Annotated in this window: 44 protein-coding genes and 3 pseudogenes; 18 read left to right on the top strand and 29 right to left on the bottom strand. The window is 74.9% G+C overall.

Going from position 1 to position 42,993, the window contains the following annotated elements; all coding sequences use genetic code 11:
* Window positions 1-159 precede the first annotated feature (159 nt).
* Window positions 160-708, bottom strand: a complete 549-nt coding sequence (locus ACL02R_RS26180; protein ID WP_412799427.1) for a hypothetical protein — start codon at window positions 706-708, stop codon at window positions 160-162.
* Window positions 709-883: 175 nt separating this feature from the next.
* Between ACL02R_RS26180 and ACL02R_RS26175 the strand changes: the two genes are divergently transcribed.
* On the top strand, window positions 884-1,933 hold the full coding sequence (locus ACL02R_RS26175) for a hypothetical protein (RefSeq protein WP_412799426.1): 1,050 nt from the start codon (window positions 884-886) through the stop codon (window positions 1,931-1,933).
* On the opposite strand, the gene ACL02R_RS26170 is transcribed toward ACL02R_RS26175, so the two are convergent.
* Both ACL02R_RS26170 and ACL02R_RS26165 read right to left on the bottom strand, forming a co-directional pair.
* Window positions 1,917-2,387, bottom strand: coding sequence for a hypothetical protein (locus tag ACL02R_RS26170; protein ID WP_412799425.1), 471 nt, complete (start codon window positions 2,385-2,387; stop codon window positions 1,917-1,919). The two genes, ACL02R_RS26175 and ACL02R_RS26170, sit on opposite strands and share 17 nt — an antisense overlap.
* Window positions 2,388-2,460: 73 nt before the next feature.
* Window positions 2,461-3,231 carry a TetR/AcrR family transcriptional regulator gene (locus ACL02R_RS26165; RefSeq protein WP_412799424.1) on the bottom strand — a complete coding sequence of 257 codons (771 nt, stop codon included), beginning with the start codon at window positions 3,229-3,231 and terminating at the stop codon, window positions 2,461-2,463.
* A 280-nt stretch (window positions 3,232-3,511) separates the two neighbouring features.
* On the opposite strand from ACL02R_RS26165, the pseudogene ACL02R_RS26160 reads away from it, so the two are divergent.
* Window positions 3,512-3,813, top strand: a pseudogene (locus ACL02R_RS26160) (ABC transporter permease); the annotation flags it as partial.
* Between the two features lie 7 nt (window positions 3,814-3,820).
* Here the strand turns inward: ACL02R_RS26160 and ACL02R_RS26155 are convergent.
* A complete protein-coding gene (locus ACL02R_RS26155; RefSeq protein ID WP_412799423.1) occupies window positions 3,821-4,237 on the bottom strand; it encodes a VOC family protein in 417 nt (138 codons plus the stop codon).
* Window positions 4,238-4,334: 97 nt separating this feature from the next.
* Here ACL02R_RS26155 and ACL02R_RS26150 point away from each other — a divergent pair, with 97 nt between their 5' ends.
* From ACL02R_RS26150 to ACL02R_RS26140, 3 genes are all read left to right on the top strand, one after another.
* Window positions 4,335-4,928, top strand: coding sequence for a TetR/AcrR family transcriptional regulator (locus tag ACL02R_RS26150; RefSeq protein ID WP_412799422.1), 594 nt, complete (start codon window positions 4,335-4,337; stop codon window positions 4,926-4,928).
* Between the two features lie 77 nt (window positions 4,929-5,005).
* Window positions 5,006-5,965: an EamA family transporter gene (locus tag ACL02R_RS26145; protein WP_412799434.1), complete on the top strand. Its 960-nt coding sequence runs from the start codon at window positions 5,006-5,008 to the stop codon at window positions 5,963-5,965.
* Between the two features lie 16 nt (window positions 5,966-5,981).
* Window positions 5,982-6,530 (top strand): Asp23/Gls24 family envelope stress response protein, encoded by a 549-nt coding sequence (locus tag ACL02R_RS26140; protein ID WP_412799421.1) that lies wholly within the window; start codon window positions 5,982-5,984, stop codon window positions 6,528-6,530.
* Window positions 6,531-6,738: 208 nt separating this feature from the next.
* Here the strand turns inward: ACL02R_RS26140 and ACL02R_RS26135 are convergent, their stop codons facing one another.
* Together ACL02R_RS26135 and ACL02R_RS26130 are read right to left on the bottom strand one after the other, a co-directional pair.
* Window positions 6,739-7,437 carry a LuxR C-terminal-related transcriptional regulator gene (locus ACL02R_RS26135; RefSeq protein ID WP_412799420.1) on the bottom strand — a complete coding sequence of 233 codons (699 nt, stop codon included), beginning with the start codon at window positions 7,435-7,437 and terminating at the stop codon, window positions 6,739-6,741.
* On the bottom strand, window positions 7,434-8,735 hold the full coding sequence (locus tag ACL02R_RS26130) for a PspC domain-containing protein (RefSeq protein WP_412799419.1): 1,302 nt from the start codon (window positions 8,733-8,735) through the stop codon (window positions 7,434-7,436). Before ACL02R_RS26130 ends, ACL02R_RS26135 begins: the two co-directional genes overlap by 4 nt.
* Before the next feature lie 121 nt (window positions 8,736-8,856).
* On the opposite strand from ACL02R_RS26130, the gene ACL02R_RS26125 reads away from it, so the two are divergent.
* Entirely contained in the window at window positions 8,857-10,203 is a 1,347-nt protein-coding gene (locus tag ACL02R_RS26125; RefSeq protein ID WP_412799418.1) for a PspC domain-containing protein, read from the top strand.
* Window positions 10,200-10,520, top strand: a complete 321-nt coding sequence (locus ACL02R_RS26120) for a hypothetical protein (RefSeq protein WP_412799417.1) — start codon at window positions 10,200-10,202, stop codon at window positions 10,518-10,520. Before ACL02R_RS26125 ends, ACL02R_RS26120 begins: the two co-directional genes overlap by 4 nt.
* Here the strand turns inward: ACL02R_RS26120 and ACL02R_RS26115 are convergent.
* The 3 genes and pseudogenes from ACL02R_RS26115 to ACL02R_RS26105 all read right to left on the bottom strand — a co-directional run.
* Window positions 10,468-11,040, bottom strand: coding sequence for a DoxX family protein (locus tag ACL02R_RS26115; protein WP_412799416.1), 573 nt, complete (start codon window positions 11,038-11,040; stop codon window positions 10,468-10,470). The genes ACL02R_RS26120 and ACL02R_RS26115 overlap by 53 nt on opposite strands.
* Before the next feature lie 47 nt (window positions 11,041-11,087).
* Window positions 11,088-12,251: a hypothetical protein gene (locus ACL02R_RS26110; protein WP_412799433.1), complete on the bottom strand. Its 1,164-nt coding sequence runs from the start codon at window positions 12,249-12,251 to the stop codon at window positions 11,088-11,090.
* 324 nt (window positions 12,252-12,575) lie between these two features.
* Window positions 12,576-12,943, bottom strand: a pseudogene (locus ACL02R_RS26105) (FAD-dependent oxidoreductase); the annotation flags it as partial.
* Window positions 12,944-13,389: 446 nt separating this feature from the next.
* On the opposite strand from ACL02R_RS26105, the gene ACL02R_RS26100 reads away from it, so the two are divergent.
* Window positions 13,390-13,836, top strand: a complete 447-nt coding sequence (locus ACL02R_RS26100; RefSeq protein WP_412799415.1) for an anthrone oxygenase family protein — start codon at window positions 13,390-13,392, stop codon at window positions 13,834-13,836.
* On the opposite strand, the gene ACL02R_RS26095 is transcribed toward ACL02R_RS26100, so the two are convergent.
* From ACL02R_RS26095 to ACL02R_RS26080, 4 genes are all read right to left on the bottom strand, one after another.
* Window positions 13,776-14,003, bottom strand: a complete 228-nt coding sequence (locus tag ACL02R_RS26095) for a hypothetical protein (protein ID WP_412799414.1) — start codon at window positions 14,001-14,003, stop codon at window positions 13,776-13,778. The two genes, ACL02R_RS26100 and ACL02R_RS26095, sit on opposite strands and share 61 nt — an antisense overlap.
* A 543-nt stretch (window positions 14,004-14,546) precedes the next feature.
* Window positions 14,547-15,614: an NlpC/P60 family protein gene (locus tag ACL02R_RS26090; protein ID WP_412799413.1), complete on the bottom strand. Its 1,068-nt coding sequence runs from the start codon at window positions 15,612-15,614 to the stop codon at window positions 14,547-14,549.
* Between the two features lie 157 nt (window positions 15,615-15,771).
* Window positions 15,772-16,572, bottom strand: coding sequence for a DsbA family protein (locus tag ACL02R_RS26085; RefSeq protein WP_412799412.1), 801 nt, complete (start codon window positions 16,570-16,572; stop codon window positions 15,772-15,774).
* Between the two features lie 74 nt (window positions 16,573-16,646).
* The gene (locus ACL02R_RS26080) at window positions 16,647-17,156 is read right to left on the bottom strand and encodes a DUF6194 family protein (protein ID WP_412799432.1); all 510 of its coding nucleotides are present in this window, start codon (window positions 17,154-17,156) and stop codon (window positions 16,647-16,649) included.
* 47 nt (window positions 17,157-17,203) lie between these two features.
* On the opposite strand from ACL02R_RS26080, the pseudogene ACL02R_RS26075 reads away from it, so the two are divergent.
* Window positions 17,204-17,344: pseudogene (locus tag ACL02R_RS26075) on the top strand (MerR family transcriptional regulator); the annotation flags it as partial.
* A gap of 20 nt (window positions 17,345-17,364) precedes the next feature.
* On the opposite strand, the gene ACL02R_RS26070 reads toward ACL02R_RS26075, so the two are convergent.
* Window positions 17,365-17,604: a hypothetical protein gene (locus ACL02R_RS26070; RefSeq protein WP_412799435.1), complete on the bottom strand. Its 240-nt coding sequence runs from the start codon at window positions 17,602-17,604 to the stop codon at window positions 17,365-17,367.
* Between ACL02R_RS26070 and ACL02R_RS26065 the strand changes: the two genes are divergently transcribed.
* On the top strand, window positions 17,603-18,493 hold the full coding sequence (locus ACL02R_RS26065) for a MerR family transcriptional regulator (RefSeq protein WP_412799431.1): 891 nt from the start codon (window positions 17,603-17,605) through the stop codon (window positions 18,491-18,493). The two genes, ACL02R_RS26070 and ACL02R_RS26065, sit on opposite strands and share 2 nt — an antisense overlap.
* Window positions 18,494-18,626: 133 nt before the next feature.
* Here ACL02R_RS26065 and ACL02R_RS26060 read toward each other — a convergent pair whose 3' ends face one another.
* The gene (locus ACL02R_RS26060; RefSeq protein WP_412799430.1) at window positions 18,627-19,547 is read right to left on the bottom strand and encodes a zinc-binding dehydrogenase; all 921 of its coding nucleotides are present in this window, start codon (window positions 19,545-19,547) and stop codon (window positions 18,627-18,629) included.
* Between the two features lie 100 nt (window positions 19,548-19,647).
* Here ACL02R_RS26060 and ACL02R_RS26055 point away from each other — a divergent pair, with 100 nt between their 5' ends.
* On the top strand, window positions 19,648-20,259 hold the full coding sequence (locus ACL02R_RS26055; protein ID WP_412799411.1) for a TetR/AcrR family transcriptional regulator: 612 nt from the start codon (window positions 19,648-19,650) through the stop codon (window positions 20,257-20,259).
* Between the two features lie 60 nt (window positions 20,260-20,319).
* Here the strand turns inward: ACL02R_RS26055 and ACL02R_RS26050 are convergent, their stop codons facing one another.
* Window positions 20,320-22,914, bottom strand: a complete 2,595-nt coding sequence (locus ACL02R_RS26050; RefSeq protein WP_412799429.1) for a glycoside hydrolase family 9 protein — start codon at window positions 22,912-22,914, stop codon at window positions 20,320-20,322.
* A 206-nt stretch (window positions 22,915-23,120) separates the two neighbouring features.
* On the opposite strand from ACL02R_RS26050, the gene ACL02R_RS26045 reads away from it, so the two are divergent.
* Window positions 23,121-23,474 (top strand): hypothetical protein, encoded by a 354-nt coding sequence (locus ACL02R_RS26045; protein ID WP_412799410.1) that lies wholly within the window; start codon window positions 23,121-23,123, stop codon window positions 23,472-23,474.
* Between the two features lie 82 nt (window positions 23,475-23,556).
* Here ACL02R_RS26045 and ACL02R_RS26040 read toward each other — a convergent pair whose 3' ends face one another.
* The 5 genes from ACL02R_RS26040 to ACL02R_RS26020 all read right to left on the bottom strand — a co-directional run bounded on the left by ACL02R_RS26040 (window position 23,557) and on the right by ACL02R_RS26020 (window position 27,371).
* The gene (locus tag ACL02R_RS26040) at window positions 23,557-23,775 is read right to left on the bottom strand and encodes a DUF397 domain-containing protein (protein WP_412799409.1); all 219 of its coding nucleotides are present in this window, start codon (window positions 23,773-23,775) and stop codon (window positions 23,557-23,559) included.
* On the bottom strand, window positions 23,765-24,598 hold the full coding sequence (locus ACL02R_RS26035) for a helix-turn-helix domain-containing protein (RefSeq protein WP_412799408.1): 834 nt from the start codon (window positions 24,596-24,598) through the stop codon (window positions 23,765-23,767). Before ACL02R_RS26035 ends, ACL02R_RS26040 begins: the two co-directional genes overlap by 11 nt.
* Window positions 24,599-24,762: 164 nt before the next feature.
* Complete coding sequence (gene galE / locus ACL02R_RS26030; RefSeq protein WP_412799407.1) at window positions 24,763-25,761, bottom strand: UDP-glucose 4-epimerase GalE; 999 nt, start codon at window positions 25,759-25,761, stop codon at window positions 24,763-24,765.
* Window positions 25,762-25,771: 10 nt separating this feature from the next.
* Entirely contained in the window at window positions 25,772-26,893 is a 1,122-nt protein-coding gene (locus tag ACL02R_RS26025) for a phosphotransferase family protein (RefSeq protein ID WP_412799406.1), read from the bottom strand.
* Between the two features lie 46 nt (window positions 26,894-26,939).
* Complete coding sequence (locus ACL02R_RS26020; protein WP_362964199.1) at window positions 26,940-27,371, bottom strand: response regulator; 432 nt, start codon at window positions 27,369-27,371, stop codon at window positions 26,940-26,942.
* Window positions 27,372-27,844: 473 nt separating this feature from the next.
* On the opposite strand from ACL02R_RS26020, the gene ACL02R_RS26015 reads away from it, so the two are divergent.
* The 4 genes from ACL02R_RS26015 to ACL02R_RS26000 all read left to right on the top strand — a co-directional run bounded on the left by ACL02R_RS26015 (window position 27,845) and on the right by ACL02R_RS26000 (window position 34,265).
* The gene (locus tag ACL02R_RS26015) at window positions 27,845-29,497 is read left to right on the top strand and encodes a sensor histidine kinase (protein ID WP_412799405.1); all 1,653 of its coding nucleotides are present in this window, start codon (window positions 27,845-27,847) and stop codon (window positions 29,495-29,497) included.
* Complete coding sequence (locus ACL02R_RS26010) at window positions 29,494-30,789, top strand: PP2C family protein-serine/threonine phosphatase (RefSeq protein WP_412799404.1); 1,296 nt, start codon at window positions 29,494-29,496, stop codon at window positions 30,787-30,789. Before ACL02R_RS26015 ends, ACL02R_RS26010 begins: the two co-directional genes overlap by 4 nt.
* A 174-nt stretch (window positions 30,790-30,963) precedes the next feature.
* A complete protein-coding gene (locus ACL02R_RS26005; RefSeq protein WP_412799428.1) occupies window positions 30,964-32,238 on the top strand; it encodes an ATP-grasp domain-containing protein in 1,275 nt (424 codons plus the stop codon).
* Window positions 32,238-34,265: a CocE/NonD family hydrolase gene (locus tag ACL02R_RS26000; RefSeq protein ID WP_412799403.1), complete on the top strand. Its 2,028-nt coding sequence runs from the start codon at window positions 32,238-32,240 to the stop codon at window positions 34,263-34,265. Before ACL02R_RS26005 ends, ACL02R_RS26000 begins: the two co-directional genes overlap by 1 nt.
* A 380-nt stretch (window positions 34,266-34,645) precedes the next feature.
* Here the strand turns inward: ACL02R_RS26000 and ACL02R_RS25995 are convergent, their stop codons facing one another.
* From ACL02R_RS25995 to ACL02R_RS25985, 3 genes are read right to left on the bottom strand one after another with little or no spacing between them, the layout of a single operon-like run.
* Window positions 34,646-35,056 carry a hypothetical protein gene (locus ACL02R_RS25995; RefSeq protein WP_412799402.1) on the bottom strand — a complete coding sequence of 137 codons (411 nt, stop codon included), beginning with the start codon at window positions 35,054-35,056 and terminating at the stop codon, window positions 34,646-34,648.
* A complete protein-coding gene (locus tag ACL02R_RS25990) occupies window positions 35,053-35,217 on the bottom strand; it encodes a hypothetical protein (protein ID WP_412799401.1) in 165 nt (54 codons plus the stop codon). Before ACL02R_RS25990 ends, ACL02R_RS25995 begins: the two co-directional genes overlap by 4 nt.
* Window positions 35,214-35,636 (bottom strand): hypothetical protein, encoded by a 423-nt coding sequence (locus ACL02R_RS25985; protein ID WP_412799400.1) that lies wholly within the window; start codon window positions 35,634-35,636, stop codon window positions 35,214-35,216. The genes ACL02R_RS25990 and ACL02R_RS25985 overlap by 4 nt, the downstream gene beginning before the upstream one ends.
* Before the next feature lie 125 nt (window positions 35,637-35,761).
* Between ACL02R_RS25985 and ACL02R_RS25980 the strand changes: the two genes are divergently transcribed.
* Window positions 35,762-37,015, top strand: coding sequence for a helix-turn-helix transcriptional regulator (locus ACL02R_RS25980; protein ID WP_412799399.1), 1,254 nt, complete (start codon window positions 35,762-35,764; stop codon window positions 37,013-37,015).
* 140 nt (window positions 37,016-37,155) lie between these two features.
* Here the strand turns inward: ACL02R_RS25980 and ACL02R_RS25975 are convergent, their stop codons facing one another.
* Window positions 37,156-37,749, bottom strand: a complete 594-nt coding sequence (locus ACL02R_RS25975; protein ID WP_412799398.1) for a TetR/AcrR family transcriptional regulator — start codon at window positions 37,747-37,749, stop codon at window positions 37,156-37,158.
* Window positions 37,750-37,876: 127 nt separating this feature from the next.
* On the opposite strand from ACL02R_RS25975, the gene ACL02R_RS25970 reads away from it, so the two are divergent.
* Window positions 37,877-38,317 carry a DoxX family membrane protein gene (locus ACL02R_RS25970; protein WP_412799397.1) on the top strand — a complete coding sequence of 147 codons (441 nt, stop codon included), beginning with the start codon at window positions 37,877-37,879 and terminating at the stop codon, window positions 38,315-38,317.
* 13 nt (window positions 38,318-38,330) lie between these two features.
* Here the strand turns inward: ACL02R_RS25970 and ACL02R_RS25965 are convergent, their stop codons facing one another.
* The 4 genes from ACL02R_RS25965 to ACL02R_RS25950 all read right to left on the bottom strand — a co-directional run.
* Window positions 38,331-41,516, bottom strand: a complete 3,186-nt coding sequence (locus ACL02R_RS25965; RefSeq protein WP_412799396.1) for a trypsin-like peptidase domain-containing protein — start codon at window positions 41,514-41,516, stop codon at window positions 38,331-38,333.
* Window positions 41,491-41,799 (bottom strand): trypco2 family protein, encoded by a 309-nt coding sequence (locus tag ACL02R_RS25960; protein ID WP_412799395.1) that lies wholly within the window; start codon window positions 41,797-41,799, stop codon window positions 41,491-41,493. Before ACL02R_RS25960 ends, ACL02R_RS25965 begins: the two co-directional genes overlap by 26 nt.
* Before the next feature lie 61 nt (window positions 41,800-41,860).
* Window positions 41,861-42,517 carry a response regulator gene (locus tag ACL02R_RS25955; protein ID WP_412799394.1) on the bottom strand — a complete coding sequence of 219 codons (657 nt, stop codon included), beginning with the start codon at window positions 42,515-42,517 and terminating at the stop codon, window positions 41,861-41,863.
* Between the two features lie 10 nt (window positions 42,518-42,527).
* Window positions 42,528-42,993: sensor histidine kinase (locus ACL02R_RS25950; protein WP_412799393.1), on the bottom strand; the 466-nt coding region annotated here is incomplete at its 5' end.

Below are 42,993 nucleotides of genomic sequence, written 5' to 3'. Positions count from 1 at the left end.
CCCCCCCCCCCCTCCCCCCCCCCCCCCCCCCCCCCCCCCCCCCCCCCCCCCCCCCCCCCGGGAGCGGCGGGGTATTGACCGTAGGAACTCATGGCGAGGAACCTAGGAAGCGGCGCCCGGCCACCGCAACGCGGCTGCCCGTTATGCGGCTGATCGCACTTATCTTTTCGCCAGTTCCCCGTCGCGGAGCCGCATCTCCTCCGCAACGGGAAGCAGCTGCCCCGCTTGCACGACTGTCCACACCGCCGCCGTGACGCTCAGTACGGACGTCGCGAGCACCAGCCAGACGCCGGGCGCCGAGCCGTAGTCGGACAGCAGCGCGAAGATCTCGTCCTCGTCCTCACCGCCCCGCCCCAGCACGTCGCGCACGTAGATACGCGCCGAACGGTCGGGACCGAACGCGTTCAGTCCGCTCAGCGCCACCGTGCCGACCGACAGCACTCCGGCGACGGCGGCCAGCAGCGGCAGCCGCGCCAGCGGCGTCGCCAGGAAGAGCACCAGCGCGCCCACCGCGAGCCACAGCGTCCACACGCCGTCCCCGTCGAGACCGGCGATCTCCTGGTCCCCCCACGCCGGATGAGTGACCTCGCCCCAGGTGAGCAGGGAGCCGACGACGGCGAGCGCCGCCCCCGTCGCGCCGGCCACCGGGGCCACCCAGGGCGCCGGGCCGCCGTCACGCCGCTGTCGCTGTTGTCCATGTCCACTCATGATGGGGACAGTAGGGAGTGCGCGGGGTGGCCGCAACGTCGCTGTCTGCGATGTCCTCATGATCCCCAACGTCCCCGTGGGGCGCGCGCGTTCACTCCGGTGCCCGCGGCCCCCGCACGTCCCCTCTCCGGGGGGAACGGCCCGGCGCGGCGCGCGTGCTGGCAGGCTTGGCCCCATGCCCCCGACGACGCGCCCCGCCGCCGCCCTCGCCGCCGCCACCGCCGTGCTCGCGCCCCTGCTGCTGCCGTTCCTGGCCGCCGGGTCCGCCGCGGCCGACGACGCGGAGCCCGGGGCGTTCACGATCACGGACCCGCGGATCGTGGAGTCGAGCGGCCTCCAGGCCAGCCACGCGCACCCCGGGATCTACTGGACGCACAACGACAGCGACGACGCCGCGAACGTCTACGCCGTGGACGGCGCCACCGGCGAGACCGTCGCGACCGTCGCCCTCTCCGGTGTGGAGGCCCGCGACGTCGAGGCCATCTCGCTCGGCCCGGACGGCGACCTGTGGGCGGCGGACATCGGGGACAACTTCGACGGCGGCTGGAGCGAGGTGTGGCTCTACCGCTTCCCCGAGCCCGCCGAACTCGCCGACACCACCGTCACCCCGACCGTCTACACCCTGACCTACGCCGACGGGCCGCGCGACGCCGAGGCGTTGATGGTCCACCCCGTCACCGGGCGGGTGTACATCGCCAGCAAGAAGCAGGACGGCGGCGCCGCGCTGTACGCCGGGCCGGAGGAGCTGGCGACGAGCGGCGTCAACACGTTCGAGCCCGTCACGGATCTCGACCTGTGGGTGACGGACGGCGCGTTCTCGCCGGACGGGACGCGGCTGCTGCTGCGCGGCTACTTCGGCGCGGTCATGTACCGCTGGCCGGAGACGGGCGTGCCGGAGGCGATCGACCAGCGCGTCGTGCCGCCGCTCCAGGCACAGGGCGAGTCCGTCACGTTCACGCCGGACGGGCGGACGCTGATGTTCGGCAGCGAGGGGGAGGCGAGCGCCGTGGAGCCGGTCGGGCTCAGCGGCGACCTGCTGCCGGAGACCGTGCGGGAGGAGGCGGCCGAGGGCGGGGACGGTGGTACGGGCGCGCGTGAGGACGGCGGGGGCGGCGGGGACGGTGACGGCGGGGAGCTGTCGCTGTCCACGCGCGCCGTCGTCGTCGCGGGCGTCGCGGTGCTCGCCGTCGTCGGCCTGCGGCGGCTCGTCACCCGGCGGCGCTGAGCCACGGGGCCAGCAGCGCCACGATCCCGTCGAGCGGCGGCGTCAGGCTGGCGTCGTCCGCCATGACGTAGCGCTCGCCGTGGACGACGGTGTAGCGGAACGCGTCGGGCGCGGGCGCGTCGTACGTCCGCGGCGGCAGGGCGGCGAACGCGTCGCTCTCCACGAGGTCCGTCAGCTCCGCGAGCTGGGCGTCGGTCAGTTCGCCGTTCTCCATCTCGGCGCCGGTACCGGCCACCGACGTCAGCGAGCCGTCCGCCGCGACGGCCACGAACACGCCGGGGCCGCCGCCCGCCAGTCCGCCGGAGACGCTGACGGTCACCAGCTCGGCGGGGGCGGTCGGCCCGGGGGGCACGCCGTCGCCGCCGTCGCCGGTGCCCCCGGCGCAGCCGCCGTTCAGCGCCACGGCCAGCAGCGCGCCGGCCAGCAGTGCGCCGCGTCGTGACCCCACTGTCATCCGCCCCCCTGCGGGCGCCGTCGCCCTGCCCGGAACGTAACACCGGCCCGCCGCGCGGCGGAACACGTACGGCTCACCCGTCCGCCGGCTTACGGCGCGCCCGCCCGCCGACCAGGGCCGCGCAGCCGTCCAGCACCCGGTCGAGGCCGAAGCGCATCGACTCCTCGGCGCCCATGGCGAACGCGTCCTCGGCCAGCCCGAACACCTCCGGGTAGCGACCGGTGTGGTAGGCGGTCGTCATCAGCGGGCCCTGCTGTGCCCAGAACTCCTCGTCGCTCACGCCCGAGTCGCGGCTCGCCTGTTCGCGCAGCACGTGGTAGCGGGCGATGCCGGTGACGTAGGAGTCGACGGTCATGATGACCTGCACCTTCTCCTGGCCGGTGAGCCCGAGGTCCGCGAGGCCGCGCAGCGCGAACTCGAAGCCGAGCAGCGCGTTCGGCCCGAGCAGCGGGCGGGACTGGTTGACCTGGAGCAGCCACGGGTGGTCGAGGTAGAGGCGGTACGTGCCCTCGGCGACGAGGGTGAGGATCGCGCGCCAGTCCTTGTCCCGGTGCGCGTCGGGGTCGCCGTCCGGGGCGTTGACGTGGTCGAGCATCAGGTCGAGCAGCTCGGCCTTGCCGGGGACGTAGCGGTAGAGCGACATCGTGCCGACGCCCAGCTCGGCCGCGACGTTGCGCATGGACAGGGCGGCGATGCCGTCGCGGTCGGCCAGCGCGACGGCGGCGGTGACGATGCGGTCGAGGGTCAGGGCCGGCCGGGGGCCGCGCGCGGCGGTCTCGCGGCCGTGCCACATCAGTTCGAGGCTGCGGCTGATGTCGCCGCGGCCGCTGTGTACCGGCTCCATGGTGGGCGCAGTCTAACGACCCCCTCGTCTGTGGGTACGCCGTACCCAGATCAACGGGAGGGGACCGCGTGCGCGCGGAGGAAGGCGACTGGTCCGTCGTCGCCGAGGGACTGGCCAAGCGGTAGTGCGACCGCCTCGCCGTCGACGGCCTCGGCCCGGCGGTGCGGCGCGGCACCGTCCGCATGCTGGCCACCCTGACCCGCCCCGACGGCGGGCGGGCGTCGGCCGGCGGGCACGGCATACGGCGCGAGCCGGCGCGCGTACGGCGGCGCACGCGGTCGCGCTGAGGTGGGTGGGGGTGTGGCTGGGGCTCGCGGTGCCGAGCGTGGCGGCGGCGGGGAACCTCTTCGCCGTCGCCTTTCCGCTCGGCATGGTGTCGTCCGTCTTCACACCCCCGCATCTGATGCCGGACTGGCGGGGGCCGTCGTGCTGTGGAACCCGGTGTCGTCCACGGCGGACGCGATCCGCGACCTGGTCGGCAACCCCGTGCCACTCGGCGGCAGTCGGGTCGAGCAGCACGCGCTGCCGATGGCGTACGCGGGCCCGCTCGCCGTGCGCCGCTGCCGCGCCCTGGGGAGGTGAACGGCGGTCAGTCCGCCGCGTACTGCGCCGCGAAGTCGGCAGACGGCTCGATCGGGGTGATGACGTCGATCAGCACCCCGTTCGGGTCGGGGACGATGAAGTGCCGCTGCCCGAAGTCCTCGTCGCGCAGCGGCAGTACGGGGGTCAGGCCCGCGCCGGTGACGAGCCGCTCCCACTCGGCGTCCACGTCCGCCACCTCGAAGTTGAGCAGCAGGCCGCGCGCCGGGACGCGGTAGCCCTCGGGGACGGTCGGGTGGGCGTGGTCGAGCAGGGCCAGCTCGCGGGCCGGGTCGGCGGTGTGCCGGAGGCTGACGTACCAGTCGGCCTCGAAGGTCACCTCGAAGCCGAACAGGCGGGTGTAGAAGTCCCGTGACTCGCCCACCCGTTCGGTGCCGATCACTGGGTAGAAGCCGGTCAGTCGCATGGTCGTCGCGCCTTTCGCATACCATCGGTACGCGAGTGACGGTATTCGCATACCGTTGGTATGTCAAAGGCCGGTGCGCCGAGAGGGTGTGGGGACGATGCGGACCGACGGCATCCGGGCGCGGCAGCGCGAGCGGACGCGGCGCGTCCTGCTGCGGGAGGGCAGGCGGCTGTTCGCCGACCACGGGTACGCCGCCGTGAGCCTGGCGCAGATCACGGAGGCCGCCGGGGTCACCAAGGGCGCGCTCTACCACCACTTCGCGGGTAAGACCGAGCTGTTCCACGCCGTGCTGACCGCCGTGCAGGACGAGGTGGGCCGCCGGGTCGCGGCCGTCGCCGACCAGTACGCCGACCCGTGGGACCGGCTGGTCGCCGGGAGCGAGGAGTTCCTGGCCGCGACGACCGACCCCGACACGCAGCGGATCATGCTCGTCGACGGCCCGGCCGTCCTCGGCTGGAACGAGTGGCGCGCCATGGACCAGGCCGCCTCCGCCCGGCACCTGCACGACGCGCTCGCCGCCCTGATGGACAACGGCGCCATCCCACGGCAGCCCGTCGCCCCGCTCGTGCACCTCCTGTCGGGCGCGATGAACGAGGCCGCGCTGTGGCTGGCCGCCTCCGCCGGGCCCGACGACCTCGCCGACACCACGGCCGCCCTGCGCCGCCTGCTCGGCGCGCTGCGCGCGGGGTGACGACGGGGGCGCGGGAAGGGGCGTGAAAAGCGGGTGACGCGCGCCGGGCGCTCGCCGAGACTCCCCATGTGGCCACCATGAACGCGCGGGCCGGGCACACCCTCGACGCCGTCCCGCCACCCGTCCTCGTCCTGCTCGGCATCGTCAGCGTCCAGCTGGGCGCGGCGGTGGCCAAGAACCTGTTCGGCGCCGTCGGCAGCTTCGGCACGGTCACACTGCGGCTGTTCTTCGCCGCCGCGGTGCTGCTGCTGCTGTGGCGCCCCTCGCCGCGCCTCGGCCGCCGCGCCTGGACGGTCGTCCTCGCCTACGGCGTGACCCTCGGCGCGATGAACCTCTGCTTCTACCTGGCGCTCGACCGCGTCCCGCTGGGCATCGCCGTGACCGTCGAGTTCCTCGGCCCGCTCGCGGTGGCCCTCGGCGGATCGCGGCGCTGGCCCGACGCGTGCTGGGCGCTCCTCGCGGCGTGCGGCGTCGTCCTGCTGGCGGACGGCGGCGGCGACGTGGACACCGCCGGTCTGCTGTTCGCCCTCGCGGCGGGCGCGTGCTGGGGCCTGTACATCCTCGTCGGCGCCGCGCTGGGCCGGCACACCGCCGAGGGCAACGGCCTGGCGCTCGGCATGGCCGTGGCCGCGGTCGTCGCCGCGCCCTTCGGCGTCGCCGACAGCGGAACGGCGCTGCTCCAGCCGTGGGTGCTCGCGGCGGGCCTCGGCGTGGCACTGCTGTCGTCCGTCGTTCCGTACTCGCTCGACCTGGAGGCGCTGCGCAGAATCCCGCCCCGGGTCTTCGGCATCCTGATGAGCCTCGAACCGGCCGTGGCCGCCCTCATCGGCCTCGCCGTCCTGGGGGAGGCGCTGCACTGGAACCAGTGGATAGCGGTCCTGTGCGTGGTCGCGGCGTCGGCGGGCGCGGCGCGCGGGGCGGGGAGGAACGGCGGGGCGACACGGCGTGCGCGCGGCAGGACCGGGCAGCGGGCAGATGCGGAACAATGCGCCCTGCCGGGAGATCCGGCGGGGTCGGAGATCCGGCAGGCCAAGTGAGGGGTGTGAGGCAGTGATGGACGCGACGAGGGACGCTTTCCCGGCGGACGGGGCCGCGGGCACGGAGACCGGTGGCGCGCAGGTGCCGCAGGGGCGCACGGAGAGCGCGGGCCCCGCCGTACCGCAGGGCACCGAGGGCGCGACCACCGTCACGGACGGCGGCAGCGGGCCCGGGGAACCGGCCGCCACGCGCGGGCAGACGTCCATCGCGGACGGCGTGGTCGAGAAGATCGCCGGCATGGCGGCGGCCGAGGTCACGGGCGTCTACGCGCTCGGCGGCAGCGGCCTGGCCCGCGCGCTCGGCGCCGCACGCGACCGCGTCCCCGGCGGCCGGTCGAACGTCGCGCGCGGCGTCCACGCGGAGGTCGGCCAGCGGCAGACGGCCATCGACCTGGACGTGGTGGTGGAGTACGGCGTGCCGATCCCCGAGGTGGCGGCCGAGATCCGGGAGAACGTCATCACGGCGCTGGAGCGCATGACGGGGCTCGAAGTGGTGGAGGTCAACGTGGCGGTCGGTGACGTCCACCTCCCGGACGAGAACCCGGCGGACACCCGCATCGTCTGACGCACCGGCCGCGGACGGCCCCCGCCCCCGGCCCACGCGTCCGGCACGACGGCGGTGTCCTCGCCGGAGACCCTGGCCGGGCGGGTGCGCCGCGGCCAGGTGCGGTGGTGGCGTGCGGGGACCGCAGGCGTACGCGTACACCGCGCGGCGCGCAGTCCGCGCGGTGCAGTGGCGGGCGGTGCAGTGGCGTGCGGTGGCGTGCGGTGGGTCAGACCAGGCGGCGGGCGGTGGCCCAGCGGGTCAGCTCGTGCCGGTTCGACAGCTGGAGCTTGCGCAGCACCGCCGAGACGTGGCTCTCCACCGTCTTCACCGAGATGAACAGCTCCTTGCCGACCTCCTTGTACGCGTACCCCCGCGCGATCAGCCGCAGCACCTCGCGCTCCCGCTGCGTCAGCCGGTCCAGGTCCTCGTCCACCGGCGTCGCGTCCGACGAGGCGAACGCGTCCAGCACGAAGCCCGCCAGCCGCGGCGAGAACACCGCGTCCCCGTCCGCCACGCGGAAGATCGCCCCCACCAGGTCGGGCCCGGTGATCGTCTTCGTCACATAGCCGCGCGCCCCGCCCCTGATGACGCCTATGACGTCCTCCGCCGCGTCCGACACCGACAGGGCCAGGAACCGCACCGGCCGCTCCGGCGCCGAGATCAGCTCCGCGCTGCGCCGCAACACCTCCACCCCGCCGCCGCCCGGCAGGTGCACGTCCAGCAGCACGACGTCGGGCCGCGCCGCCTTGATCGCCGCGACCGCCTGGTCCACGTCGCCCGCCTCGCCGACCACCTCGACGCCCGTCTCCTCGGTGCGGCCGATCTCCGCCTGCACCCCGGCCCGGAACATCCGGTGGTCGTCCACCAGGACCACACGGGCCCTGCGCGCGCCGCCCGTCACGCCGCCCGTCATGCCGTCCGTCATGCCGTCCGCTCCATCGCCCGCTCCATCGTCAGTTCCACCTCGGTCCCCTCGCCCGGCGCCGAACGCACCCGCGCCGCCCCGCCGTTGCGCTGCATCCGTCCGATGATGGACTCGCGCACACCCATCCGGTCCGCCGGCACCGCGTCCTGGTCGAAACCGGGGCCGCGGTCACGCACCGACAGGAAGACCGTACGCCCCTCCACCTCGGCGAACACCTGCACGGGTCCGCCGTCGCCGCCGTACTTGGCGGCGTTCACCATCGCCTCGCGCCCGGCCTGCAACTGCGCCGCCAGGCCCTCGTCCACCGGGCAGTCGCCGACGCACACGACCTCGATCGGCACGCCGTGCAGGTCCTCGACCTCCGCGACGGTCGCGCGCACCGCCTCGGCGAACGTGCGGGCCGTCTCCTCCTCCGGCTCCGGAGCGCGGCCGGACCGTTCCGCCGACTTGTACAGCCACGCCCGCAGGTCGCGCTCCTGCGCGCGGGCGAGACGGGCGACCTCGCGGGGCTTCTCCGCGTTGCGCTGGATCAGCGTGAGGGTGTGCAGCACGGAGTCGTGGATGTGGGCGGCCAGCTCGGCGCGCTCCTGCGCCCGGATGCGCAGCGTCCGCTCGGCGGACAGGTCCTGCACCATGCGCACCACGTACGGGCCGACCAGCAGCGCGATGCCCACCAGCACGGCGACCGACGCCTGGAGAACGACGCTCAGCGCCTCGGCCGACACCCCCTGGCCCAGGACGAACGCGGTGATGCCCAGGCACATCAGCACGGCGCCCGCAGCGCTGCGGGCCAGCGGCAGCCAGCGGCTGTCCCGGGTCGCGGCGGCCCACTGGGAGCGCCGGGTGTTGTCCGCCTGCCGCCACACGACGGCCGCGCCCACGCCGACGACCAGCAGCGGCCACAGGTAGCGGGCCTGGAGGGGGAGGTGCAGGTTGAAGCCCAGCGCGGCCAGGGCGGCGACGGCGACCACGATGGCCAGTAGCTGCCGCTTGTCGCGCGGGTGGTGCAGCAGGTGGAAACGGGACCGGCCGGTCGGCGGGGCGACGGGCCGTACCGGCGTCCCGAGGGGGACGACGAACCAGAAGATGCCGTACAGCGGGACGCCGAGACCGTTCGCCGTCACGAGCGCGAAGAACGTCAGCCGCACCCAGGACACCGGGACCCCGAGGTGCCCGGCGAGGCCCTGGGCGACGCCGCCCAGCCAGCGGCCCTCCACGACGCGGTAGAGCTTGCGCACGCCCGCGTCGTCGGGGGAGGCGTCGGCGGCGGCGCCCGGCGCTGTGGTGGGGGTCGTCATACCCCGATCGTCACACGAACGGGCCACCGGGGGCATCAGGGGTGTCCCGGGCAGGGGACTCAGGGACGGGTCCGGGGCGCCCCGGATTCCGGCCGCAGCCGCGCCCGGCCACCATGGAGGCATGAGCGACGCTCCCACCGGTGGCATGGCCGGGGAATCGACGACCACACGCGTACGGCGCGAGTGGACGCAACTGACGCGCAGCAGGCGGCACAAGGTCGTCGGCGGCGTCTGCGGCGGCCTGGCCCGGCACTTCCGGCTCGATCCGGTGATCCTGCGTGTGCCCCTCGTGATGCTGTCGGTCGTCGGCGGGCTCGGGCTGATCGCGTACGGGCTGGCGTGGCTCCTCATACCGTTCGAGCGCGAGGAGGAGAACGAGGGGCGGCGGCTGCTGTCCGGCCGCGTCGAGGGCCCGGGGCTGACGGCGCTGCTGCTGATCGTCGCCGGATGTGGCCTGCTGCTGGCGTCGCTGGCGGACACCGGCGGCGTCGTGTGGTTCTCCCTCCTCGTCTTCGCGTCGATGGCGGGCGCGGCCCACTGGGCGCGGCGGGGCGAGCAGCGCTGCGCCGGGCAGGCGGCCGACCCGGTCGCCGCCCAGGCCGCCGCCGAGGCGCCGCCGGAGGCCGCCGCGCCGCCCACCGCGGGGCCGTCCTGGTGGCGGGGCACCAGTGACCCGCAGCGGCCCGGCTACCTGTGGGGCCCGGCCGAGGCGGCGGACGCGCGGCCGGGCACGGCGGCGGGCGTCCGGGCGCCGCGCGAGAACACCGCGCCGCCCGCCGCCGAACCCGCCGCCGGACCCGCCAGGACCCGCGAGTTCCGCTTCGGCGGACTCGTCGCCCTGCTCGCCTCCCTCGCCTTCCTCACCGGCACGGCGCTCGCCTGGGAGGGCGAACCGCTCGGCACGGCGCTGGTCGTCGGCCTGACGGCGGCGCTCGTCGTGTACGGCCTCGGCCTGGCGGTCAGCGCGTTCGTGGGGCGCGTCGGGGGCGGGACGGTCGTCATGGCGGGCCTGACGGCGGTGCTGCTCGCCGGTGCCTCGGCGCTGCCCGACAACATCGCGACGGGCTGGACCGAGCCCGTGTGGCGCGTCGAGTCGGCGGACGCGCTGCGGCCCGCGTACAGCATGGACACGGGCGACGCGCGGCTGAACCTGACCGGGCTCGACCTGGCGGCCGGCGAGCGCGTCACCACCTCGGTGGAGGCGGGCGCCGGGCAGGTGACGGTCCTGGTGCCGCCGGACGTCACGGTGGAGGTGCACGCGGAGATCGACGTGGGCGCGTTCTCCTACGACCCGCTGACGACCGTGGACGACCCGGGGCCGGTCCGTTCGTTCGGCGGCGTGAGCCAGGAGCGGACCATCACCTACGGGCCGCAGGACGGGGACACGGCGGGCGGGACGGTCGAGTTGTGGCTGGACATGGGCATCGGGCACCTGGCGGTGCGGCGGATCGCGGAGGGAGCGGCATGAGCGGCGGCGGGACGCGCGGCGGGGACGGCGGGATGCGGAGGCACCGTTTCGAGCCCTGGCGGCTCGTGCTGGGCCTGACGATGATCGGGATCGCCGTCGTGCACCTGGTGCGGCTGCGGGGCGACGGGGACGGGGTGCCGCTGATCGCGGTGTTCGTGCTGGCGCCCGCGGCGCTGCTGCTGAGCGGGGCCGTGGCGGCGGTGACGTTCACGGCCCGGCGTACGGCGCGCGCGTGGCGCGTGCGGCGTGGTGACGGCGCGGGGATCAGTTCGGACGGGCGAACAGGCGCTGGCTCCGGCGGTCCTGGCGGCGGCTGAGGGCGGGCCCGAGGGCGTGGGTCCCGGCGCCGGTGAGCAGCAGGGTGACGAAGCCCAGCGCGTACGGCAGGTCGTGGCCGAAGTAGTACGGGTCGGTGTGCCAGCCCGTCGTCAGCCAGAACGCGAGCGTCAGCAGCGCCCCCGCGGCCGCCGCCCAGCGGGTCAGCAGCCCGAGGAGCACGGCGACGCCGATGGTGATCTCGGCCGCGCCCAGGCAGCCGGCGACGAGGTCGGGGCGGTCGAGCACCAGGTCGGTGAGGCGCGGGACGGCGGCGTCGCCACGGGTGAACGACACCATCCGCGCGATGGCGTCCCCGTTCATCGCCGCGCTGAACGGGCGGACGTCGGCGAACGTGTCGATCCCGGCGTACAGGAACGTCGTCCCCAGGAACAGGCGCAGGGGGAGCGGGGCCCAGCGCGCCGTGCTCTCGCGCGCCTGCTCCTGCCGCCCGGGGACGGGGACGCCGGGCAAGTGGGTGTGGACGGGGGGCGGGCCGCCGATTCGGGGCGTGACAGACATGGTGGGAACCTTCCGTGATGTCGCCCTTGGGGCATCTGTGAAGGCGGTCAGTCTGCCACGGTGATCACATAGCGTCCCGACTCCGTACCGGCCGCGGTGATGACCCGTACCTCTACAGGGCCCGCGTCAAGCTCCACCGGGACCGGCACGCGCAGCCGCGTATCACCCGGATTGCTGAACCCGCCCGTCACCGGCACGAGGGGTACGGGCACCTCCACGCCGCCGATGCGCACCACCGTCTCGGCCAGCCGGTCGGGGGCGGCGGCGCCCGCCGGGACGAAGCCGGAGCCGCGGATCTCCAGCTCGTCGCCGTGCCGGATCGGGGCGTGCAGGTCGCCCGGCTCGCGGACGCGCACGATCGACTGGATGACGGGCCTGCCGCCCTCGGTGTAGCGGGCGGCGGCGTACGCGAGGGCCGAGGCGGCGCCGAGCAGCACCAGCGGCCAGGGCGGGGAGGGGATGTGGCCGGGGTTGCGGGCGAGGGCGGCGGCCGTCCAGACGACGCCGGTGGCGGCGACGGCCGCGTACTGGGTCCCGGTGAAGCTGCCGCGTCCGCCGTCGTCCGTCAGCAGGTCGGCGGCGCGGGGGCGGTCGGCGCGGATCTTCTGCATGCGGAAGCCGCGTACGCGCGTGGCCACCGTGTGCCGCACCCAGACGGTGACGGCGAGGGCGACGGCCGCGGCGGTCAGCAGGCCCGCGCCGTCCGCGAACCCGGCGGCGCCGCCGGTGAGGGCGAGCGCGAGCAGGCTGTGGCAGGCGACCAGCAGCCAGGCGGCGGCGACGGCGCGAGAGGTGGACAGCCGGTTGTCGTCGCCGATCAGGGGCGCGAGCACGCCGCCGCGCGCCCGTTGCCGCCGCCCGAGCGCGGCGTACGCGACGGCCGCGCCCGGCGGGAGGAGCGCGACGAGGGCGGCGGTGCGGCCGGTGGACCAGCCGTCGCCGAGGAGCGCGGCGACGGGCTGGGCCAGGGCGAGGAGCGCGAGCAGCGCGGCGGCCGTCCAGGCGGCCCGCGCGGCGAGCCGGGCGAGGCGGGCGTCGTCGTCGGCGCGTTCGCGGGCCGCCGCGTCGCGGGCGGTGCGGGTCAGCTCGTCGGACACCCACTGCCGCGATGCGTCGGGCGAGTGGGCCAGGGCGTCCGGTATGCCGCGCCCGGCCGCCAGTTCGTCCCGCAGGCGCGCGAACTCCCGTGCCGCCGCTTCCTCCCCGCTCACGACACTCCCGGCTCCTCCCGCGTACGGCGACGCGTCCCGTGCCGCCGGTCCTGGTACCGGCGGCCGCTGCTGGGGGGATTGTGCCCTACGGAGCGGGCGGGGTGGTGATTTCCGGGCGGGCGGGCGGCGGCCGGGGAGGCGGTCGCTCAGGCGTACTCGCCCGAGGAGATGCTGATCGGGCCCGCCTCGGCGCTGCACCGCTGGTCGGTGCCGTTCTCCCCCTTGCGGACGCACACCCTGATGTAGATGTAGTCGTTCTCGGGGAAGTTGTAGTCGCAGATGACGGTGAAGTCGTTCGCTCCCATGGCGTTGTGGCAGGTGCCGCTCGGCCACGCCGGGGACGCCGTGGTCGGCGCCGTGGCTGCCGAGGGTGTGGAGGAGCGTGTCGTAGCCCAGTTCGGCAGGGGCGCCGGTGGCCGTGCCGGCCAGGTGACGATCCGGCGGGTGGGGTCGAGGGCGGTGACGCGGGCGACGCGCAGCCGTATCCCCGTGCCCGCGAAGACGTCGGCGAGCGGCGGGGCCGCGATCGCCTGCCCGGCCGCGAGCTGGTGCAGCCGCAGGCGCTGGACGAAGTCGGGTTCGGCGTTGACGACGGTGATCTCGGTGTCCTTCGGGGACAGTCGGTGCGCCAGGGTCCCGGCCGCGTAGGCGCCGGCGTAACCCGCGCCGAGGACGACGATGCGGTGCTTCACGTGGTGCTCCTGTCGGTTCGCTGGTCCCTGTCGGTGACTTGAGCGGGGCGGCGGGCCGATTCCTGACAGGAGCCGTGTGTGACATGGGTCACGGGCTGACGGGTGGTCGGTTCGGTGAATTTCATTGACTGATCGAGTTTTTGTGTGATTCTGCGCAGATTATTGCTCGTCCAGGGGATCGGCGGTTGAGTGTGCGCCACTTCCCGGGTCCACCACCACGCCTCTCCCGCGCGCCACGGCAGACGCCTGGCCGCGGCGCCCGCGCCCTGGTGACGCCCCGCGTCACCCCCTGGGACGGCCCCCGCCGCCGGGACGCCCGAGTCCGGCCGCGGGGGCTTTTCCGCGCCGTCTCGCTAGCGGCGCTAGACAAAGGAGCGATGTGTTGGTTAGCATCGCCACATCAGCTAGCGGCGCTAGAAGAAGTGCCGGGGACCTGAGGAGTGGACATGGAGAACGTACTGGCCGCCGGCACCACGGTGATCGTCGGACTGCTGGTCGGGGTGGAGTTCGCGGTGGCGGTCTTTCTCAACGCGATATTCGGCCGGCTGCCGGGCGACGCCGGGCTCCGCGGCCGTATCGAGGGGGCGCGCATCCTCGGGTTCGTGATGCCGTTCTGGTACATCGGCTCGGTCGTGCTCGGCTCGATCGTGACCTGGCAGTCCCGGGGCGACGGCGGGACGGGCGCGTTCGGCACGGCGACGGCGCTGCTCGCGCTGAGCGTGCTGATGTCGGTGACGCTGCTCGTCCCGATCAACTCGCGGGTGAAGCGCTGGACGTCGGAGAGCGTCCCGGCGGACTGGCACCAGCAGCTGGGGCGCTGGGACCGGTTCCACTATCTGCGCGTCGCGGTGCTGGTGGCGGCGTTCGCCCTGCTGGTCGCGGGGATCGCCTGACGGACGGGCCGGCCGCGTCGGGTCGTGCCCGGCGCGCTCCCCCGTACGCGCGGGCCGAGCACCGTGGTGAACAGCAGCTCGACGGCGGCCTCGGTGTCGAGACCGGCGGGCAGTTCACCGTTCTCGCGCGCCGCGTCCAGCCGGCCGCGCGGCGCCTCGCGGGTCACGTCGAACGCGGCCGCGGTCCTGGCCGCTCACCCGGGCGCCGGCCGTGCCCAGCTCGGTGGCCGTGTTGACCACGAAGCAGCCACGGCCCGGCTTCCCTGCGCCCGCTCGCACTGCCTGCCCGCCGCGCCGGTGAGCGGCCCTGAGGCCGTCGAGGCGTTCGGACGCCTGGTGCCGCGACTGTCGAAGACCGCGAGATCCCTGAAACCACGGGAAGCCGAACGAATGGCGCGGTGCGACGCGGACACCGTGCTGCTCGCTCGTGGAGCGGGCGGAGCTGACGGCGTCGTCGGGACGCCGACACGGGCGCTGACCCCCTTCCGTCCGGGCTCGGGGCCCGGGGCGAAGACGTTGTCGTGGACAGCGCGGCGCGAGGGCAGGGCGTGGCGGGCCGCGCTGATCCGGCGCGTCCGGTGGACCTCACCTCGCGTCCTGACCGTGAGGCGGCGAACCGGCTGTACGAGCGGCTGGGTTCCCGCGCCCGGGAGCCGAGGGTCCACCGGTTCGCCGTGGACGGATGGCGGCTCCCGCCGTTCGCGCCCGGTCTACGCGGGGCGGGTCGCGGCGACCAGGGGCATGGAGTCCACGGGGGCCATGCGTACCGGGGTGCCGGAGCGTGCCGCGTGGATGATCTGGCCGTCTCCGACGTAGATGCCGACGTGGCTCACACCCGAGTAGTAGAAGACCAGGTCGCCGGGCGCCAGCTGGTCGCGGGAGACGCGGGTGCCCGCGCTCACCTGGCTGTAGCTCGTGCGGGGCAGCGAGACGCCCGCGGTGCGCCAGGCGGCCTGGGTCAGGCCCGAGCAGTCGAACGCGTCGGGGCCCGTGGCGCCCCAGCCGTACGGCTTGCCCAGCTGCGCGTAGGCGAACGCGACGGCCGCGGCGGCGCGTGCGCTCGGCGAGGCGTCCCGCGCGGCGGACAGCGGCACGGCGCCGGTGGCGGCCTCGGTGGGTCCGGTGGGTCCGGTGGGTCCGGTGGGTTCGGCCAGCGCCGCGGCGCGCTCCTGCGCGGTCAGCCCGGCGAGCAGTTCCTCGGCCTCGGCAAGCCTGCGTTCGATCGTCGCGCGGTGCTCCGCCGCCGCGGACCGCGCGTCGGCGAGAACGTCCGCCTCCGCCTCGGCCTCCGCCCTCAGCCGCTCGACGGCCAGCAGCTCGTTGCCGAGGACGGCGACGGCGTCGGCCCGGCGGCTGCCCGCGCGGTCGAGGGCGGCGGCGCGCTCCAGGTACTCGTCCGGGTCGGTGGCGAGGGCGAGCTGGAGGGAGGCCGGTAATCCGGCGGCGCGGTACTCGGCCGCGGCCTGGGCGCCGAGGTCGCGGCGCAGGGCGTTGAGCTCGTCGGTGCGGCGGGCGGCCTGGTCGCGCAGCCGGTCGAGGTGCTCCTCGGCGCGCCCGGCGGTCTCCGTCGCCGCGTTGTACGCCTCGGTGGCCTCCTCCGCCTCGTGGTGCAGCTCGTCCACCTGCTGCCTGACCTCGGCCGCGGTGGTGCCCGGCGCGGCGACCGCCGCGCCGCCCGCGGCCAGCGGTGCCCCGGCGAGCGTCAGGGTCGCGGCCGCCGTGCGCAGCGACACGGTCCGCTGCGCGACGCTCCGCGGTCTCTTGCGATGTTGAGCCATGGCCCGGAACGCTAAACCGTGACGAGGCGGGCACTTGACCGCCCGACCGGGATTGGCGGCAATCCCCCGCACGGTGAGAGAAGCTGATCGGCCCGGTGACGGATTGTCCGATGGTTGTGACGGTTTGTTTCCGGTGAGGTCAGCCTGGCCCGCCGGGTCAGTCCGTCGCCGCCTCGTACGCCTCGTCGAGCACGCCGCGGAACGCGTCCTGGTCCTGCGCGCCGCCGACGAACGCGCCGTTCGCCAGGAACGCGGGCACCTGCGTGACCCCGGTCGACAGCGCCTCCTCGGCGTCCCGGCCCACCGCCTCGCCCGCCGCCGCGGAGTCCAGGTCGCGGCGGAACGTGTCCAGGTCGGGCACGCCCGCCTCCTCCGCCAGCGCCAGCACGCCCTCGTCGGAGAACCGGCCGCTGTCCATGTCGAACTCCTCGTCCATGGCGGCCGAGTAGAACTCCCAGAAGCGGCCCTGCTGCCCGGCCGCCCACGCGGCCCGCGCGGCGGTGTCCGACTCGGGGCCGTAGATCGGGAAGTTGCGGAACTCGATGCGGACCTTGCCCGTGTCCACGTACTCGTCCACCAGCCACGGGTGCGTCTCGCGCGCGTGGATGCCGCAGTAAGCGCACTGGAAGTCGAGGAACTCGACGAGCACCACGGGCGCGTCCACGTCCCCGACCGCCAGCGGGTCGTCCGGGTCGCGGTGCGCGACGTCGGCCAGCGCCGGATCGCCGAACCCCTCCTGGCGCGCGTCGTCACCCCCGCCCCCGCCCGCGCTGCCGAGCGCGGCGAGCACGCCCGCGCCCAGCGCGCACACCAGTAGTACGGCGATCACGACCGCCCAGGGGCGCCGCCGGTCGCCGCTCCGCGTGGGCGCGCGCCCCCCGCCGGCGGGGCGGCCGCCGCCACGCTGCGGCGTGCGGCCGGACTTCTTCTGCGGCTTCCTGGTGCGCGACACGGGCATGCCGCCAAGCGTAGGCGGCGTCCCGCGCGCCCGGTCCGGGGGTGCCGCGCCCCCGCGCGCTCCCGTGCCCCGGCTCAGTCCGTCACGGGCTCACCCCCCGTCCCCCGCCGCCGCTCGTGCCGGGCGCGGGCCGCCTCGTGGGCGCCGCGCAGCAGACCGAGGACGGTGACCGTCGTCAGCGGTCCGGGGTTGACGACGCAGATCCAGCCCAGGGACCCGTACACCGGGTGCGGCACCACCTGGTCGGACGCCGCGTGGTCGCGGGGGAGGGCGAGGGCGCGCGGCTCCTCGCCGGTGAGCCGCCGGAAGGTGTCGCGGTCCACATGGACGTTGACACGCCAGCGTCCCGGCGGATCGAGGTCGGACGCGGTGTCGTCGGGGTAGTCCTTGGTGACGATCGTCCCGTACGGCTGCCCGGTGCGGGGCAGCCGGCCGTCGGGGGCGTAGTAGAAGAAGGAGTCGCCCCACGTCAGCTCGGGGAAGGCCGGCTCCTGTGCTGTCGGCCCGGAGGACGTGCCGCCGGGCCCGGGGGCGACCACGAGCGCGCCGTCGAAGCCGCGCACCGCCGCGATGATCTGCTCCATACTCATGGTTCAAGCGTCACCTTCAAGTGCTTCTGTGGGGTTGGACGATGGGTGAACCGGCCGGGGGAGCGGGAGAGACGTCCCTGCGGACCGCGCAGGTCGCCAGGGCGACCGGGTATTCGGCGCAGCAGGTACGGGACCTGGAGGCGCTCGGCGTCATCCCGCCTGCCGCACGCTCGGCCGGCGGCTACCGCTCCTACACCCCTCTTCACGTACGCGCCCTGGCGGCGTACCGGGGGATCGCCGGGGCGGTCGGGCCGGTGGAGGCGCGGCGGCTGCTCGGGGAGGCGTGGTCGGGGACGCGGGCGGACGCGGCGGCGGTGATCGGCAGGGTGCACGTCCGGCTGGCGCGGGAACGGGAGGAGGTACTCGCCGCCCAGGCCGCCGTCCGCGCCGTCCGCGCGGAGGTGCGGACGGCGGGCGCCGCCGCCCGGGAGGCGGACGCCATGACCGTCACACAGCTCGCGGAAGCGCTCGGCGTGCGGGCGTCCACCCTGCGTTTCTGGGAGGACGAGGGGCTCGTCCACCCCGAGCGGGTGACGTCCCTGCGCGCCCGCCGCTACGGGACGGCCGCCATCGGGGAGGCCCGTATCGTCGCCGCGCTCCGGGCCGGCGGATACGGCATTCCCGCCGTGCGTGAGGTCATGGGCTCCCTCCGGAGCTTCGAGGGCCTGGCGGAGGCGGAGCGCGTCCTGCGGGGGCGTCTCGACCGGATCGCCGCGCGGTCCGTGGCACTGCTCACGGCGGGCGCGGACCTGGCGGCCGTCATCGCGGCCCTCCCCGGCGCAGCCGCCGGGGAGCGACCCCACCCACTCCCGCGCCCTCCGCCCGGACGGTCGGCAGGGGAGGGCGCGAGGTGTCCCGCCGGACCCCGCTGTGGGAGTGGGCCGTATCCGGTGGGGCAGGGGCACGCCGCCATGGACGGCGTGTCCCTGCCGGGCCGGGCTGCGGCCTGGGCCGGCGCGCACCGGGGCAACCCGCCGCGGCAGCCGCCGACCCCTGCCCTGTCCGGTGAGTGGGGGACGACGCCACGGAGGGGGACGGCTGGGCCCCGCCCCGGGCCGAGACATCCCGGCCGTTGGGGCCGTTGGGGCCGTTGGGGCCGTTGGGGCCGTTGCCCGGGTCGGGGCGAGGGCCGGTCCGGACGTGGCCGTGGGTGCTGGGTACGGCAGGAGGCGCCTGGTGTGCCGTCCTGTTCGGGGAGACGTGAGGCGGTCGGCCGGTCCGCGGGCGGCGCGGACCCGCCCCGGTCCGGTGGCCGGAGGCGGGAGCGGGCGGCGCCGCAGGCCCTCCGGAGTGCGGCGCGGGGAGCCGGTCCCGGCCGGATGCACCGGTGACGCGAGGGCCCGCACAGCGGCGGAGGGAAGGTGGAGTCGCCGCCGAAGTGACGTTGCGTAGCCGTTCATGGATTCACCGTAAGCTCTCCGTAGTCGGTCCGGTATCGCTCGTGCGGGTGAATCCCGGCGCTCGTCAGGAAGCGGCCGGCGGCTCCACGTCGAGGACGACCTTGCCCGCTACGCGGCGGTCGAGCAGGGCTCTGGCCGCGTCGGCGACATCGGCCCAGCCCGCGCGGCGGTCCACCTCCGCCGACAGGCGGCCCGACGCCACGAAGCCGAGCAGCACCGCCAGGTCCGGCCCCACCTCCCGCGTGTCACCGAACGACGCCAGGGTCTTGGCCGGCCCCGGCGAGAACAGCGAGTGCGGCGGGAACACCGCCGGTTCGTCCGACGCCCAGCCGATGTGCTGGACGCCGCCCCCCGGCGCGAGCAGCGACCAGGCCGCCACCAGCTGCGCCCCGCCCACCGTGTCCAGGACGAGATCCACCGGCCGGTCCACGCCGTCCAGGCCGACCACCACTTCGTCCGCCCCCAGCGCGGCAAGCCCCTCGCCCCGCGCCGCCGACCCCACCGACGCGATCACGTGCGCCCCGCCCAGCGCCGCCAGCTGCACCGCGTACCGCCCCACGCCCCCCGCCGCGCCCGTGACCAGCACGCGGCTGCCCAGGATCGGCCGCGAACGCAGCGTCCGCAGCGCGGTGAGCCCCGCCATCGGCAGCGCGGCGGCGTCCGCCAGCCCGACCCCCGCCGGCACCTCGGCCACCGCGCCCGTGTCCACGGCCATCCGCTGCGCCCACGCCGCCTCGCCGAAGGCCGCGACCCGCGCGCCCACCGCCGGGCCGCTGCCGTCCGCCGCCGCCCGGACGACGACACCGGCCGCGTCGTACCCGTGCACCGTCCCGGCCGGGCGCTGTCCGGCGAACGCCACCTCGCCGCGGTTGAGCGAGATGTGCCGGACGTCCAGCAGCAGTTGGTGCCGCTCGGGCCGCGGTTCCGGCACCGTGCCCAGGCGCAGGGAGCCGGGGGCGGCGGGATCGACGACGAGCGCGCGTATGTCCATCGGGTGTCTCCTCGCAAGATATACGGACCGGCGGTCCGGATGCTGCACGGTAGTATCCGGACCGTCAGTCCGTCCAGTCCCGAGGGGAGGCGCGATGCCCGGACAGCGCCCCGAGCGCCCCGAGCGCCCCGAGCGCGCCGACGCCGCCCGCAACCGCGGCGCCGTCCTCCGCGCCGCCGAGCAGCTCCTCGCCGAGGGCGGCGGCGACCACGTCTCCCTCGACCGCGTCGCCGCGCTCGCCGGAGTCGGCAAGGGCACCGTCTTCCGCCGCTTCGGCAGCCGCGCCGGACTCCTCCAGGCGCTCCTGGAGGAACGGTCCAGCGCCCTGCGCGCCGCCATCGCCGACGGCCCCCCGCCCCTCGGCCCCGGCGCGCCCGCCCCCGAGCGGATGCTCGCGTTCCTCGACCGGCTCGGCGCCATCGCCGAGGGCAACGCCGCGCTCCTGTCCGCCCACGACGCCGCCTGCGCCGACGAGCGCTACGACGACCCCAGCTACCGGCTCTGGCACGGCCACCTCGCCGCGTTGTTCGCCGACGAACGCCCCGACCTCGACGCCGCGTTCCTCGCCCACACCCTGCTCGCGGTCTTCGACGGCGCCCTGATCCGCCACATCACCCCGCCAGGCGACCCGCGCCGCTTCACCCGCTCCGTGCAGCGCACCGCCATGGCGCTGCTCGGCCGCGACGACTTCAGCCCCGACGTCTGAAACGCGACCGGGCCCCGGGGGAAGTCCCCCCGAGGCCCGGACCGTTCTGCCCGCGCGACGTCAGCCGACGTCGCACGCCTCACCGTTGAGGGTGAACGCGGTCGGGTCCGCCGCCGCGCCCGTGACCGTTCCGTTGAACCCGAAGTTCACCGAACCGCCGGGCGGGATCGACCCGTTCCACGCCACCGGGCGCGCCGTCACGTCACGCCCGTCCTGGGTGACGGCCGAGTTCCAGTGCTGGGTGATCCGCTGCGCGTCCGCGAAGGACCAGCGCAGCTCCCACGGACTGACCGCCGAGGCACCGGTGTTGGCGACCGTCACCTGCGTCGAGAAGCCGCCCTGCCAGCGGTTGGTGACGTACGACACCTCGCACCCGGCCGGGTCGCCCGGGTCGCCCGGGTCGCCCGGGTCGCCAGGACCCTCCCCGCCGTCGCCCGCGACGCTGTCCGCCCAGGCGGCGGCCCAGGCCAGCGGCGCGTTCCAGTTGATCGTGACCTCGTTCGTCGCGTACGACTCGATGTGGTCGACGTAGCACATCGCCGGGGCGCAGCCCTGGAGCAGGTCCTCGGCGACCGGGTCCTGGAGCGCGCTGTTCGGGCCGCCGGCCAGGGACCCGGCGGGCGGGTGCGGCAGCGACGCGTTCAGCTGGTTGGCCCAGAAGCGGTGGTGCTGGTTCTCGACGTCGCGCTCGCCGTAGCCGGTCACGTACGAGAGGTTGAGCGGGTTGCGGCCCAGGATGTAGTCCAGGCCGGTCAGCGCCGCGTCGCGGTAAGCGGCGTCCTCCGTCAGGTCGTACGCCGTCGCGAGGACCACGACGTTGTTCAGCACCTGGCTGTTGGAGCCCCACACGAAGTCGTCCTCGGGCGCGAGCGGCAGACCGTACGCCGCGCCCTGCGCCGAGTCCGCGAAGCCGTCGGCCGCGCCGGTCACCGCCGAGCGGACGGAGGCCAGTTCGGACGCCGACAGGCCGTTGTCGACCGTCGCCAGGTCGAGCGCGCCGAGCGCCGCCGTCGAGCCCCACGAGAAGCCGCCGGACGGGAACAGCGCGTCGCCGTCGCCCCACAGCTCCGAACCCGTCACCGCCTGGCGGTAGTCGGCGCCGCCGGTCGTGATGAACAGTTCGGCCGCGGCCCAGAAGAACTCGTCCGACACGTCGTTGTCGCTGTAGGCGCCGCCGCCCGTCCCGTCGTTCGGGTCCGCGTAGACCGCCGGGTGGGCCACCGCCGCGTCCCAGGCCGTCTCCGCCGCGTCGAGCAGCTCGGCCGCGTACGCCGCGTCGTACGGCTCGAACAGGCGGGCGCCCTGCGCGGCCGCCGCCGCCAGGTTCAGCGTCGCCGCCGTGGACGGCGGGTGCAGCTCGCGGAGCTGGGTGTCCTGGTCGGGGCGCGTCGGCAGCGCGGTCCACTGCCGGTCGTGCAGCTTGTGGTGCGCCATCCCAGCCAGTTCCTCACCGGCGGGCACCTGCATGGCGGTCAGGAAGTCCAGCTCCCAGCGCGCCTCGTCCAGCAGGTCGGGGACGCCGTTGCCGCGCTCGGGGACGGCGAGGGAGCTGTCGCCCAGCTCGGCGCCGTCGCGTTCGAAGGCGGAGAGCAGCTGCGCGACGGAGATGCCGCCGTTGACCACGTACTTGCCGTGGTCGCCCGCGTCGTACCAGCCGCCCGCCGCGTCGAGGCGGTAGTCGCAGACGCCGGGCTGGCAGGGCACGTTGTCGTCGCCCTGGTTCGGCGCGACGTTGGCGTGCCCGGCGGGGCGCGCGTACTCCTGGCCGACGAGGGCGGCGTCGATCGCGATGCCGCTGCGCTGGTGGTAGAAGAACGCGAGGGCGTCGTCGCGCAGGCCGTCGTAGAGGCCGTCGCCGAGGGAGAACGGCTCGCTCACCGCGTCGCCGATCACCACGGTGTAGCCGTCACCGGCTTCAGTGACCGAGCTGAAGTCGAACGTGTGGACGTTCTGCTCGGAGATCGGGTCCACGCCGCGCGGGGTGGTCGTGCCGGTGGCGACCTGGGTGCCGTCCGCGTCGCGCAGCGACCAGCCCTGGGCGGCGGTCGCCTCGGTGACGAACGTGCCCTGTTTCGGGCCGGTCGTGAGGTAGCCGACCTGGTTGACGCGCACCGGCGAGCCGGTGTCCGGCTCGTACACCGGCGGTTCCGCGCCGCCGGTCAGCGACACGTCGTCCACGCAGAAGGTGTACGCGCCCGCGCTGCCGCCGATCTGGAAGGCCAGCTGCGCGGCGGTGTTGTCGGCGCTCGCGGTGAACGTGTGGGAGACGGTCTCCGGGGCGGTGCCGATCTGGTCGGGCGAGGCCAGCTCGGTCGTCCACGGGTCAACGGCCAGCTGGACGTTCGTCCTGATGGTGATGGGCGCGGTCGAGGAGGCGGTGTACGACAGCTCGTAGCTCTCGCCGGCGGTCAGCGGCAGGCCGTCCTGGCCGAGGATGGCGTCCCAGGGGTTGGCGGTGCCCGCCGGGACGTCCACGCACAGCCGTCCGTCCACGACGGTGCCGGGGCTGCCCTCGGTCCACCACCAGGGGTCGGTGCCGTCGGAGAAGTCGCCGTTGTCGATCAGCTCAGGGCCCTCGGCGGCGGCCGGGGTGGCGAGCGCCGGGACGGCGAGGGCCCCGGCGGCGAGGCCCGTGCTGAGGACGACGCCCAGCAGGCGGGAACGGGAACGGGGTCGGGAGCGAGGGGGGTGGGCGTGCGCGGAGCGGGAAGGACGTGGTGTCACGGCTCGATCCTTCTTCGGCAGGGCGGACGGTGGGTGTGGGAGCGCTCCCAAAGCATCCTGTGGGCATGGCAGGGACCCGTCAACCCCCGCGTACCCCCCAACAGCGCCGGATTTCCCCGTCACTAAGCTCGTGCCCCATGGACGTCCTCATCAACATCCTGGTCGCCTTCCACATCATCGGGATCGCCGCGCTGCTCGGCGGGTTCCTGACGCAGATGAAGGCCCTGCGCACGGGTGGCGCCCGGATGACGCCCGCGATGCTGCACGGCGCCCTCACCATGCTGGTGACGGGCGTGGCGCTCGTCGGGCTCAACGAGGCGGACGACCAGTCCGTCAACCACGTCAAGATCGGTGTCAAGCTGGCCGTCCTGGTCGTGATCCTCGTGCCCGTCTACCTCAAGCGGGACGACGAGAAGGTCTCCAACGGGCTGTTCGGCATGGTGGGCGCGCTGACGGTCGCCAACGTCTTCATCGCCACCGTCTGGACCTGATCCCGCTCCGGCCCGGGGCCCTGCCTGTCCACCGACCACCGGTTGACAGGCAGGTGACGGCAAAGGACGCGCGTACCCGATCTCAGCAGGCGCCGTATTCCTTGAGGGCGCCGATGAATTCCCGCCATGCGGACGAGGTGAACACCACAGGGGCGGCCGCGGGATTCTTGGAATCCCGGACCGGGGCCGCCCCGGGAAAGCCGAAAGCCAACTCGACGCAATCGCCGTTCTCCGAACCGCTGTGGCTCGACTTGCGCCAGTCGCCGCCGAATTCCGCGGGCGCGGCACGATCAACTGTCATCGCTGAACTCTTTCAGGTATGTGCGGATCAGTTCGAGAGACTCGTGTACCGGTGACGCCAGGGACCTGGCCGTGTCGAATCGCTGCGCGAGGCTGATGACCCGCTCCGGTGTTTCTCCTTCGTCGCCCGAATTGAAACTCTCGACCAGCGCGTCGGTCCGGCCGTCCTTGGAGGTGAGCAGGGTCAGACTGCCGCCGAGCATCGGGTGGAAACCCTGGTCGAAGGGCAGGACCTGCACGGTCACGCGGGGATTGGCCGCGAACAGCAGGATGTGCTCCAACTGCCGCCGCATCACCGCCTTGTCGCGCGCCGGCCGCCGCAGCGACGCCTCGTCGATGACGGCCCAGTAGTACGGCGGGTCGGGGCGCTCGAAGATCCGCTGCCGTTCCATGCGCGCTTCCACGCGGGCCTCGATCTGGTGCTGCGACGGCGCGAGCAGCCCGGTCCTGAACAGTTCCGTCGCGTATTCCCTCGTCTGCATCAGCCCCGGGATCAGGCTGCTGGTGAACACCTGGATACGCACCGCGTCCCGTTCCTTGCGGACGAAGTTGCGGCTGTACCTGGCGATCAGCGCGTCCTGCGCGAGGCCGTGCAGTTCGGCCAGCGCGCCGTCCGTCTCGAAATAGGTGTCGAGCGCGGTGATGAGCGCCGCCGACGCCGGCTGCTTCCCCAGCTCGACCCGTCCGAGGTAGCTGTGGGAGTAGCCCGTGACCGCCGCGGACAGCCCGCGCAGGGAGAGTCCCCGCGCCGTACGGAAGCCCCTGATACGCCGCCCGAGGCGCGCGTCCGGGCTCAGCTCCCCCTCTTCACCGGTCAGCTCCACGGCAGTTACCCGTTCCCTTCGTGAACCCCTCGTCACCGACAGTGATGTGGTGACACCCGGGATGTGTACCCCACCCGGTCGGAGGGTCATGCCTGGGAACATGCACACGGACGGCATCCGGCCGCGTGCGCGCCGTCACCGGCCGGTGCGGCCGCCAGCCGGGGTCAGCGCGGTGTCAGCACGCTGTCGCGCAGCGCGGCCCACTGGAGCGAGTGGCGGATGCCGTCGGTCAGCGAGTACCGCGCCTCCCAGCCGAGGAGGTCGCGCGCCCGGTCCGTACGGGTCCAGGCGCCGGCCACGTCGCCGGGGCGCGCGGGCGCCTCCACCGCCTCCACGGGCGTGTCGAGCAGGCTGTTGAACGCGGCGAACAGCTCGCGGACGGTGGTGCCCCGGCCCGTGCCCAGGTTGACGACGAGGTGGGGCCGCTCGTCCGTGAGGTTCTCGTCGAAGGAGCGCAGCGCCGCCACGTGCGCCGTCGCGAGGTCCCAGACGTGGACGTAGTCGCGGATGCCGGAACCGTCCCTGGTCGGCCAGTCGGTGCCGGTGATCTCGAACGGGACGCCGTCCTCCGCCGCCTGGATCATCCTGCCCAGCGCGTGGCTGGGGCGCGGGTGCTGGATGCCGGTGCGCATCTCCGGGTCGGCGCCGATGGGGTTGAAGTAGCGCAGGGACAGGACGCGCAGCGGCTGGGTGGCGGCGATGTCGGCGAACATGCCCTCGCACACCGCCTTCGTCCGCGCGTAGGGGCTCTGCGGGTCGAGCGCCGAGTCCTCGTCCACGGTCAGGTCGTCGTTCGCGCGGTAGATGGAGGCGGAGGAGCTGAAGACGAGGCGGTCGCAGCCGTTGCGCAGGAGGTGGCCCGCCAGGTCGAGGCTCTTCACGACGTTCGCCCGGTAGTAGCCCACCGGGTCCGCCACCGACTCGGGGACGACGATCAGCGCGGCGCAGTGGACGACCGCGTGGATGTCCGGGTGCTCGGCGAAGATCCGGTCGACCAGCGCGCCGTCGGAGATGTCGCCCTCGTAGAACGCGCGGTCCGCCGTGAACTCGCGACGGCCCGTCACCAGGCTGTCCAGGACGACCGGGGTGATGCCCGCGTCCAGGCAGGCCTGCGCGACCGTGCTTCCGATGTACCCCGCGCCGCCTGTGATCAGGACCTTCATGCCCGCTCCTTCAACGTGCCGAGCCAGCCAGCCTACCCGGCGGCCCTCCACGGCGGGCTCGGGGTGGTGGGCGGGCGTCCACCAGCCAGCCCGTCCAGCGTTCCGCCGACCGCAGCACCCGCCGCAACTCCAGCAGGTACTCCAGCACTTGCCCGTACGAGGCGGCCCGCTCCGCCGCCGACACCGGCCGGTGCCCCAACGCGCGCCACAGCAGCCACGCCGCCCCGCCCACCCGCCGGTCCACCTCCCCGGCGAACGCCTCAGGCGCCGCCTCCACCGGCGCCCCGCCCGCCTCCCGGTACGCGCCCAGCACGTCGAGGAACCCCGCCCGCCCCGGCCCACGCGCCGTCCGCCCGAACGCCAGCCCGGCCCGCACCACTTCCCAGGCCGCCAGGTCGGCCCGCGCCCCGTCCCAGTCGAGCAGCACGGGCCCGCCCGCCGTCACCAGCACGTTGTCCGGCTTCACATCGGCGTGCGTGAACACCGGCGCCGCCCCCGGCCGTTCCAGCGCCGCGCCGACCAGCCCGACCGCCCGCGCCACGTCCGGCAGGAACCGCCGCACCGCCCCGACGAAGCCGTCCGGCACGTCCCCCGGCGCCCCGTCCAGCGCCGCCCGCCACTCCGCCACCGCGTGCGGCTGCCGCAGCACCGGCGCGCCGCCGATCCCCGGGGGCGCGGGCAGCGCGTGGAGCGCCGCGAGCGTACGCCCCGCCCACCGCCGTACGGCCCGCGGCACGCCCGCCTCGGGGACCGGCGCGCCGTCGCACCAGGCGTGCACGAGGAAGCTGCGCAACTCCCCGTCCTCGTCCGGCAGATCCGCCAGCAGCGGCGCCGCCGGACGCAGCGGCGGCACGGGCCGCGGCATCGCGATCCCGTGGCGGAACGCGTTCTCCTGCACCGCCGCCGCCACCGCGTACTCCGCGTCCCACCACGCCTCACGCGGCCGGTTCAGCCGCTTCACCGCCCACACCCCCGCGCCGGTCCGCAGCCGCCACAGCGGGTGCGACCGCCCGCCGGGCACGGGCACGGGCGCCTCCCGCACGTCCCCCAGACCGAACGCAGCGGCCACCGCCGCGGCGTCGAGCCGCGGGGTGGCCGGTGTCACATCCATGCCGCGTGTGGCGAACGCCATACAGTCATCACGGTCATACGCGGCAGGCTACGGGCGGGGGCCCGCCTCAGTCGCGCGGGATCTTCGCCGCCATGTCCAGGTAGAACGCGTCGATGCTGCGCACCGCGTCGGTGAAGTCGTCCAGGTTGACCGGCTTGGTCACATACGCGTTCGCGTGCCGCCGGTACGCCGCCGACACGTCGTCCGGCGCGGCCGACGTGGTGAGGACCACGACCGGGATCATCTTCAGGTCGTCCTCCTGCTTGAGGACGGTCAGCAGCTCACGCCCGTTCATCCGCGGCATGTTCAGATCGAGGACGATCAGATCGGGCCGCGGATTGGCCGGGTTCTGGAGGTAGTCCAGCGCCGCGACGCCGTCGTCGACCTGCGCGAGCGCCCGCGTGGCGCCTCGTTCGCGCAGCGCGTCCTCGATGAGCATGGCGTCGGCCGGGTCGTCCTCGACGAGGAGGATGTCGTAGGGCGGGGCGGGGGTTGCCATGGGGGTGGTCATTCCGAATCAACTCCGGTCGCTGACGGGTCGATGTGGCGCGGGCCGGCGGCGGGATGCGCACCGGTCGCGGGGGACGCACACACCGGGCTCGGGGTGGTGGCCGTCGTCAGCGGGGGCTGCCGCGCCCCCGGGGTCCGCCGTCCTGTCCACCGCGCACCGGGACTGTGCCTGGCGTGCCGGCCCGTTGATCATCGCACCCGCGCCGACCGCGCCGTCCTCCGAGGGACGACGTGAAGCGGAACGGATACCGGGCATGGGTACGAGCGTAAGGTTCCCGGTCACAGGCTGACAACCGCCGTCCCGCGTTCCCCCTGTATCGTGACTGGGCGCGCCGGAACCGGAAGGTCATCCCAGACCCCCGGACCGGCGCAGTGTCGTGGGGGGACAGGAGGACTCTCATGCAGGCCGTTGCCGCAAACCGGTCAGCGCGGTGGACCACACGCCGCTGGCTGCTCGTCGGAGTGACGACCACACTGGCCGTCTTCACCGTGCTCGGGGCCATCGGCACCTGGGCCCTGGTACGCACCTCCGACTCGACCCGGCAGCTGACCGAGGTCTCGTCCCCCGCGCTGGTGCAGGCGGTACGCCTGGAGCGCGCCCTGATCGACCAGGAGACCGGCATCCGGGGCTACGCGCTCTCGGGCCGCGACGACTTCCTCGACCCCTACCGCCAGGGCCGTGAGGACGAGGAGTCCGCCGCGGCACGCCTGCGTGGCCTCATCGCCGGGAACGGGGCGGCCGAGGACGACCTGGCGGCCGTGCTCCAGCGGGTCGGCGAGTGGCGCGAGCAGCTCGCCGAGCCCATCGTCTCGGCTTCCCGCGAGGACCTCGCCCGGCTCACCGCCGACTACACGGAACGCGGCAACGTCGCGTTCGACGCCGTGCGCGCCGCCGTCGCCGACCAGCAGCGCTACCTGGCCGACATCCGCGACGCCGCCCGCGAGGACCTGCACGACGCCGAGATCGTCCGCAACGTCGTCTTCGCCGCCATCGCCCTGCTGATCCTGACCGTGACCGTCCTGGCGTTCGACGCCATGCGGCGCAGCGTCACGCGCCCCCTGGAGCGGCTGTCCCGGGACGCCCGCCAGGTCGCCGAGGGGGATTTCGACCACCCCATCCCCGCCCCCGCCGGGCCCGCCGACCTGGAGCAGCTCGGCAAGGACGTGGAGGACATGCGCCGCCGTCTCGCCGACGAGCTGGAGTTCACCGAGCGCGCCAGGCTGCGCCTCGACGAGCAGGCGATGGAGCTGCGGCGCTCCAACGACGAGCTGGAGCAGTTCGCGTACGTCGCCTCCCACGACCTCCAGGAGCCGCTGCGCAAGGTCGCGAGCTTCTGCCAACTGCTCCAGCGCCGCTACGGCGGGCAACTGGACGAGCGCGCGGACCAGTACATCGGCTTCGCGGTGGACGGCGCCAACCGGATGCAGGTCCTCATCAACGATTTGCTGCTGTTCTCGCGCGTCGGCCGGATGAACACCGAGTCCCGCGCCATCGACCTGAACGAGACGCTGGCCTCCGTGCTCGACGCGATCAGCGTCGGGATGGAGGAGTCCGGCGCCGAGGTCACGCACGACCCGCTGCCGCACGTCACCGGTGACACGAGCCAGTTCGTGATGCTGTTCCAGAACCTCATCACGAACGCCGTGAAGTTCCGCGCGCCCGACCGCGCCCCCCGGATCCACATCGGGGCGGAGCGCGACGGCGACCGGTGGCGGCTGTCCGTCACGGACAACGGCATCGGGATCGAGCCCGAGTACGCGGAGCGCGTCTTCGTGATCTTCCAGCGCCTCCACACCCGCGACGCCTACCCGGGCAGCGGCATCGGCCTGGCGATGTGCAAGAAGATCGTGGAGTACCTCGGCGGCACCATCTCCGTGGACCAGGCGCACACCGGCGGCGCGCGGATCGTGTTCACGCTGCCGGGCGCGCCCGGACACGACGATCCGCCGGAACCGGACGCGACGGACACGGCCGGCACGGCGGACACGGCGGACACGGCCGAAGGCACGGCGGACGGCACCGAGGACGCGCCCCGCACGGACGGCGCGGAGGACAGCACGGCCGATACGGACGACGTGGACGGCGCGGACGCCGGAAAGGTGCCGCTGAGATGACCACCCCCGCGCCGCGCAGCCCCCTCCCCCCGGCCGAGAGCGCCGTCCCCTTGCGCCTGCTCCTCGTCGAGGACGACGACGGCGACGCACTCCTCGTCGAGGAGATGCTGCTCGACACGGGCCTGTCCCACGAACTGCGGCGCTGCAAGACCCTCGCCGAAGCCCTCGGCCGCATCGGCCCCGGCCGCCCGCCCGGCCCGAGCGGCTCCCCCGAGTGCGTCCTGCTGGACCTGCACCTGCCCGACGCGTCCGGCGTGGACGCCGTCAGGTCCCTGCGGCAGACCAGCCCGGGGACGGCCGTCATCGTCCTCACCGGCCTCGCCGAGTCCGACGCGGGCGCCGAGGCCGTCGCCGCGGGCGCGCAGGACTACCTGGTCAAGGGCAAGGTCGAGGCGGAGCTGCTGCGCCGCGCCCTGCGCTACGCCATCCACCGCAAGCAGGCCGAGCGCGCCAACGCCGAGCTGCGCGAGAACCGCATCCTCGCCGCCGAGAACGCCCGCCTCGAACACAGTCTCCTCCCCACGCCCCTGCTGGAGGCGCCCTCGGTCGGCGTGCTGAGCCGCTACGTCCCCGGCCGCGAGCGCGCGCTGCTGTCCGGCGACTTCCTGGACGTCGTCGAGACCGGCGACGGCCTGATCCACGCCGTCATCGGCGACGTCAGCGGCCACGGCCCCGACCAGGTGGCGCTCGGCGTGTGCCTGCGCATCACCTGGCGGGCCCTCACGCTCGCCGGGACGGACGGCATCGACCTGCTCGACCTCCTCGAACGCATGCTGGTCGCGGAGCGCACCGGCGGCGACCTGTTCGCCACCTGCACGCTGCTCACCGTGGACCCCGCCGCCCGCCGCGCCACGCTGTACCTGGCCGGTCACCACGAGCCGCTGCTGCTCACGGGCGAGGGCGCCGGCCGGCGGACACGCGAGGTCACCGGCAAGCACGGCCTCGCCCTCGGCATCGTCCCGGGCCTCCAGCGCTGGTACCCGACGACGTTCGACCTGCCGCCCGAGGGCACCCTGCTGCTCTACACGGACGGCCTCATCGAGGGCCACCGCGACGCGAGCGGCGAGCGGCTCGGAGCCGAGGGCCTGATCCAGCTGATCGAGGCGTCCCGCGCCGCCGACTCCGACGCGCGGCTCGACGAGCTGCTGGCGACCGTGCGCCGCATGGACGCCGGGCGGCACACCGACGACATCGCGATCCTCCAGCTCAGCTGGCCGCAGGGCGCGCACGGCGCGATGACACCCACCGGCGCGGTCGGCTCACGGCGGGTCACGGGCCCGGGAGGCGCCTGACCGGTACGCCTGGCATGTCCCGTCCCGGTGCGGGTACTCCGGAAGGTCCGTGCCCGCGACCCGGCGGGCAGGGGACCCGAGGAGGACGGCGTGACCCAGGCGGCCCGTACGGACACGGCGGACGCGACGACCACGGCGGCCGACGGCCGCGTCGCGGACGTCTTCGTCATCGGCATGGACGAGGCGAACGAGGCGGCGCTGCGGGACGTCCCCGACGCGTCCTCGTACCGGCTGCACCCGCTGCTGACGATCGAGGAGCTGCAACACGGCGAGGTGGACTTCCCGGCCCTCGTGCGCGAGGCGGAACGGCAGCTCGACGCGTTCGACGGCACGGTGGACGCGATCGTCGGCTACTGGGACTTCCCGGTCTCCACGCTGGTGCCGATCCTCGCCCGGCGCTACGGGCTGCGCAGCACCAGCCTGGAGTCGATCGTGAAATGTGAGCACAAATACTGGACGCGTCTGGAGCAGCGAAAAGTGACAGACGCCGTCCCGCGCTTCGGCCTGGTGGACCTGTCGGCGGACGACCCGGAGCCCCCGGAGGGCGTGCGCTTCCCCATGTGGCTGAAGCCCGTGACGGCCTACTCGTCGGAGTTGGCCTTCGGCGTGCAGGACCGCGACGAGTTCCGCGCGGCGGTGGCGGAGATACGGGCCGGGGCCGGCCGCGTGGGCCGCCCCTTCGAGTTCGTGCTGGAACGGCTCGACCTGCCGCCGGAGATCGCCGAGGCGGGCGGCGCGGCCTGCCTGGCGGAGGAGGCGATACGCGGCGAGCAGGTCGCCGTGGAGGGCTGGGTGCGCGACGGCGAGGTGACGGTCTACGGGGCGCTCGACTCGCTGACGTACGAGGACAGCCCGTGCTTCCTGCGGCACCAGTACCCCTCGCGGCTGCCGCGCGACGTCGTGGACCGGCTGGAGGACATCTCGCGGCGCGTGATCAAGCAGATCGGAATGGATCACGCGACGTTCAGCATCGAGTTCTTCTACGACCCGGAAACGGACAGGATCAATATCCTGGAGGTCAATCCGCGTCACTCCCAGTCGCACGCGGAACTGTTCGCCTACGTCGACGGCGCGCCCAACCACCACGCGATGCTGGCCCTCGCCCTCGGTCGCGACCCCCGCCTGCCCCACGGCGAGGGCCCCCACAAGCTCGCCGCGAAGTGGTACCTGCGCCGCTTCGAGGACGGCATCGTCACCCGCGCCCCCAGCGACGGCGAACTCGCCGAACTGGCCCGCCGCGTCCCCGGCACCGCCGTGAACCACACCCCGCCCGCCGGCGCCCGCCTCTCCGAACTGCCCGAGCAGGACAGCTACAGCTACGAACTGGCCCACATCTTCACCGCCGCCGACACCGAGGCGGAGCTGATCGCGAAGTACGAGGAGTGCGTACGCTCCCTGCCGTTCGCGTTCGAGGAGCCGCCCGGCGCCCCGGAGGGAGGCACCGCCTGATGCGCGTCACGGACGACCTGCCGTACGAGATCCGGCGCGAGGAGCACGTCACCGTCCGCGCCTCGGACGGCATCCGGCTGTCCGCCCGGATCTGGCGCCCCGTCTCCTCCGACGCCGAGCCCGTCCCGGCCGTGCTGGAGTACATCCCCTACCGCAAGCGCGACCTCACCTCCGTCCGCGACTCCGTGCACCACCCCTACATCGCCGGCCACGGCTACGCCTGCGTCCGCGTGGACCTGCGCGGCACCGGCGACTCCGAGGGCGTGCTGCGCGACGAGTACCTGGAACGCGAGCAGACCGACGCCGAGGACATCCTCGCCTGGCTGTCGCACCAGCCCTGGTGCGACGGCCGCACCGGCATGATGGGCCTGTCCTGGGGCGCCTTCAGCGCGCTCCAGGTCGCCGCGCGCCGCCCGCCCGGCCTGCGCGCCATCGCCATCGCGTCGTTCACGGACGACCGGTACGCCGACGACATGCACTACATGAACGGCTGCATGCTGTCCGACAACCTCGCCGAGGCCGGCACCATGTTCGCCTACGCCACCTGCCCGCCCGACCCGCAGGTCGTCGGCGACGAGTGGCGCCCCATGTGGTTCGAACGCCTCTCCGCCGCCCGCCCCTGGGCCGAACGCTGGCTGCGCCACCAGCGCCGCGACGCCTACTGGCGCCACGCCTCCGTCTGCGAGGACTACGCCGCCGTGCAGGTCCCCGTCCTCGCGTCAAGCGGCTGGGCCGACGGGTACTCCAACGCCGTCACGCGCCTGCTCCAGCACCTGGACGTGCCGCGCAAGGGCCTCATCGGCCCGTGGTCCCACAAGTTCCCGCACCAGGGCGAGCCGGGCCCCGCCATCGGCTACCTCCAGGAGGTCGTCCGCTGGTGGGACCACTGGCTGAAGGACGCCGACAACGGCGTGATGGACGGCCCGATGCTCCGCGCCTGGATGCAGGAGAGCGTGCCGCCCTCCACCGCGTACGAGGAACGCCCCGGCCGGTGGGTCGGCGAGCCGTCCTGGCCGTCCCCGCACATCGAGGAGACGGCCTACCCGCTGCTCGGCCCGCGCATCGGCGACCCGGGCGACGAACCGCTGCGCGCGCACCCGGAGCCGACGGTGCGCTCGCCGCTGTCGGTGGGCCAGTTCGCCGGGAAGTGGGCGTCGTACAACGCGCCGCCCGACCTGCCGTACGACCAGCGCGAGGAGGACGGCGGCTCGATCGTCCACGACAGCGACCCGCTGGGGGAGCGCCTGGAGATCCTGGGGGCGCCGGCGGTCGATCTTGAGGTGTCGGTCAACCGCCCGGTCGCCATGATCGCGGCGCGCCTGTCCGACGTCGCCGAGGACGGCAGCGCCACCCGCGTCACCTACGGGCTGCTGAACCTCACCCGCCGCGACAGCCACGACGCGCCCCAGCCGCTTGAGCCGGGCCGCCGCTACCGCGTCCGGCTGCGGCTGAACGGGGTGGCGCAGGCGTTCCCGCCCGGCCACCGCGTACGCCTGTCGCTGTCCACGTCCTACTGGCCGCTGGCGTGGCCGCCGCCCGAGCCGGTCCTGATGACGGTGCACCGCGGGGGCCGCCTCGTCCTGCCGGTCCGCCCGGCGGCGGAGCCGGACAACGTGGGGGAGCGCCCGTTCGGCGAGCCGGAGGGCGCGAGGCCGCTGGAGACGACGCTGCTGGAGCCGGGGGAGCAGCGCTGGGAGGTGTCGCGTGACCTGGTGGACTACCGGTCGTCGCTGGAGATCGTGAAGGACCTGGGCGTGCAGCGCTTCGAGGAGCACGGGATGGAGGTGCGGCGCCGGGCGTACGAGCGGTACGACTCGGTGGCGGACCGTTTCTGCTCGGTGCGGGGCGAGTCGGCGTGGACGATGGGCTTCCGGCGCGGTGACTGGGAGACGCGCACGGAGACGCGGACCGTCCTGGAGTGCTCGGAGACGGACTTCCTGCTGCACGCGACCCTCGACGCGTACGAGGGCCCGCACCGGGTCTTCTCCCAGACCTGGACGGAGAAGGTCCCCCGCGACCTGCTGTGACGCCGGCGGCGGCGCGCTGCCCCCGCGCGCGCCACGGGATGCGCGTGCGGGCAGGGGCTCGGGAGGGCGGCCCGGCCGGGCCGGGGGTGACGCTCGCCCCCATGCACAGCCCACCCGGCAGGTGGGCCAGACCGGGTATCGGGTCCGGCAGACTCGGCAGCCGGTCCGTGCGGGCGCGGAGGATCTGCACGACCACGCCGCGGTCGTCCGCCGCGCGCGGGGACATCCACCACGACGCCTACGCCTGTGCCCGCCCGGCCGTGATCAGCGCGTCCGTCACCGGCCAGACGGCGGACAGCCCGTGCCGGTCGGGCGTCTGCCCTGCCCAGCGCCGGGGAACCGGCGCGCGGCCAGGAGAACGGGCGGCTGCGGGGGGCCCGTCACCGTTCCTCCTCCGCGTCCGCCGCCGCCCCGGACGCCGCCCACAGGGCGAGGACCGCCGCGTGTGCCTGCACGACGGCGGCGCCACGGTCCCGCTCCGCCACCACGCGCGAGGACGCCGCCGCCATCGCCGGGAACAGCTGGTCGCAGATCGGCCGCAGCTCCGTGCCGTCGCCCAACTCGGCCAGGCGCACGACGAGTTCGAACGGGACGACGTGCGGCCAGTAGTGCAGCCCGCCCTCGGAGCCGGCAGGGTGCGCGGCCAGCGGCACGAGACGGGCCCCGATCCGGCAGGGCGCGCAGGCGTGCGACGTCCACACGCTGCGGCCGTCGCCGACCCGCGTGCGGGCGACAGCGACCAGCTCCCCGGCGGTCGCCTCGCAGTACATACACCGCGGCGGCGGGATCACGACCCCTCGCCCCCGGCCGGCATCTCGTCGTCCGCCGCGGCCGGGGCGGCGTGCCACACGGGACGCGGGAGCGGCCCCTCCAGGCCGGTGATGACGGTGATCTCGGGGTTCGGGTCACGTACCGGCGCGGGTTCCGGCGGCCAGTATCGGTCGTCGGTCACGGCGCCTCCCCGAACACCCGGCACAGCGCCGGGTACAGGACATCGGGGTCGGTGAGGCAGTCCCCGGTCGGCGGGACGGCCAGCCACCGCACCTCGCTGCCCGCGTCGGCGTCCCACGGGCCGCTGACACGGTCGGCGGGCGGGATCGCGAGGACGTGCCCCCGTCCGAGAGGGGTGACGCCGAGGGGCCACCAGCGGGCCGTCGCGTCCCCGGCCGGGACCAGCCAGTGCAACAACCGCTGCACCGGGTCCTCGACCACAGGCCCCGACAGGCCGGTGAGCGCCAGGCGCGGCAGCACGTACAGCCCTTGAAGCATCGGCACGCGGACCGCGTCGAACTGCTCGCCCAACGGCCTTATGCGCACGCGCCCGTCGAGCGGCAGCCAGTCGGGCAGTGACAGGGGGGTGGTCTTCGCCATGATCTCACCGACCTCGATAGGGGTAACGGTAAGTCAACGACTCACCGCACAGCGGCGCGAGCTGCCAGACTGTCGGCCACTGTCGTCCAGTTGTCATCCAGCACCATCACCGGCGGGGGGAAGCCGTGACCGAGACCGACGCAGAACGCATCCGGGTCGCCCGCCTGGCGCGCGGACTGACGCAGGCCGGGCTCGCCGCCCGTCTGGCCGTCTCAGCAGGCCGCGCGGCCACGGACAGCCCCGGCCGGAATCAGGTCTACCGCTGGGAGAACGGGCGTCGCTGCCCCACAATGTGGCGCCCCCACCTGGAGCGCGTGCTCGGCATCACCCTGCTCGGCTACCGTGGTGAACCCGCGCGGCTCGCGGGTATCTACCAGATCGAGCCCCCGGAGGAGATGCCTGTGGACCGCCGCCAGTTCATCGCAGCCACCACCCTCGCCGGAGTTGCCGCCAGCTCCCCCGCGACGGCCAAGGGGCGTCGCCTCGGGCGTTCGGACGTCGAACGCGCGCGGACACGGCTGGCGGATCTGCGGCGCCTGGACGACTACAGCGGAGGCGCCGCCGTCTACCCGTTGGCCGTCCGGGAGATCGGTGCCCTCGCGGCCCTGGCCGCGTCGGGCGCCTACACCGAAGACGTCGGACGGCAGCTGGTCGGCGGCCTCGGGGAGCTGTACCAGTTCGCCGCGTGGACGGCGTTCGACGCGGGCCGCGGTGACCAGGCGCGGCGCCTCGCTCTCGCCGCGGCGAACGCCGCCGGCCAGGCGGGTGACCGTACCCTGGGCGCCACCGCGCTGTCCGAACTGTCGTACCTGACCGCCTCTTCGACGGCGCCCGCCGAGGGCGTAGCGATGGCTCGCGCGTCGATGGCGCGCGCCCGGGATGCGATCCCGGCGGTTCGCGTCGTCCTGGCGGACCGGCTCGCCTGGGCCAGCGCGCGTGTCGGGGACGCCGAGGGCGCCGCCCGCGCGCTCGGCGCCGCCCAGGAGGCTCACGACCGACGCGACGACGCGGCGGACGACGAGCCCGACACCGTCTACTGGATCAACCGCGACGAGTCCATGATCATGACGGGCCGCGTCTGGTCGGAGCTGGGCCGGCACGACCGTTCCGCCGCCGTGTTCGAGGAACTGACCGCCCCCTACGACGACACGCACGCCCGGGAGATGTCCCTCCTGCACTGCTGGCTGGCAGGCGCCCGGCTGGGCATGGGCGAGATCGAGGGGGCGGCGGCGTCAGCCGGCCGCGCCGCCGAGCTGGCCGCTCAGACGGCATCGCCGCGCACGGACGCCATGATCACGGCCGCCCTCGGCGCCTTCGAGGCCCATCGGGACACCCCGGCGGTTGCCGAGTTGTTGGACACCTGGCACGCCCCGGTGTGACGAACGCCCCCACCTCCGCCCGGACTCAAGGCCCGGAGGCGGGGCGGCGGCGCGGGGGTCCCCCTGGTGGCCTCGTGTGACGGGGCGCTGGGGGGCGGGGGTTCTCGTGGGTGGTGCCGGGGGGCCCGTTCCCTGTGCGGTCAGTCCGCCGGGGGTGCGCCGATGCCCTCGGCGGCCGTGCGGAGGACGGCGCGCGCCAGCGCCTCGGCGTCCCCGTCGCCGCCCGCCGCCGCCTCGGGGAACGCGCCGTCCAGCCACAGCGCAGCGAAGCCGTGCGCGAGCGACCAGGCGGCGAGCATCACGGGCCGCTCCCGCTCCGGCGACCCGGCGGTGTCCCGGGCGCCCCGGACCAGCACCGCGCGGGAACGGGCCCGCGCCGCGACCAGGTCCGCGTCGTCCGCCCGGTACAGCTCCGGCCGGAACATCACCGCCCAGTACGCCCGGCGCGTCACCGCGAAGCGCACATAGGCGATGCCCGCCTCGGCGAAGTCGTCGCCCGCCCGCTCCAGCTCGTCCGCGAGCGCCGCGTACCCCTCGGCGGCGACGGCGGTGAGCAGGCCCGCCTTGTCGCCGAAGTGGTGCGCGGGCGCGGCGTGCGAGACGCCCGCGCGGCGCGCCAGTTCGCGCAGGCTCCAGCCGGTCGGCCCCGACTCCTCGATCGCCCGCAGCGCGGCGTCCATGACGGTACGGCGCAGGTTGCCGTGGTGATAACCCGTCTGACCGATCGTCCCCACCTCCGGATTCCGGGTCGGTCGCTGTGCGCACCATCTTGTCATCGATGGACTTGTCATTGACAGGATGCGGCCGCGTGCGGCACAGTGGCGGCACACGAACTAGTCAATGAAAAGATGTGGGGGGACCATGATCCCGTTCCTCGCCATGGTGATCGGCTTCGCCGCGCTGCGGCTGGCGGGCCTCGCCGGCGTGGACGCGCTGGACGCCTGGCAGCCCGCGCTGCGCGGCGGCGTGGCGCTGCTGTTCGTCACCGGCGGCGTGCCGCACTTCCTCCCGTCGTGGCGCCGCGACATGGCGGCCATGGTCCCGCCGTCCCTGCCGCGCCCCGAACTGCTGGTGACGCTCACCGGCGTGCTCGAACTCGCGGGCGCCGCCGGACTGCTGATCCCGCCCCTCGCGCCGTACGCCGCCGTCGCGCTCGCCGTGCTGCTGCCGGCGCTCTTCCCGGCGAACGTCCACGCCGCCCGTCAGCACCTGACGCTCGGCGGACGCCCCGCGACACCCCTGCCGCTGCGCACGGTGCTCCAGGTGGCCTTCCTCGCCGCCACCGTCGCCTGCGCCCTGTGACGGCCCCGGCCCCTCAACGCCCCAGGAGCCGCCGCAGCCGGGCGCGGAGGCCCCAGGGAGTCACGACGTTGGAGTACCACACATAAGGGATCGCGCCGAAGCACAGCAGAGGCGGCACCACCAGGGGATTCCCCCCGTCCACCACGAGCAGCGCGAGCTGGGACACGACGGCGCAGGCCGCGACCGGCAGCCGCCGCCACGGGTTCTCCCCGCCGGTCGCCGCGCGCCACGAGCGGTGGTTGTCCCAGCACAGGAGGCTCACCGCCACGAGGTAGCAGCCCCACGCGACGGCCCTGCCCGCGTACCCGGTCAGGGCGAGCAGCGCCGTCACGCCGAGGGTCCACGCGATCCACAGGCCCGGCAGGAGGAAGACCCGGACCAGCGAACGCCGGTCCAGCCCCGGCGGCGACGGCTCCGGCGGCGCGGGCAGACCGGGCAGCCCTTCGCCTGGCACCGCCGGCAGCCTCTCGCGCTCCTCCCGCAGTCCGCGGGCCTCGCCGTCGCGTCCCCACGCCTCCAGCCAGCCGGCCCCCAACTCCAGCAGGACCGGCTGTTCGGCCGGCAGGCGGTGCGTCCTGGCGAGAGACAGCGCCTCGTCCACGACGCGCCAGGTCTCCTCCGCGTCACCCGACGACGTCCGTACGAGGGCCAGCACCGTCAGCGCCTCCACCGTGCGGCGTACGTCGCCCGCCCGCCGCGCCAGGCCGAGCGCGGCACGCGCCGCGCGCTCGGCCCGTGCGGGATCGTCCGCCTCGTACGCGTGCAGCGCCTGCCGGGCCAGCGCGTCCGCCGAGCCGCCCGTGTCACCGATCCGTCCGGCGACGGCGGCGGCGCGGAGCCAGGCCGCCAGCGCGTCGCCCGGCCGCCCGAGCGCGCGCCGGCTGTCGCCGAGGCCGATGAGCGCGCTCACCAGCCTGGCGTCGTCCCGGCGCTGCGTCGCCTCCCGCACGGCCCACCGGTAGGAGAACGCGGCGTCGGCGTACCGCCCGGCCCGCAGGGCGACGCCGCCGTTCGTTTCCGCGATGTGCAGGGGGAAGGAGCCCGCGCGGCGGAAGAGCGCCATGGCGGTGTCCAGGCAGGTGAGGGAGTGCGCGGGGTGGCCGAGACCGAGGTACTGCCCGGCCAGTTCCACGAACAGTCCCGCCTCGGCCAGCCGGTCGCGGCGGTGCTGCGCGGCGGTGATCAGGTGGCGGCGTACGAGGATGGCCTCGCGGTGCCGCGCGCGGCGCAGGAAGTGGGCGGCGAGCGGCGGGCCGAGGGTCTCGACGTGGGCGAACGCGCCGGTCTCGGCCGCCGTTCCGGTGAGCGCGAGCAGCGCGTCCTCCTCCCGGGCCAGCCAGGCGGCGTCCGCCGACGCGGCCAGCTCCCCGGCGCGGGTCAGCAACCGGCCGAGCGCCGCCGCCCGTTCCTCCTCGGACCCGTCCGCCAGCAGCTCGTCGGCGTACGCGCGCAGCAGGTCGTGCAGCCGGAACCGGCCCTCGCCGTCCGCCCGTTGCAGCAGCTCGGCCCGGTGCAGCCGCCGCAGCACGCCGCCCGCGTCCGGCACGCCCAGCAGCGCGGCGGCCGACCAGCCGCCGAAGGCGCCGCCCGGGTGCAGCGCCAACAGGCGGAACAGGCGGGCGGCTTCGGCGTCCAGCGCCTCGTACGTCGCCGCGTACACCCGGTGCATGTCCAGCTCGGACAGCCGCTCCCGGCGCTGCCTGAGCACGGCGAGCAGCGGCCCGGCGCCGTGCCCCGCGTCGTCGCGCAGCCGCCCGGCGGCCATGGCGAGCGGCAGCGGCAGGTCCTCGCAGGCCGCCGCGATCTCCGCGAGGTCGTCCTCCGTGATGCCGTCGAGGGGTACGCGCGCGCCGCGCAGGAGCGCGGTGAGCAGGGCGCGTGACGCGTCGCGGGTCAGCGGGCCGAGGCGCAGCAGGGGCAGTGCGGCGGGCCAGGCGCGGGCCGTCCGCGCGGTGAGCAGCAGCCGGTGCGGGCCGTCGCCCGGCATGAACAGCCGTACGGGGAAGCCGGGCGGCGCGTTGTCGAGCAGCACGAGGACGGGCCCGCGCCGGTCGCCGCGCTCGCGCAGCGCGTCGCGGTAGAGGGCGGCCAGGCCGCTGAGGTTGTACGCCTCCCAGCCGCCGCCGGTGCCGCCGCCGGGCAGGAGGGTGCGCAGCAGGGCGAGCAGGGTGGCCTCGGCCGTCAACGGGCCGTTGCCGCCCGGTTCTTCGGGGCGGTGCCCGCGCAGGTCCGCGTAGAGGAAGCCGCCGGGGAACCAGCCCTCCCGCCGCGCCTCGTGCGCCGCCTGCGCGGTGAGCGACGTCTTGCCGACACCGGCTGGTCCCGTCACCGCCAGCGCGTGCCCAGGTCCTGGGCGCAACGTGTCCAGTACGGTGGCCAGTTCCGCGTCGCGGAAGCCGAACACGGCGGGCGGTGGCGGCGGATCGCCCAGGGCGCCGGGCATGGCGGCCGTCCGCGCGGCGGCGTCGGGCAGCGCCGAGGGCGCGAGGTCCGCGCCCAGCAACTCCTGGAGGGCGGCCAGCCGTTCCGGCTCCTCGCGCAGCCGGTCCGCCCAGCGGTCCACGCGCGTCGCCGTCAGCCGTTCCTCGTCCGGCGACCGGTGCGCCGCCACGACCACGCCGATCAGCAGCCCCCGGCTGAACACCGGCGCGCCCGACATCCCCTCCCACGCCGACCCGCCGGAACCGCCGGACAGGTCGCGGGCGACCGGCCGCGCACCCAGGTCGAACGTGCCCTCCCGCCGGTTGGACAGCGGCAGGAGCGTGGCGGCGAGCTGGTGCGCGTCGCGGTAGCGGCGGCCCGAGCCGTCCCGCCGCAGGGCGAGCAGCGGGAAACCCAGCGCGGAGAACGGCACTTCGGCGTCCGTGTCCCCGACGCGGCCAGGGACGGCCGGTGCGAGCCCGGACTCGGCGGCGTCCGGCGGATGGGCGAGGACGGCGATGTCGAGACCCGCGTGCCGCCAGGCGACGGTGGCGGCGGCCGCGCGCTCGCCGGGCAGATCGGCGTCGAAGCGGACCGTGACCGTCGTGGCGCCCGGCGGGACGACATGGGCGGCGGTCAGGACGCGGCCGGGCGCGACCAGGTAGCCGGAGCCCCGCGCCGACCCGCCCCCGGCGCGTACGGCGACGACCTCGGCGACGCGGGCGGCCGCCAGGCCGTGCCCGCCGCCGCCGTCAGCGCTCGCCGTCGAGCGAGTCACCGGCGATCAGCGCGCTTCCGTACCCGCCGTCCGGCTCGCGCAGGCGGGGTTGCAGTGTGAGGGTGATCCGCTGGGTCTCGCCGTGCGCCGCGCGGGCGCCGCCGCCCGTCTCGACCACCCAGAAGCGGACTCTGCCGTCCGCCGTCGCCTCGCGGTCCACCGTCACGGTCGCCTCGACCTCGACGCTGCCCAGCTCGAACCGCAGCGGCTCGCCGTCGCCCGCCGCCACCGCGTCGGCCAGCTCGCGCCGCAACTGCGCTATCAGCTCCGCCAGTTGGATCACCCGCGCCCCCCTCGTCCCGCCCCGACTGTACCAACGGGCGCGCCCCGGGCGTCCGTACGCGTCAGTGCCGCTGCCGCCCGTCGCCGAGGATGCCCCGCTCGTACGCCGCCGCCACCGCCGCCGCGCGGTCGTTGACCCCCAGCTTGCCGTACAGGTGCGTGAGATGGGTCTTCACCGTCGCCTCGCTGATGAACAGCGTGCGGGCGATCTCCCGGTTCCCGGTGCCCCTGGCGACCAGCGCGAGGACCTCGCGCTCCCTGGCGCTCAGCGGCGTACGGTCGGGACCCGGCGCGCGCACCCGCGAGACCAGCCGCGACGCGACGGCGGGGGACAGGACCGTACGGCCCTCGGCGGCCGCCCGCACCGCCCCGAACAGCTCGTCGCGCGGCGCGTCCTTCAGCAGGTAGCCGGTGGCGCCCGCCTCGATCGCGGGCAGCGTGTCGGAGTCCGTGTCGTACGTCGTCAGGACGAGGACCTTGCAGCGCGCGCCCCTGCGGGTCAGCTCGGCGATCGCCGCGACCCCGCCGCCGCCCGGCATCCGCAGGTCCATCAGCACCACGTCGGGGTCGAGCCGCCCGGCCAGTTCCACGGCCCGCACGCCGTCCGACGCCTCGCCGAGCACCGTGAAGTCCGGCGCCGACTCGAACATGCCGCGCAGCCCGTCCCGCACCACGGGGTGGTCGTCGGCGAGGAGGAGGGTGATCTTCCGCTCAGCCATGTCAGCCATGTCAGCCATGGCGCACCAGCGGCACGCGCGCCGACACCGCCGTGCCGCCCCCCGGCTCCGACTCGACGTCCACGGTCCCCGCCAGGCGTTCGGCGCGCGACCGCATCCCGGCGAGCCCGAAGCCGCCCGCCGCGCCGCGCGCCGGGACGGTGAGCGGGTCGAAGCCGCGGCCGTCGTCCCGCACGTCCAGGGTCACTTCGTCCTCCATGTAGGAGAGGGTGACGCCGACGCGGTCCGCGCCGGCGTGCCGCGCCGCGTTCGCCAGGGCCTCCTGGACGATGCGCAGGAACGTCGCCTCGATCTCGTCGTGCAGCGGCTCCACGGTCCCGGTGGCCGTGAACTCGGCCCGCACGCCCGTCCGTTCCGACCACTCCGCGACGGTCTTGCCCAGCGCCTCGTGCAGCGCGTCGTGCTCCAGGGCGCGGGGGCCGAGGGCGTGGACCGTGCGGCGCGCCTCGCCGAGGCTC

Source organism: Streptomyces sp. MS19 (assembly GCF_047200595.1).
GTDB lineage: Bacteria > Actinomycetota > Actinomycetes > Streptomycetales > Streptomycetaceae > Streptomyces.
Note: the sequence above shows the minus strand (reverse complement) of the source record. Positions and strands in the feature narration are given on the sequence as shown.

Bases quoted from the DNA above. Each gene is read 5' to 3' on its own strand.
- ACL02R_RS26180 (WP_412799427.1), bottom strand. From the start codon at position 708: ATGAGTGGACATGGACAACAGCGACAGCGGCGTGACGGCGGCCCGGCG.
- ACL02R_RS26175 (WP_412799426.1), top strand. From the start codon at position 884: ATGCCCCCGACGACGCGCCCCGCCGCCGCCCTCGCCGCCGCCACCGCC.
- ACL02R_RS26170 (WP_412799425.1), bottom strand. From the start codon at position 2,387: ATGACAGTGGGGTCACGACGCGGCGCACTGCTGGCCGGCGCGCTGCTG.
- ACL02R_RS26165 (WP_412799424.1), bottom strand. From the start codon at position 3,231: ATGGAGCCGGTACACAGCGGCCGCGGCGACATCAGCCGCAGCCTCGAA.
- ACL02R_RS26155 (WP_412799423.1), bottom strand. From the start codon at position 4,237: ATGCGACTGACCGGCTTCTACCCAGTGATCGGCACCGAACGGGTGGGC.
- ACL02R_RS26150 (WP_412799422.1), top strand. From the start codon at position 4,335: ATGCGGACCGACGGCATCCGGGCGCGGCAGCGCGAGCGGACGCGGCGC.
- ACL02R_RS26145 (WP_412799434.1), top strand. From the start codon at position 5,006: ATGAACGCGCGGGCCGGGCACACCCTCGACGCCGTCCCGCCACCCGTC.
- ACL02R_RS26140 (WP_412799421.1), top strand. From the start codon at position 5,982: ATGGACGCGACGAGGGACGCTTTCCCGGCGGACGGGGCCGCGGGCACG.
- ACL02R_RS26135 (WP_412799420.1), bottom strand. From the start codon at position 7,437: ATGACGGACGGCATGACGGGCGGCGTGACGGGCGGCGCGCGCAGGGCC.
- ACL02R_RS26130 (WP_412799419.1), bottom strand. From the start codon at position 8,735: ATGACGACCCCCACCACAGCGCCGGGCGCCGCCGCCGACGCCTCCCCC.
- ACL02R_RS26125 (WP_412799418.1), top strand. From the start codon at position 8,857: ATGAGCGACGCTCCCACCGGTGGCATGGCCGGGGAATCGACGACCACA.
- ACL02R_RS26120 (WP_412799417.1), top strand. From the start codon at position 10,200: ATGAGCGGCGGCGGGACGCGCGGCGGGGACGGCGGGATGCGGAGGCAC.
- ACL02R_RS26115 (WP_412799416.1), bottom strand. From the start codon at position 11,040: ATGTCTGTCACGCCCCGAATCGGCGGCCCGCCCCCCGTCCACACCCAC.
- ACL02R_RS26100 (WP_412799415.1), top strand. From the start codon at position 13,390: ATGGAGAACGTACTGGCCGCCGGCACCACGGTGATCGTCGGACTGCTG.
- ACL02R_RS26090 (WP_412799413.1), bottom strand. From the start codon at position 15,614: ATGGCTCAACATCGCAAGAGACCGCGGAGCGTCGCGCAGCGGACCGTG.
- ACL02R_RS26085 (WP_412799412.1), bottom strand. From the start codon at position 16,572: ATGCCCGTGTCGCGCACCAGGAAGCCGCAGAAGAAGTCCGGCCGCACG.
- ACL02R_RS26080 (WP_412799432.1), bottom strand. From the start codon at position 17,156: ATGGAGCAGATCATCGCGGCGGTGCGCGGCTTCGACGGCGCGCTCGTG.
- ACL02R_RS26065 (WP_412799431.1), top strand. From the start codon at position 17,603: ATGACCGTCACACAGCTCGCGGAAGCGCTCGGCGTGCGGGCGTCCACC.
- ACL02R_RS26070 (WP_412799435.1), bottom strand. From the start codon at position 17,604: ATGGCGTCCGCCTCCCGGGCGGCGGCGCCCGCCGTCCGCACCTCCGCG.
- ACL02R_RS26055 (WP_412799411.1), top strand. From the start codon at position 19,648: ATGCCCGGACAGCGCCCCGAGCGCCCCGAGCGCCCCGAGCGCGCCGAC.
- ACL02R_RS26045 (WP_412799410.1), top strand. From the start codon at position 23,121: ATGGACGTCCTCATCAACATCCTGGTCGCCTTCCACATCATCGGGATC.
- ACL02R_RS26040 (WP_412799409.1), bottom strand. From the start codon at position 23,775: ATGACAGTTGATCGTGCCGCGCCCGCGGAATTCGGCGGCGACTGGCGC.
- galE (WP_412799407.1), bottom strand. From the start codon at position 25,761: ATGAAGGTCCTGATCACAGGCGGCGCGGGGTACATCGGAAGCACGGTC.
- ACL02R_RS26025 (WP_412799406.1), bottom strand. From the start codon at position 26,893: ATGGCGTTCGCCACACGCGGCATGGATGTGACACCGGCCACCCCGCGG.
- ACL02R_RS26020 (WP_362964199.1), bottom strand. From the start codon at position 27,371: ATGGCAACCCCCGCCCCGCCCTACGACATCCTCCTCGTCGAGGACGAC.
- ACL02R_RS26010 (WP_412799404.1), top strand. From the start codon at position 29,494: ATGACCACCCCCGCGCCGCGCAGCCCCCTCCCCCCGGCCGAGAGCGCC.
- ACL02R_RS26005 (WP_412799428.1), top strand. From the start codon at position 30,964: ATGGACGAGGCGAACGAGGCGGCGCTGCGGGACGTCCCCGACGCGTCC.
- ACL02R_RS26000 (WP_412799403.1), top strand. From the start codon at position 32,238: ATGCGCGTCACGGACGACCTGCCGTACGAGATCCGGCGCGAGGAGCAC.
- ACL02R_RS25985 (WP_412799400.1), bottom strand. From the start codon at position 35,636: ATGGCGAAGACCACCCCCCTGTCACTGCCCGACTGGCTGCCGCTCGAC.
- ACL02R_RS25970 (WP_412799397.1), top strand. From the start codon at position 37,877: ATGATCCCGTTCCTCGCCATGGTGATCGGCTTCGCCGCGCTGCGGCTG.
- ACL02R_RS25955 (WP_412799394.1), bottom strand. From the start codon at position 42,517: ATGGCTGAGCGGAAGATCACCCTCCTCCTCGCCGACGACCACCCCGTG.